The organism is Geomonas ferrireducens (assembly GCF_004917065.1).
GTDB lineage: Bacteria > Desulfobacterota > Desulfuromonadia > Geobacterales > Geobacteraceae > Geomonas > Geomonas ferrireducens.
In genome coordinates, this window is the sequence record NZ_SSYA01000003.1 from 675,150 (window position 1) to 732,820 (window position 57,671).

The 57,671-nt window shown below is 54.2% G+C and carries 49 protein-coding genes (1 of these 49 only partly in view); 47 read left to right on the forward strand and 2 right to left on the reverse strand.

Annotation, left to right across the window (positions count from 1 at the left end):
- Positions 1-81: the final stretch of an outer membrane protein assembly factor BamD gene (locus tag E8L22_RS18790; RefSeq protein WP_136526643.1), read on the forward strand. It extends 135 nt beyond the left edge of the window; only the last 81 of its 216 coding nucleotides appear in the window; its start codon lies off the left edge, out of view; the stop codon is at positions 79-81.
- Between the two features lie 89 nt (positions 82-170).
- On the opposite strand, the gene E8L22_RS18795 is transcribed toward E8L22_RS18790, so the two are convergent.
- A complete protein-coding gene (locus E8L22_RS18795; protein WP_136526644.1) occupies positions 171-578 on the reverse strand; it encodes a c-type cytochrome in 408 nt (135 codons plus the stop codon).
- Between the two features lie 158 nt (positions 579-736).
- Between E8L22_RS18795 and E8L22_RS21430 the strand changes: the two genes are divergently transcribed.
- The 40 genes from E8L22_RS21430 to E8L22_RS18990 all read left to right on the forward strand — a co-directional run bounded on the left by E8L22_RS21430 (position 737) and on the right by E8L22_RS18990 (position 49,013).
- On the forward strand, positions 737-1,063 hold the full coding sequence (locus E8L22_RS21430) for a hypothetical protein (protein ID WP_162604872.1): 327 nt from the start codon (positions 737-739) through the stop codon (positions 1,061-1,063).
- A complete protein-coding gene (locus E8L22_RS18800) occupies positions 1,060-2,022 on the forward strand; it encodes a DUF4123 domain-containing protein (protein ID WP_162604873.1) in 963 nt (320 codons plus the stop codon). Before E8L22_RS21430 ends, E8L22_RS18800 begins: the two co-directional genes overlap by 4 nt.
- Entirely contained in the window at positions 2,019-3,248 is a 1,230-nt protein-coding gene (locus tag E8L22_RS18805; protein WP_162604874.1) for an alpha/beta hydrolase family protein, read from the forward strand. Before E8L22_RS18800 ends, E8L22_RS18805 begins: the two co-directional genes overlap by 4 nt.
- A gap of 62 nt (positions 3,249-3,310) precedes the next feature.
- On the forward strand, positions 3,311-3,991 hold the full coding sequence (locus E8L22_RS18810) for an ankyrin repeat domain-containing protein (protein WP_136526647.1): 681 nt from the start codon (positions 3,311-3,313) through the stop codon (positions 3,989-3,991).
- Between the two features lie 350 nt (positions 3,992-4,341).
- Positions 4,342-4,773, forward strand: coding sequence for a Fur family transcriptional regulator (locus E8L22_RS18815; protein ID WP_135871821.1), 432 nt, complete (start codon positions 4,342-4,344; stop codon positions 4,771-4,773).
- A 158-nt stretch (positions 4,774-4,931) separates the two neighbouring features.
- The gene (feoB, locus tag E8L22_RS18820; protein ID WP_136526648.1) at positions 4,932-6,923 is read left to right on the forward strand and encodes a ferrous iron transport protein B; all 1,992 of its coding nucleotides are present in this window, start codon (positions 4,932-4,934) and stop codon (positions 6,921-6,923) included.
- 508 nt (positions 6,924-7,431) lie between these two features.
- Positions 7,432-8,076: a metal-dependent transcriptional regulator gene (locus tag E8L22_RS18825; RefSeq protein ID WP_136526649.1), complete on the forward strand. Its 645-nt coding sequence runs from the start codon at positions 7,432-7,434 to the stop codon at positions 8,074-8,076.
- Positions 8,077-8,603: 527 nt separating this feature from the next.
- Positions 8,604-10,400 carry a methyl-accepting chemotaxis protein gene (locus E8L22_RS18830; RefSeq protein ID WP_136526650.1) on the forward strand — a complete coding sequence of 599 codons (1,797 nt, stop codon included), beginning with the start codon at positions 8,604-8,606 and terminating at the stop codon, positions 10,398-10,400.
- A 15-nt stretch (positions 10,401-10,415) separates the two neighbouring features.
- Positions 10,416-10,778, forward strand: a complete 363-nt coding sequence (locus E8L22_RS18835; protein WP_136526651.1) for an STAS domain-containing protein — start codon at positions 10,416-10,418, stop codon at positions 10,776-10,778.
- Positions 10,778-11,143, forward strand: a complete 366-nt coding sequence (locus E8L22_RS18840) for a response regulator (RefSeq protein ID WP_135871811.1) — start codon at positions 10,778-10,780, stop codon at positions 11,141-11,143. The genes E8L22_RS18835 and E8L22_RS18840 overlap by 1 nt, the downstream gene beginning before the upstream one ends.
- A complete protein-coding gene (locus tag E8L22_RS18845) occupies positions 11,140-13,224 on the forward strand; it encodes a chemotaxis protein CheA (protein WP_136526652.1) in 2,085 nt (694 codons plus the stop codon). The genes E8L22_RS18840 and E8L22_RS18845 overlap by 4 nt, the downstream gene beginning before the upstream one ends.
- 28 nt (positions 13,225-13,252) lie before the next feature.
- On the forward strand, positions 13,253-14,131 hold the full coding sequence (locus E8L22_RS18850) for a CheR family methyltransferase (RefSeq protein ID WP_136526653.1): 879 nt from the start codon (positions 13,253-13,255) through the stop codon (positions 14,129-14,131).
- The gene (locus E8L22_RS18855; protein ID WP_136526654.1) at positions 14,128-14,619 is read left to right on the forward strand and encodes a chemotaxis protein CheD; all 492 of its coding nucleotides are present in this window, start codon (positions 14,128-14,130) and stop codon (positions 14,617-14,619) included. Before E8L22_RS18850 ends, E8L22_RS18855 begins: the two co-directional genes overlap by 4 nt.
- Complete coding sequence (locus tag E8L22_RS18860) at positions 14,620-15,687, forward strand: protein-glutamate methylesterase/protein-glutamine glutaminase (RefSeq protein WP_136526655.1); 1,068 nt, start codon at positions 14,620-14,622, stop codon at positions 15,685-15,687.
- A 166-nt stretch (positions 15,688-15,853) separates the two neighbouring features.
- A complete protein-coding gene (locus E8L22_RS18865; protein WP_136526656.1) occupies positions 15,854-17,089 on the forward strand; it encodes an EAL and HDOD domain-containing protein in 1,236 nt (411 codons plus the stop codon).
- Positions 17,090-17,281: 192 nt separating this feature from the next.
- Complete coding sequence (gene kdsB / locus E8L22_RS18870; protein ID WP_136526657.1) at positions 17,282-18,037, forward strand: 3-deoxy-manno-octulosonate cytidylyltransferase; 756 nt, start codon at positions 17,282-17,284, stop codon at positions 18,035-18,037.
- Positions 18,038-18,301: 264 nt separating this feature from the next.
- Positions 18,302-19,903: a CTP synthase gene (locus tag E8L22_RS18875; RefSeq protein WP_136526658.1), complete on the forward strand. Its 1,602-nt coding sequence runs from the start codon at positions 18,302-18,304 to the stop codon at positions 19,901-19,903.
- A 370-nt stretch (positions 19,904-20,273) separates the two neighbouring features.
- On the forward strand, positions 20,274-21,095 hold the full coding sequence (kdsA, locus tag E8L22_RS18880; protein WP_136526659.1) for a 3-deoxy-8-phosphooctulonate synthase: 822 nt from the start codon (positions 20,274-20,276) through the stop codon (positions 21,093-21,095).
- A gap of 268 nt (positions 21,096-21,363) precedes the next feature.
- Entirely contained in the window at positions 21,364-22,329 is a 966-nt protein-coding gene (locus E8L22_RS18885) for a KpsF/GutQ family sugar-phosphate isomerase (RefSeq protein ID WP_136526660.1), read from the forward strand.
- 276 nt (positions 22,330-22,605) lie between these two features.
- Complete coding sequence (locus E8L22_RS18890) at positions 22,606-23,121, forward strand: KdsC family phosphatase (RefSeq protein ID WP_136526661.1); 516 nt, start codon at positions 22,606-22,608, stop codon at positions 23,119-23,121.
- Positions 23,122-23,647: 526 nt separating this feature from the next.
- On the forward strand, positions 23,648-26,434 hold the full coding sequence (locus tag E8L22_RS18895; protein ID WP_136526662.1) for an SLBB domain-containing protein: 2,787 nt from the start codon (positions 23,648-23,650) through the stop codon (positions 26,432-26,434).
- 185 nt (positions 26,435-26,619) lie between these two features.
- Positions 26,620-27,819: a GumC family protein gene (locus E8L22_RS18900; protein ID WP_246044787.1), complete on the forward strand. Its 1,200-nt coding sequence runs from the start codon at positions 26,620-26,622 to the stop codon at positions 27,817-27,819.
- A 41-nt stretch (positions 27,820-27,860) separates the two neighbouring features.
- Positions 27,861-28,997 (forward strand): non-hydrolyzing UDP-N-acetylglucosamine 2-epimerase, encoded by a 1,137-nt coding sequence (gene wecB / locus E8L22_RS18905; RefSeq protein ID WP_136526663.1) that lies wholly within the window; start codon positions 27,861-27,863, stop codon positions 28,995-28,997.
- Between the two features lie 280 nt (positions 28,998-29,277).
- Complete coding sequence (locus tag E8L22_RS21930) at positions 29,278-30,210, forward strand: WxcM-like domain-containing protein (RefSeq protein ID WP_136526664.1); 933 nt, start codon at positions 29,278-29,280, stop codon at positions 30,208-30,210.
- Positions 30,207-31,307 (forward strand): DegT/DnrJ/EryC1/StrS family aminotransferase, encoded by a 1,101-nt coding sequence (locus E8L22_RS18915; protein ID WP_136526665.1) that lies wholly within the window; start codon positions 30,207-30,209, stop codon positions 31,305-31,307. Before E8L22_RS21930 ends, E8L22_RS18915 begins: the two co-directional genes overlap by 4 nt.
- 390 nt (positions 31,308-31,697) lie before the next feature.
- On the forward strand, positions 31,698-31,943 hold the full coding sequence (locus E8L22_RS22045) for a DapH/DapD/GlmU-related protein (protein WP_407925362.1): 246 nt from the start codon (positions 31,698-31,700) through the stop codon (positions 31,941-31,943).
- Positions 31,927-33,417 carry an O-antigen translocase gene (locus tag E8L22_RS18925; RefSeq protein ID WP_136526667.1) on the forward strand — a complete coding sequence of 497 codons (1,491 nt, stop codon included), beginning with the start codon at positions 31,927-31,929 and terminating at the stop codon, positions 33,415-33,417. Before E8L22_RS22045 ends, E8L22_RS18925 begins: the two co-directional genes overlap by 17 nt.
- Before the next feature lie 22 nt (positions 33,418-33,439).
- The gene (locus E8L22_RS18930) at positions 33,440-34,675 is read left to right on the forward strand and encodes a glycosyltransferase family 4 protein (RefSeq protein ID WP_136526668.1); all 1,236 of its coding nucleotides are present in this window, start codon (positions 33,440-33,442) and stop codon (positions 34,673-34,675) included.
- A 57-nt stretch (positions 34,676-34,732) separates the two neighbouring features.
- Complete coding sequence (locus tag E8L22_RS18935) at positions 34,733-36,007, forward strand: O-antigen ligase family protein (RefSeq protein WP_162604875.1); 1,275 nt, start codon at positions 34,733-34,735, stop codon at positions 36,005-36,007.
- The gene (locus E8L22_RS18940; RefSeq protein WP_136526670.1) at positions 35,994-37,154 is read left to right on the forward strand and encodes a glycosyltransferase family protein; all 1,161 of its coding nucleotides are present in this window, start codon (positions 35,994-35,996) and stop codon (positions 37,152-37,154) included. Before E8L22_RS18935 ends, E8L22_RS18940 begins: the two co-directional genes overlap by 14 nt.
- Positions 37,155-37,177: 23 nt before the next feature.
- Positions 37,178-38,248 carry a glycosyltransferase family protein gene (locus E8L22_RS18945; RefSeq protein WP_136526671.1) on the forward strand — a complete coding sequence of 357 codons (1,071 nt, stop codon included), beginning with the start codon at positions 37,178-37,180 and terminating at the stop codon, positions 38,246-38,248.
- 27 nt (positions 38,249-38,275) lie between these two features.
- Positions 38,276-38,794 carry a DapH/DapD/GlmU-related protein gene (locus E8L22_RS21995; RefSeq protein ID WP_136526672.1) on the forward strand — a complete coding sequence of 173 codons (519 nt, stop codon included), beginning with the start codon at positions 38,276-38,278 and terminating at the stop codon, positions 38,792-38,794.
- 14 nt (positions 38,795-38,808) lie between these two features.
- Positions 38,809-40,206 (forward strand): phenylacetate--CoA ligase family protein, encoded by a 1,398-nt coding sequence (locus E8L22_RS18955; protein WP_136526673.1) that lies wholly within the window; start codon positions 38,809-38,811, stop codon positions 40,204-40,206.
- Between the two features lie 13 nt (positions 40,207-40,219).
- Positions 40,220-42,358: a bi-domain-containing oxidoreductase gene (locus tag E8L22_RS18960; RefSeq protein ID WP_136526674.1), complete on the forward strand. Its 2,139-nt coding sequence runs from the start codon at positions 40,220-40,222 to the stop codon at positions 42,356-42,358.
- The gene (locus tag E8L22_RS18965) at positions 42,334-44,235 is read left to right on the forward strand and encodes an alginate lyase family protein (RefSeq protein ID WP_136526675.1); all 1,902 of its coding nucleotides are present in this window, start codon (positions 42,334-42,336) and stop codon (positions 44,233-44,235) included. The genes E8L22_RS18960 and E8L22_RS18965 overlap by 25 nt, the downstream gene beginning before the upstream one ends.
- Before the next feature lies 1 nt (position 44,236).
- Positions 44,237-45,469, forward strand: a complete 1,233-nt coding sequence (locus E8L22_RS18970) for a glycosyltransferase family 4 protein (protein WP_136526676.1) — start codon at positions 44,237-44,239, stop codon at positions 45,467-45,469.
- 8 nt (positions 45,470-45,477) lie between these two features.
- On the forward strand, positions 45,478-46,071 hold the full coding sequence (locus tag E8L22_RS18975; protein ID WP_281283001.1) for a sugar transferase: 594 nt from the start codon (positions 45,478-45,480) through the stop codon (positions 46,069-46,071).
- The gene (locus E8L22_RS18980) at positions 46,068-46,706 is read left to right on the forward strand and encodes an acetyltransferase (RefSeq protein WP_136526678.1); all 639 of its coding nucleotides are present in this window, start codon (positions 46,068-46,070) and stop codon (positions 46,704-46,706) included. The genes E8L22_RS18975 and E8L22_RS18980 overlap by 4 nt, the downstream gene beginning before the upstream one ends.
- Before the next feature lie 10 nt (positions 46,707-46,716).
- Positions 46,717-47,811: a non-hydrolyzing UDP-N-acetylglucosamine 2-epimerase gene (wecB, locus tag E8L22_RS18985; RefSeq protein WP_136526679.1), complete on the forward strand. Its 1,095-nt coding sequence runs from the start codon at positions 46,717-46,719 to the stop codon at positions 47,809-47,811.
- A 35-nt stretch (positions 47,812-47,846) separates the two neighbouring features.
- The gene (locus E8L22_RS18990; RefSeq protein WP_136526680.1) at positions 47,847-49,013 is read left to right on the forward strand and encodes a DegT/DnrJ/EryC1/StrS family aminotransferase; all 1,167 of its coding nucleotides are present in this window, start codon (positions 47,847-47,849) and stop codon (positions 49,011-49,013) included.
- A gap of 469 nt (positions 49,014-49,482) precedes the next feature.
- Here E8L22_RS18990 and E8L22_RS18995 read toward each other — a convergent pair whose 3' ends face one another.
- Positions 49,483-50,106, reverse strand: coding sequence for a fibronectin type III domain-containing protein (locus E8L22_RS18995; RefSeq protein ID WP_136526681.1), 624 nt, complete (start codon positions 50,104-50,106; stop codon positions 49,483-49,485).
- A 297-nt stretch (positions 50,107-50,403) separates the two neighbouring features.
- Here E8L22_RS18995 and E8L22_RS19000 point away from each other — a divergent pair, with 297 nt between their 5' ends.
- From E8L22_RS19000 to E8L22_RS19025, 6 genes are all read left to right on the forward strand, one after another.
- A complete protein-coding gene (locus E8L22_RS19000) occupies positions 50,404-52,335 on the forward strand; it encodes a polysaccharide biosynthesis protein (protein ID WP_136526682.1) in 1,932 nt (643 codons plus the stop codon).
- A 223-nt stretch (positions 52,336-52,558) separates the two neighbouring features.
- Positions 52,559-52,930, forward strand: a complete 372-nt coding sequence (locus E8L22_RS19005) for a GxxExxY protein (RefSeq protein WP_136526683.1) — start codon at positions 52,559-52,561, stop codon at positions 52,928-52,930.
- Between the two features lie 223 nt (positions 52,931-53,153).
- Positions 53,154-54,788 carry a capsule assembly Wzi family protein gene (locus E8L22_RS19010; protein ID WP_136526684.1) on the forward strand — a complete coding sequence of 545 codons (1,635 nt, stop codon included), beginning with the start codon at positions 53,154-53,156 and terminating at the stop codon, positions 54,786-54,788.
- A gap of 506 nt (positions 54,789-55,294) precedes the next feature.
- Positions 55,295-55,528, forward strand: coding sequence for a hypothetical protein (locus E8L22_RS19015; protein WP_136526685.1), 234 nt, complete (start codon positions 55,295-55,297; stop codon positions 55,526-55,528).
- 158 nt (positions 55,529-55,686) lie between these two features.
- Positions 55,687-56,571 carry an ExeA family protein gene (locus E8L22_RS19020; RefSeq protein WP_246044798.1) on the forward strand — a complete coding sequence of 295 codons (885 nt, stop codon included), beginning with the start codon at positions 55,687-55,689 and terminating at the stop codon, positions 56,569-56,571.
- A gap of 231 nt (positions 56,572-56,802) precedes the next feature.
- Positions 56,803-57,552 (forward strand): hypothetical protein, encoded by a 750-nt coding sequence (locus E8L22_RS19025; protein ID WP_136526686.1) that lies wholly within the window; start codon positions 56,803-56,805, stop codon positions 57,550-57,552.
- The last annotated feature ends 119 nt before the right edge of the window (positions 57,553-57,671 follow it).

Consider the following 57,671-nt stretch of genomic DNA (forward strand, 5'->3'; position numbering starts at 1 on the left):
CAGGAGATCGTGGACAAGTACCCGGACAGCCCGGTCGCAAAGCAGGCGAAGGAGCGGCTCGCGGCGATGGGAGGGAAGTAGCGCCAGATTCGTAGACTGAGGGACGCAAGGGAAGGGGCTTTTATCGGCTAGCGGCGGGGAGAAAACACCCCGCCGCTTTTTTTTGTGCATCAGGGGAAGGTGGCGAGGATGTATTGGCCGATCTTCTTGGCGTCGTCGTTGGAGATCATCCCCTCGTCGAACTTGGTCATGCCCGGACCGGGGTTGCGCATCACCTTAACGATATCCTCGGGCTTGGTGATCTTGCTGCGCTCCGCCATCGCCTTTGCTCCCAAAGGCTTCGCCGGGGTGATGGTGTTGCCGCCGTTGGGGTGGCAGACGACACAGTGCTGCTTGAAGAGCTGTTCGCCGGTGAGCCCGGTCGCTGAAGGAGCGGGTTCCTTGGCAGCCGGTGTAGTAGCCGAGCTTACCTTGCTTTGCGGTGGCGTGACCTGCTCTTCGCTCTTCTTTTTGCATCCTGTTACTGCGGTGGAAGCTAGTGCCAGAATTGCCAGGGTTACAACCAAACGCCTCTGCATGTGACACCTCCTGTTAGGGTTTTTTCATCAGGCGAGTATACCAGACAACATTTATCCTGCTGTGCCAAGAGCTTCTTTTTTACCGTAGGTTGCCAGTTTGACAACTTATTGGTGAATGTTAATCTATGGCGTCTGCCACGGTCAAAGGAGGTTCCACCATGAAGAGAATGGTCATGCTGGTCGTGCTAGCGTTTTCATGTCAGGTGTCCCTTTCTTGCGCCACCGGAAATGAGGTCGTCCACCGCGCCAACGGCAAGTTCATCCCGGACCAGAGGGATGTCGAAAGCAGTCCCACCGAGGAGAATGCCTGTGAATGCTGCCAGAAGTGCAAGGCGGCGCAGAAACAGCCGACAAAGCCTCCGACCGAGCGCGAGGAGGCAACCACTACCGGTTGCGAAGATTGCTGCCAGCGCTGTGGCAGGCCCGTGCAGCCCCTTCCCGAAGACGTTCCCCCCGAGATCATCAACAAACCAAGGCAAAAGTGATATCTGCGGCAGACGTCAAGACATTCAAACGACTGCTCCTCTGCATGGAGGGCGCGAGAGCGTTCGCCCTGCTGGACGGTGCAGCCCAGCCGGACCTCCTTGCGACTCTCACGCATTACCAACCCGAGCACTACTGCCTGTTACGGGGGCAACTCGCGCCTGACTTGGCGGCAGTCGCTCCGTATCTCGTGACGCTTGAACCAGAGGCGCCATTTACCGACTGGGTCATGTCCCTGTGGGGCCTTAGCAGCGGCGTCTTAGGCGTCTCGCGCCGCGACCTTCACTGGCTGAACAGGCATTTCAGAAGCCTCATCCTCATCGAGCACGCGGACCGGCAGGCTTATTTCCGCTATTACGACCCTGTCGTTCTGCGAAACTACCTTCCAACCTGTACCGAGGTGGAACTGAGGGCTTTCTTTGGCGACGTGGAATTCTTCATTGTGGAAGACGAGGAGCCTGGCGTCGCTTTGATTTACGGATTTGATGGAGAGGTGCTTCGTCAGCACATGGTGGCACTAGGGGGAGGCGCCCAGTTGGACATTCTTCATGGGCTGGCTGAGCGAAACAGATTGAGACCGCAAGGCAAAGCAGGGAAGCTGAACGTACGACCGGAACAGCTCCAACAACTGGGAATGAGCATCTACCTGGAGCGTATGCGACTTTATTTGAACGAGGTCTTTCCTGAAAGCAGAAAGGTTCCGAGAGCCAACCTCGAGCGAATGATCATGGAGCTTACTGAGCGCGCGGCAGGATACAAACTGGTGCTGGAAAACCATGTTGCCGCCTTCCTCGCCGCTGCCTGGATTCTTGGGATGAAGTTCGATGAGTCGTACCCCGCCGCGCGAGAAGTTTTGCTGGATTACGAGATGGACTGCGGTAGGAAAGCGGAATGGCTGTGGGATTTTATCGATGCGACGGCAGCATCTCTCGGGACCGGCGACGGCGGGAGGGAACTGTGAACGGGCAAGGCAACATCATCTCGGAATTTGCTCACCGTGCAGGAGATGCGGCTCGAAGCGGTGCTGAGTTCGTCGCGCACGCGGCAGAGACGGCAAAAGAAAGGGTGGAAAAGGTCTCCAGAAAGGCGAAAGCGTACGTGGCGAAGACAATCCATCCGCAGCCGGCCGGAGCGGTCATCGAACCATGTCCGAAGAACAGGAAGGCAGAGCGTGTCGCCGAACGGAAGGCGAAGCTTTTGTCAAGCAGGGAACGGCTGAAGTCCATGCCCGCCGGACCCCGGCGGGACGCCCTGGTGCACGCGACCGAGCGCTTCGAGCGCAACAACGTCGCCGTCGAGCGCGCCCGTCTTGCCGAGGACACCTACAAAGTAGGGCAGGGCGAACCGCCGGAGGGGTGGGAGAGAGTCAGTGGTGAGGAACTGAGACGAATGGGAATGAATCAAGAAGATTTTCCACAACTAGATCGAAGATTCTCTCCAGAAGGCTATAAAGATGGCTATTTCGCGGAGCTTTACAAATCCAAACCGGATGTTTTGGGTCACGAGCAGTACGTGCTGTCCTTTCGTGGCACGCAAGGGAAAAAAGATGGAGTTACCGATCTGGTCCAAGCCTTCGGAGGGGAAACGGACCATTATTCTCGTGCCATAGCAGCCGCTCGGAAGCTGAAGCGCTTCTTGGGTAATAAGCTTGAGGTTACTGGTCATTCAATGGGAGGTGGAATGGCAATTGCGGCCGGACTTGTTGCCGGCATAAAAGTTTATGCGATTGACTCTGCAGGGGTACATCCCCTTACGCTGGAACGTGTAGGTGAACGATACAATAGAGAGGTTGCCGCAAGATACGTCACGAACTACATTGCTGACGGTGAAATCCTGGATTGTATCCAAAATCCGGCAAACCAACGTGTCATTGTTGCAGGAGTTACCTTGGCGGCCCCAGCTATTGGTGGCACCATGGTGGTCGCAGGGCGTCGTGCAATGTCGGAATCCGGCACTGTCACTTATGGCCCACCGGGTGTGATACATAAGCTCCCTATTATTGCTAACGCTGAAGACGTGCTAAATGGCAAATCAGTTCAGGGGCTAACGCCTGGTCTTGCGGAGAAGCTCTCAAACGCCATTAACCCTGTACGAAAAGTAGCATTGCATGACCCAGTATATGTCATTGCAGGGCTTGAACAGCAAAAGGCTGATGACATGAGTACGATTAGTAGGGAAAGGCAATGAGAGCCCTGCCTGCTTTTGCAATGGTAATTTCTCTTCTAACCAGTTGTGTGGGAGATAAGTCAATGTCAGAAAGCGCGTATAATCAGGATTTTACCGTGTCAAAGGATGTGGAGTTGATCAAAGCTATTTCCTTCGGCGATTTAAAGGCAATAAGAACGTTGGCCGGAGAGGGCGGGAATTTGAACGCGGTGGGGAAGCATGAAAATACGCCTCTACGGGTCGCGGTAAAGCTGAAGCAAAAGCATGTGGTCAGGTTGCTGTTCCAGTTGGGAGTCGATCCTAACACCATAACGCCTGGAGGTGTTGTGGCGGCAGCGGATGACGCCGTTACAGAAAAAGATCCCGATTTTCTACGTCTTTTTCTGGAGTTCGGTTTAGACCCGAATCTGAAATGTCAGGGCATGCCGCTAATATTTTTCGCACTCTCACGCCAGAACTGGATTCAGTATGAGATGCTTCTTTCGAGTGGAGCAGACATCAACTCAAAACTGCCTGACGGCTCATCATTGCTACTGGACTTGGTTATGCACATGGAGTACGACCGGGCAAAAGAACTGCTGCTTAAAGGGGCGGAGTTTAGGGTTAGAAGTAGCCATGGATTCAATGTGTTGGACCAACTGGTGGATGATCAGCGCCGCCTGTGCATCGATCCCGACCTCCCGGACTGCCGCAAACGCGCCGAACTGCTGCGGCTTTTGCGGGAGCGGGGGGCTGCCGTTCCTCCCGGTCTGCCTTACATGTGACTATCGCGCACGTTTCCCTTTCCTATCGGACTTTCGCTACAAGGACGCCTGTCCCCTAGACTCCCGCTCGAGCGGCGGCGGCCGGCAAAAAGCAAATCCCCCCCGTCCCCCCTTCGCAAAGGGGGAAGCCCAAGGGCGCCTGCGGCGCTTCATGGACACACTTTTGCGCCATCCCCTGAATTCCCGGATGAACTTTCACAAGGGGAGAAGCCCTCTCGTTTCGTTCTTCGAGTGAGCCACAATCAGTTCCCTGGAACTTATTGTCCCCTACTTGATTCAATCCATCAAAAAATGATTGACAGTGACACGGCTCGTCGTTATCATGACATCCACTTTCAATTGGGGTCATCATGAAACGAGCCAAGAAAAAAGCTTTCGCCGAATTCATGTCCCAGCGCGGACTCAAGTCGACCAAGCAGCGCGACATCATCCTCGACAGTTTCCTCTCCAGCGACAGGCACCTGAGCATCGAGGAGCTGTATCTGAAGCTCAGGTCCAAGCACCCTAACATCGGTTACGCCACCGTCTACCGCACGCTGAAGCTCTTCGCCGAGGCTGGCATCGCCCGCGAGATGCAGTTCGGCGACGGCCAGACCCGTTACGAGCACGTGAGCGAGGGGGAGCATCACGACCACCTGGTCTGTACCCGTTGCGGTCACATCGAAGAGTTCGAAAACGAGGCGATCGAGAAGCTGCAGGACGAAGTGGCCGAGACTCACGGCTTCCTGATCGAGCGGCACCGTCTCGAACTGTACGGCCTCTGCGCCACCTGCAGGAAGTAACGCCCGGGGGGGAGCCTGGCACCACCGCCTGCTCCTCCCGGCCCGCCTGCGTCGCTAACCCATCGATCAAGAGCAGTAAAAAATTTTTCCCGCCATCATGAAAGTGATATCCATTGACATTTCATTGGCAAGCTAACGTTAAAAGGGGTAGTAGAATCATGTCGATTTTCGGTAAGAAGGGTTCCTGTCACGAAACACCCACCGTCACCAGCACCGGCGCCAAGAAGGTGGCGCTGGTCGGGAATCCCAATGTCGGCAAGAGCGTGCTTTTCAACGCCCTCACCGGCGCTTACGTCACCGTCTCCAACTACCCGGGCACCTCGGTGGAGGTATCCCGCGGCAACACCGTGATCGGCGGCGAGGAATTCGAGATCATCGACACCCCGGGGATGTACTCCATCCTCCCCATCACCGAGGAGGAGAGGGTGGCCCGGGAGATCCTCCTCACCGAGCGTCCGCACCTCGTGCTCCACGTCCTTGACGCGCGCAATCTGGAGCGCATGCTCCCCATGACGCTGCAGTTGATCGAGGCCGAGCTCCCCGTGATCCTCGTGGTGAACATCATGGACGAGGCGGCGCGCATGGGGCTTCAGATCGACATCCCGCTTCTGTCCGAGCGCCTCGGCATCCCGGTGATCGGCGCCGCGACCGCTAAGAAGGTCGGTGTCCCCGAGATCAAGGCCGCCATCGCAGGCTCCAGCGCGAGCGCCACCCCCCCCTTCAGCTTTTCGCGCCTCATGGAAGGGGACATCGCCGAGATCGCCGCGACCTTGAAGGGAGACTACATCCTCTCGAAGAAGGCGCTGTCGTTACTTCTTCTGCAGGGAGACGACGAGGTCGCCGATCTCGTGCGCGCCACCGAGGGGGAGGGCTTCACCCAGGTGGAAGGCGTGGTGCGTGAGAAGCGCTTCGAGCGGCGCGAGTCTTTTCATCTCGACCTCTCCATGGAGCGCAAGGGCATCGTCAAGCGGGTGCTCGACGGCGCCTTCAAGACGCCGGAAAAGAGGGTGGTCACCCTGGCCGAGCGCATCTCGCGCCTGACGGTGCGCCCCGCGACGGGGATACCGCTCCTGTTCATCGTGCTCTACTTCGGCCTTTACCAGTTCGTCGGCGTTTTCGGCGCCGGCACCCTCGTCGACGTTCTGGAGGGAAAAGGGTTCGAGGAATTCTTCAATCCCTGGATTACCGGGGTCGTCAAGGGCAACGTGCCGTGGCCTGTGATCCAGGAGCTCTTCGTCGGCGAATACGGCATCATCACCCTGGGCTTTCGCTATGCCGTCGGCATCATCCTGCCTATCGTCGCCACCTTCTTCCTCTTCTTCTCCGTCCTCGAGGACAGCGGTTACTTCCCGCGCCTGGCCCTTTTGGTGGACCGGGTCTTCAAGACCATGGGGCTTACCGGCCGTGCCGTCATACCGATGGTGCTCGGTTTCGGCTGCGACACCATGGCTACCATGGTAACCCGCACCCTCGAAACGGTACGCGAGCGCGTGATCGCCACCGTACTTCTCGCGCTCGCCATCCCGTGCTCGGCGCAGTTAGGCGTAATCATGTCGCTGCTCTCCCAGACGCCGGGCGCGCTTTTAGTCTGGAGCCTCTGCCTCTTCGGCATCTTCCTGCTTGTCGGCCTTCTTGCCGCCAAGGTGCTTCCCGGCGAGACCCCGATGTTCTACATGGAGATCCCGCCGATGCGCCTGCCGCAGTTCTCGAACGTGCTCACCAAGACCTACACGAGGATGCAGTGGTACTTCATGGAGATCCTGCCGCTTTTCATCCTCGCCTCGGTGCTTTTGTGGCTCGGCAAGATCACCCATTTCTTCGAGAAGATGATCGAGGCGATGACCCCGGTCATGGCGTCCCTGGGTCTTCCCAAGGAATCGGCCGTTGCCTTCATCTTCGGCTTCTTCCGCCGTGACTACGGTGCGGCCGGTCTTTACGACCTGCAGAGCAAGGGGTTGATGAACCCGCGCCAGCTTACCGTCGCCGCCGTGACCCTTACCCTCTTCATACCGTGCGTCGCGCAGTTTCTGATCATGAAGAAGGAGCGCGGGTGGAACGTGGCGTTGAGCATCGGTCTCTTCGTCTCCACCTTCGCCTTCGGCTGCGGCTGGCTTTTGAACCGCTTCCTGCTGCTGACGAACATCCTGTAAAACCGGATACGAAAACCTATGTCACGCAAAGACGCAAAGGCGCAAAGAAAGACAACCAAAGGCATAAACTCAGTAATCTTTCAACGCAAAGACGCGGAGCCGCAAAGACGCTAAGAAAAACAGACTTGGGTTAAAGCAAAATCTTTTAGGCTTAAGGTTTTATCCCGTTCATCCCCTTCATCCCTGTTAGATGTTTTTTGTTTCGGAGTTGGCTTTTAACGTAGAACATAGAACGTAGAACTTAGAACGTGTTCAGAGGTTATATGCGGTGCGGATTTTGCGGACATGAGTTCGAGGAAAGTGAAGGAAACGTCGGATGCAAGAATTGCCCGATGTCATCCGGTTGCAAGATGGTAAAATGTCCCCGCTGCAATTATGAGAATCCGCCGGAGCCGGCTCTCGTTAAGGGGCTTAAGAAAATGTTCGGAAAGAAAAAATAGATCCAGCAGGCGCCGCAAGGCCCGTGGGCCGATGATGACCCTCGAGCGAGGGAGTAAAAGGAGAGGTTATGAAACTCAGTGATAAAGCGGAAGAGATACTGGAGGCGCTCTGGATCGAGTCGGAGGAGAAGGGGACCGGTTACGCCGAGCTGGACCGGATGGAGATAGAAGCGTCCGACCCGGCCTACCAGGAGCTTTCCTCCCGTGCCCTCGTCGAGATCCGCGGCGGGCGCATCTACTTCCGTCCGGAGGGACGCGAGGAGGGGCGCATGACCATCAGGCGGCATCGGCTCGCCGAGCGGCTCATGATGGACGTCCTCAACATCCGTGGTGAAAGCGGCGACATGAAGGCCTGCCAGTTCGAACACCTTCTGAACGAGGGTGTGGATAGCAAGGTCTGCACCATGCTGAATCACCCGGTGACCTGCCCGCACGGCAAGCCGATCCCCCCCGGTGAGTGCTGCGACGAGGCGCGCAAAAGCGGCGACCTGGGCGTCGTTCCGCTGACCGAACTCAAACCGGGCGACGAAGGCGACATCGCCTACATCCAGACCGAGGACAGCAAGAAGATGCAGAAACTCATGGCGATGGGGGTGCTTCCGGGTAACCGCATCTCGCTTTTGCAGGCCTTTCCCTCCTATATCTTCAGGGTCGGCTTCTCCGAGTTCGCCATAGACTCGGCCATGGCCCGCGAAATCTTCGTCAGGAGATAAGCTGTACCGTCCTGGCCGACACGGCCGCAAATCACCCCGCACACCGAAGGCGCCCTTAACCGGGCGCCTTTTATGTTTTTCCCCGCACGACCTTGCCTCCCGTCCCATTAGCACCGCGCACTTTTCCCACCCATGAGAAAAAGGCTTCAAGATCTTCAAAGACGTGACGATAAAGTAACAAGACCGGACACCTAAAACCGATTCGAACAGGGATGAAGGGGATACAGGGGATAAAGGCATAAACCCTTTCTCACGCAAAGGCGCCAAGATGCAAAAGAAAGACAACCAGAGGCACAAACCCTGTAATCTTTCAACGCAAAGACGCGGAGCCGCAAAGGCGCAAAGAAGGACAAGTCTTCTGGGTTAAACCAAAAAAACGCTTTGTCTTAAGGTTTATCCCATTCATCCCCTTCATCCCTGTTAGACGTTTTTGCATTCGATTGTGTTGAGACTTTCTTTGCGACTTTGCGGCTTGAGTGAGCGCAGCAAACGGGGCGTGAGAAGGTTAGACGCTTAAAAGGAACGATATGATATCTGCCGGCAAAGACATAAACGAGCAACAGGCCGAGTTGAAGAGGCTCGCCGAGGCGTGGTCCGCGGCCCTCGAGAAAGCCGCATCGGAACTGGCCGTCATTTCCGGGACGACGGAGGACGAATTCCTCGCCATCGGCGGCAGGTTGCAGGACTTCTACCAACGCGGCGTCGGTATATCGGAACTCGCCTCTTCGATGGTGGGAGAGGTGGCGGGTGAACAAGTCACCGCTGCCATGGGTGGCTTGGGCGACATGCTCGACCAGATGGGGCGCTACGTGGACCGGGCCCAGGGTGAGATAGAGGAGAGCGCGCAGACGCTGCGTGAGATCCTGAGCCTCCTCTCCCAGGTCGGCGAACCGCTCTCCGGCTTCAAGAAGGTGAACAAGGTGCTGCGCATGCTAGGCATCTCGACCAAGATCGAGAGCGCGCGGCTTGGGCAGAGCGCCGCCGGTTTTGACACCCTGGCAAGCGACGTCGGCGAACTCTCGGTCCAGGTAAATGACAAGGCCGCCTTCATCATCAAGAGAAAGGACGACCTCGCCAGGGCCATCGCGCAGACCCTCTCCGGCGTACTCGAAGCGGGCGCCAAGCAGCACGACAAGGTCCTCGAGGTGCTGGGACGCACCAGGACGGGGCTGCAGGCTCTGACCGAAATCAACTCCCGCTGTTCCAGCTCCGCCGCGACCATCTCCGCGGTATCCGACGAGGTTTCCCGCTCCATCGGCGAAGTCGTCATGTCGATGCAGGCACACGACATCGTGCGCCAGCAGATCGAGCATGTGGAGGAGTCCCTTGCCGAGCTGAAGCAGGGGCTCTCGAACGGCTCGGCAGGCGCGGATGCCGCCGCCGTCATCTGCGAGCTGCAGGTGGCGCAACTGAGACACGCCTCGGAGGAGTTGGACGCCGCGGTGCGCACCATCATCGAAAGTCTTCGGGAGGTGGCGCGCAAACAGTCCGGGCTTTCCACCCAGACCAGCGGTCTTGCCGGGATCGCGGACCAGGCCGGAGGCGGCTTCTTCACCGACATGGAGCGGGACATCTCGGTGGCGAGCGACGCCCTCATGGAAAGCTCCCGGGTGAACCAGGGGCTCTGTGCCGCCATGACGACCGTGGCGGAGACGGTGGGGGAGATCGCGACCTTTGTCGGCGACATCGAGAGGATCGGCGAAGAGATCAAGCTGATCGCCCTCAACGCCCAGATAAAATCGGCCTATACCGGCGACGAGGGGGCGGCGCTCGGCGTTCTTGCCGAGGCGATCCAGCGTCTGTCCATAGACGCCATCACCCACACCGGCGCAGTTTCCGACACGCTGCAGGGGATCATTTCGGTGACCGACCGGTTGAGCGCAGGGGTGAACGCCGAGACTTCCAACCTCGAGAACGAGGTGCAGGTGATGGTGGACAAGCTCTCGGCCCTGGTACACTCCCTCAGGCGGGTAAACGATACCCTGAAGCATTCGCTTGGCAGCATGGACGACGGGGTCTCGCACCTTTCGACCGAGATCGAGCAGGTGATCGCCGGGATCACGGTGCACCAGAAGGTGGCCAGGGTGCTGGAAGCCTCCATAAGGGAACTCGCCGCCATCGCCGCCGATGCGCGCATCATCGCGCCTGCCGGTTCGACTGGGAACCTGGATCAGTTGGCCGAGCGCTACACCATGCAGAGTGAACGCAGGATTCATGAATCGATGAGCGGCTCGACTTCCGAAAGACGGCCGCCGACCCAGTCGGCCACCGCGCCCGCTACGGCGGCGGATGACGACCTGGGCGGGAATGTGGAACTTTTCTAAAAAAGCGAGGAAGAAATGGAAGAGTTGACGTTGGAGTGCAGGCAAGACCCCGCGCATCCCGGAACCCGGGTCCTTAAGGTTGCAGGAGAGGTCTCCATAGGCGTAGCCGGAAACTTCAAGGGGGCGCTCATCGAGGCGCTCTCGAGTGGAAGCGAGGTGCAGGTGGACGTCTCCGCACTCACCGGAATAGATCTGACCGGCCTGCAGCTTCTTTGTGCGGCCCACCACAGCGCCGGGACGGCTGGCAAGGAACTCCACATCGTGGACGGCGGTAACCCGACCTTCCGCGACATGGCGACCTCGGCAGGATTCCGCAGGCATACGGGTTGCGCCTACGATCGAGCGTGCAGCTGTATCTGGGTAGGAGGAGATAACTAATGGCAAAAGTAATCATGACCGCGGACGATTCCGCGAGCGTCAGGCAGATGGTGACCTTCACCCTGAAGCAGGGGGGGTATGAGGTGGTCGAGGCGGTCGACGGCAAGGACGCGCTGCAAAAGCTCGCCAGCACCAAGGTCGACATGCTGATCACCGACCTCAACATGCCCAACCTGGACGGCATCGGGCTGATCAAGGGGGCCAGGGCCCTGGCAAGCTGCAAGTTCATCCCGATCGTCATGCTCACCACCGAGTCTCAGGATTCGAAGAAACAGGAAGGTAAGGCGGCGGGCGCTACCGGCTGGATCGTCAAGCCGTTCAAGCCCGAACAGCTCATGGCGGTAGTCAAAAAGGTGCTAGGATGATCGACCAACACCGGCAGGCATTCAAGGAGGAGGCGTACGAGCTCCTGGCTGAGCTGGAAAGCTCTCTTCTCGAGCTCGAGGAACGACCCGACGACCAGGACCTGATCGGCAGGGTGTTCCGCGCCATGCACACCATCAAGGGGTCCGGCTCGATGTTCGGCTTCGACGACATCGCGAGCTTCACCCACGAGGTGGAGACCATCTTCGACATGGTGCGTAACGGCAAGCTCCAGGTCACCGGACGTCTGGTGAACCTCACCCTTGCCGCCCGCGACCTGATCCGGGCCATGCTCGATGCCGCGGACAGCGGCGAGGCGACCGACCTGCAGGCAAGCGCCGAGATCATCGTCGGGCTGCGCGAGCTCGCGGGGTTCCAGGGGCAGGTTGCCGCTGCGGCACAGAAGGAGGAGGTGCACGAGGCGCAAAAGGACTCGGTCACCTACCGGATCCGCTTCGCCCCGGCGCGCGAGATCTTCGTCTCCGGCACCAACCCGCTCACCCTGATCGCGGAGTTGAGGGAATTGGGTGCCTGCACCGTGGTGGCGCAGACGGCTGGCTTCCCCTGCCTCGAGGAGATGAACCCGGAATCCTGCTACGTCTACTGGGACGTCATCCTCACCACGGACCAGGGGGAGAACGCCATCCGCGACGTCTTCATCTTCGTCGAGGACGACTGCGAGCTGAAGATCGAGCCGATCGCCGAGCACAACCGCTACGAGGAGCAGCAGGATTACAAGAGGCTAGGCGAGATCCTCGTTGAGCGCGGCGACATCACCAGCGACGATATGAGGGCCGTCCTCTCCCAGCAAAAGCGCTTCGGCGAGCTGGCCATATCGCAAGGAATCCTGCACGAAGGGAAGGTGCAGGCGGCCCTGGCGGAGCAACAGCATATAAAGGAAGTCCGCCAGGAGAAACAGGTTGCCGAGGCCTCCTCGAGCATCCGCGTCCCCGCGGAGCGGCTCGACCTGCTGGTCAACCTGGTGGGCGAGATGGTGACGGTGCAGGCGCGCCTGTCGCAGACGGCGGCCCAGCGCGCGGACAGCGAGCTGATGGCGATAGCCGAAGAGGTGGAGCGGCTGACCGCGGAACTGAGGGACAGCGCCCTCAACATCCGGATGCTCCCCATCGGCAGCACCTTCAGCAAGTTCAAACGCCTCGTGCGCGACCTCTCCGCCGAGCTCGGCAAGCAGATCGAGATGACCACCGAAGGTGCCGAGACCGAGCTCGACAAGACGGTCATCGAGAAGCTGAACGACCCGCTCGTGCACCTGATCAGAAACAGCATCGACCACGGCATCGAGCGTCCCGAGGCGCGTGTTGAGGCCGGCAAGCCCGAGCGCGGCACGGTGCACCTTTCCGCCGTCCACTCCGGCGACAGCGTTCTCATCACTATCGCCGACGACGGCGCCGGACTCGACAAGGAGGCCATTCGCACCAAGGGGATCGAGCGGGGGATCATCCCGGCCGGGGCCGAGCTTTCCGACAAGGAACTCTTCAACCTCATCTTCGCCCCCGGCTTCTCCACCGCCAAGACGATCTCCTCGGTCTCCGGGCGCGGCGTCGGTATGGACGTCGTGAAACGGGCCATCGAGGCGTTGCGCGGTTCCATCGACATCACCAGCGTGCGCGGCGAGGGGACCCGCATCACGGTGAAGATCCCCCTTACCCTGGCGATCATCGAGAGCCTCTTGGTAAAGATCGGCAAAGACTCCTTCATGATGCCCCTTGCCCTCGTCGACGAGTGCGTCGAACTCACCCGGGAGGACGTGGCCGCGGCCCACGGCAGGAATTTAGCCCACGTACGCGACCAACTCGTCCCCTATATCCCGCTTCGGGAGCATTTCGCGATACCCGGCGCCCCTCCGGAGATCGAGCAGATCGTCATCACTCAGGTGAACGGGGTGCGGGTCGGTTTCGTGGTGGATCACGTGATCGGTGAGCACCAGACCGTGATCAAATCGCTCGGGCGGGCCTACAAGGACACCGAGGGGATCTCGGGCGCCACCATCCTGGGCGACGGCACCGTGGCGCTCATCCTCGACATCCCACAGCTCGTGCAGGCGGCGGAGGCGGCGCAGTGATGAAGGCAGACAGGAGGTAGCGGTAAAAATGTACGCAGCGGAGGCCCTCAAGATGGAGGAACCAGGTCGAATCGAGCCGAGTGCGTCGCTTTCTGCGCGTGACTTCGGCAGGCTGAGCCGGTTTATCTACGACACCTGCGGCATCAAGATGCCCGACGTGAAGAAGACCATGCTGGAAGCGCGCCTGCAGAAGAGGCTTAGAAGTCTCGGCATGCACAGCTTCACCGATTACTGTGATTTCCTCTTCTCTCAAGAGGGGCTCGACAGGGAGCTGGTTCCCATGCTGGACATGGTGACCACGAACAAGACCGATTTTTTCCGCGAGCCCGACCATTTCCATTACCTGACCCATACCGTGCTTCCCGAATGGGTGAAGCGCCACCCCGGCGGGACCCTCGCCATCTGGAGCGCCGGCTGCTCGTCGGGCGAGGAGCCGTACACGCTCGCCATGGTGCTCTCCGAGTTCGCGGCAAGAAACCCCGGCTTCGATTTCAAGATACTCGCCACCGACATCTCGACCCGCGTGCTCGACAAGGCGAAGACCGCCATCTACACCGAGTCCCAGGTCGAGCCCGTGGCGATCGAACTCAAGAAGAAGTACCTTTTGCGCAGCAAGGACCGCGCAAGCGGCATGGTGCGCATCGTTCCGGAGCTGCGCGCCAAGGTGAATTTCCGCCGTCTGAACTTCATGGACGACGATTTCGGCATGCGCGAGCATCTCGACATCATCTTCTGCCGCAACGTGATCATCTATTTCGACCGGCAGACCCAGGAGAGGCTGCTGCAGCGCTTCCACCGCAACATGAAGCCCGGCAGCTACATCTTCATGGGGCATTCCGAGACGCTGAGCGGTCTCGACGTACCGCTGGTCAGCGTGTACCCGACGGTGTACCGGAAGCCGCGATGAGCACGGAGGGGGCAGGGGTCCTCTTCCTGAAACCGGGGCAGATAGTGGTAAGCTCACAACCGCTATTGGTGACCACCCTCTTGGGCTCCTGCGTTGCGGTTGCCATGTTCTGCCAAAGGCTGAAAACCGGGGGGATCTGCCACGCACAGCTCCCCACCTGCCGCGAAAAGGAAGCGGAGGGGAGGGCCCATCCCGGCAGGTACATGGACAGCGCCCTGAGCGAGATGCTGGCGCGGTTGCTGGAGAGGGGGGCGCTTGCCGGGGAACTCGAGGTGAAAGTCTTCGGCGGCTCCGACATGTTCCAGGGGGGCGGCCGTGGGCGAGCCGTCGGGAGGCAGAACGCGGAGATGGCGCTCGCGGTGCTCGCACGGGAGTCGATCAAGGTGGCGAACCAGGACCTTTACGGCGAGCGGGGGAGGAAGATCATCTTCCACACCCATACCGGCGCCGTGTTTCTCAAAAGGCTGAACCGATCGGGGGTATGCTAGATGCCCAAAAAGATAAAAGTGCTCATCGTTGACGACTCGGCCGTGGTGCGCCAGACGCTCGCCGACATCCTCTCCTCGGACCCGCAGATCGAGGTGATGTCGACGGCGGGCGACCCGTTCATCGCCGCGGACCGGATCAGGCAGGAGGTCCCCGACGTCATCACCCTGGACGTCGAGATGCCGCGCATGGACGGCATCACCTTCCTGCACAAGATCATGAGCCAGCACCCCATCCCGGTGGTGATGTGCTCGAGCCTCACCGATAAGGGGTCGGAAACCGCGCTGAAGGCGCTCGAGTACGGCGCCGTGGAGATCATCCAGAAACCGCGTCTGGGGACCAAGGCCTTTCTCGAGGAGTCGCGCGTTAGGATCTGCGACGTCGTGAAGGCCGCGAGCCAGGCGAGGCTCAGGCGTGTCCCGGTGACGACGCATCAGGTGGCCCCGAAACTCACCGCCGATGTCATCATGGAAAAGCCGAAAAGCCAGGCGATGATGCAGACCACCGAGAAGGTGGTGGTGGTTGGCGCGTCCACCGGTGGAACCGAGGCGCTGCGCGTCTTTCTTGAGTCGCTTCCCGCCGACTGCCCCGGCATCGTCATCGTGCAGCACATGCCCGAAGGGTTCACGCGTGCCTTTTCGCAGCGGCTGGACGGGCTGTGCCGGATCACGGTGAAGGAAGCCGAGAACAACGACACCGTGGTGCGCGGCCGGGCGCTCATTGCCCCGGGGAACCATCATCTGCTTTTGAAGCGCAGTGGTGCGCGCTATTTTGTCGAGATAAAGGACGGCCCGCTCGTATCGAGGCACCGTCCGTCGGTCGACGTGCTGTTTCGTTCCGCCGCGCGTTATGCCGGCAAGAACGCGGTGGGGATCATCATGACCGGCATGGGAGATGACGGGGCGCACGGCATGCTGGAGATGAAGCAGGCCGGTGCCCTGAACATCGCGCAGGACGAGGCGAGCTGCATCGTTTTCGGGATGCCCAACGAGGCGATCAAGCTGGGCGGCGTCGACTACATCCGTCCGCTGGACTCCATCAGCCGGGAGATGCTGAGGCTCTGTCAATAACGGACGTTCAACGTTCAGCGTTCACCGTTCGATGACATTTCATCCGTAGCCGCCGTTTTCTTTACGGCCTGTTGACGACGCCGCAGTCAAGGTGGTGTTGAAGCAAAGTGACAAGGTTGCTTGAACGCTGAACGTTGAACGTTGAACGTGTTTTTGGGGTGTTCACATGATTGACGAAAAGTTCTTTCTCGGGCGCCAGCCGATACTGGACCGGACGCAGCAGATCGTTGGATTCGAACTGCTTTTCCGCTCTCCGGAGAGCCTCTACGCGGCCAACGTCTCCGACCTGCAGATGGCTAGCGCGAGCGTCATCGTGAACTCCCTCTCCGAGTTCGGCTTCCAGGAGGTACTGGGGCGCCACAAGGGCTTTTTCAACGTCACCCGCGAAATGCTCATGAGCGATGCGCTGGAGCTTCTCCCGAAAGACCGCGTGGTCATCGAACTCTTAGAGACCATCGTCGCCGACGCGGAAGTCTTCGAACGCTGCCGCACCCTCAAATCACTCGGTTTCACCCTCGCACTCGACGACCACGTCTACTCGGAGAGCTTTCACGACATCTACCACCTCATAGATATCGTGAAGGTGGACGTCCTGGAGACCCCCGATACGTCACTCGCGGAGATGGTCGCCAAGTTCAGGAACTGGCCGCTCACCCTCTTGGCCGAAAAGGTGGAAAACGCGGAACACTACAAGTTCTGCTCCCAGCTCGGTTTCGACCTGTTCCAGGGATACTACTTCGCGCGCCCGGTGGTCTTGAGACAGAACAAGATCGACATCGGCAAGATCACCATGATGCAGCTCATGAAGCAGGTGATGGCCGACGCCGAGTGGTCCGAGATCGAGGAGACCTTCAAGCAGAACCCCGGGCTCACCTACAACCTTTTGCGCCTGGTCAACTCGGTCGCCATGGGGCTACGCGTACGCATCAAGACGCTGCGCCACGCCCTCACCGTCCTCGGCCTCGAACAGCTGAAGCGCTGGATCACCCTCGCCCTTTACGCAAACAACGACAGTAACGGCGTGCAGAGTCCGCTGCTCGAGATGGCGGCGACCCGCGGCAAGCTCATGGAACTCCTCATGCTGGCCTCGCACGGCCGTGCCGCAGGCGAAATTGCCGACCAGGCCTTCATGGTAGGGATTCTTTCACTCATAGACGTACTTTTCGAAGATTCCATGGCGGAGCTCATCGGGAAGCTCAACCTGGTGGACAGCGTGAAGAGTGCGCTGCTGCATAAAGACGGTGATCTTGGTGCGCTGCTTTTGCTTGCCGAGCTTCTGGAACAGGCAGATTTCCCCGCGGTCAACGAGCAGCTGGAGATCTGCGAGCTCTCCCTCGATCAGCTTCTCACCGCACAGCTTGAGACCTTCTCGTGGGCCGATAAGCTTAGTACTTCCCTCTGATTCACTCCTTGACACGCACCTTTCTTTTGATGTAACTTGTTTCGTCCCGCCAGACAAAGGGACGGAGCCGGCAGTTCAGGCTGCGCTCCACCGGCTACAAGCAGCAAGCCAGCCAGTACAAATCACCACAACAAAACCGCAACCAGGACTTGATGCCCGGCCACGCCGGTTCGGTCCGTATTGAGACGCCAAATGAAAATAACCGCGGTAATTCCCGCCAGGTATGCTTCTACGCGTTTTGAAGGTAAGGCATTGGCGGACATCATGGGGCGGCCCATGGTGCAGCATGTATATGAGCGCGCCTCCAAGGCGAAGCTCATTTCCGAGGTGATCGTCGCGACCGACGACGAGCGTATCGCCTCCGCGGTGCGGAACTTCGGCGGCAGGGTGGAGATGACCTCGGTTGAGCACGAGACCGGGACGGACCGTCTGGCCGAGGTGGCGGGAAGGCTTGATGCCGACATCATTGTGAACGTGCAGGGGGACGAACCCCTCATCGATCCGGCGATGATCGACCAGGCCATCGAGCCGATGCTCGAGGATGCCACGATCCCGATGGCTACCCTCAAATGCCGGATCAGGACCCTGCACGACTTCCTTTCTCCGAACGTGGTGAAGGTGGTTTCCGATCCGAAGGGGAACGTGCTCTATTTCTCGCGTTCGCCGCTTCCTTTTTTCCGGGACAAGTGGAACGATCTCAAGGACGACGCCTTTTGCTGCGGGAAGCTTCTGTGCTACAAGCACGTAGGCCTCTACGTCTATCGCAGGGAGTTTCTCCCGGTGTTCGCGGCGCTTCCGCCGAGCTACCTGGAGATGGCCGAGAAGCTCGAGCAGTTGCGCGTATTGGAAAACGGTTATCGCATCAAGGTCGTCGAGACCGAGTTCGAGTCGATAGGTGTGGACACCCCCGCCGACCTCGAGAAGGTGCTGGCCAAACTTAAAGGCTAACTGACGTTCAACGTTCAGCGTTCAGCGTTCAACGTTTTTAACGGCCTATATTTCTTTATCTACATCGTTTCAGCGCTTTGGGTTCCGTCACGTCGCTTGTATTTTCATGGGACGTCTCGTTGAACGTCGAACGTTGAACCTTGAACGTTTTTGTATCAAGTTCGCGCTTCAGGTTCCGTCAGGCAGCTCCCATTCATTTTACCGGGAGTCACGCTGAACGTTGAACGCTGAACGTTGAACGGTTTCCATTCGGAGGTTTTTTCAGTGAAGACAAAATTCATCTTTGTAACCGGCGGCGTTGTCTCCTCCATAGGTAAGGGACTCGCCGCCGCTTCTTTGGGCGCTCTGCTCGAGGCGAGGGGCCTTCGGGTCACCATCCAGAAGCTCGATCCGTACATCAACGTCGACCCCGGCACCATGTCGCCGTTCCAGCACGGCGAGGTCTTCGTAACCGACGACGGCGCCGAGACCGACCTCGACCTCGGTCACTACGAGCGCTACACCTCCAGCAAGCTCTCCAAAAAGAGCAACTTCACCACGGGTCAGGTCTACTTCTCGGTCATCGAGAAGGAGCGCCGCGGCGACTACCTGGGGGGCACCGTCCAGGTCATCCCGCACATCACCGACCAGATCAAGGCCAACATCCTCGAAAACGCGAAGGGTAACGACATCGCCATCGTCGAGATCGGCGGCACCGTGGGCGACATCGAATCGCTTCCCTTCCTCGAAGCGATCCGACAACTGAAAAGCGACCGCGGCCCCGGCAACGTCCTTTACCTGCACGTGACCCTGGTCCCCTACATCAGGACCGCCGGCGAGCTGAAGACCAAACCGACCCAGCACTCGGTCAAGGAGCTGCGCGAGATCGGCATCCAGCCGGACATCCTCTTGTGCCGCTGCGAGCAGGAACTTCCCCAGGACATGAAGGCGAAGATCGCTCTTTTCTGCAACGTCGAGGAAAAGGCGGTCATCACCTCCCGCGACGCCGAGCACATCTACGCCGTGCCGCTCGCGCTGAACCTCGAGGGGCTGGACGACCAGGTCGTTGAGAAGCTCAACATCTGGACCAAGGCGCCGGACCTGTCGCACTGGCAGCAGGTGGTTTCCAAGCTCACCAACCCCGCCTGCGGCGAGGTCAGCATCGCCGTGGTCGGCAAGTACGTCGACCTGAAGGAATCCTACAAGTCGCTCTCCGAAGCGCTCACCCACGGCGGCATCGCCAACGACTGCCGCGTAAACCTGGTCTACCTCGACTCCGAGAAGATCGAGGAAGAGGGGGCGGACAAGTTCCTGGCCGGCGTGGACGGCATCCTCGTTCCGGGCGGCTTCGGCGAGCGCGGCACCGAAGGGAAGATCAGGGCGATCGAGTACGCCCGCGTCAACAAGGTTCCCTTCTTCGGTATCTGCCTCGGCATGCAGATGGCCGCCGTCGAGTTCGGGCGTAACGTCTGCGGGCTTCCCGAAGCCTTCTCCAGCGAGTTCAAGCCGGCGTGCAAGAGCCCGGTGATCCACCTTATGGAAGAGCAGAAGGGGGTCGACAAGAAGGGGGGCACCATGCGTCTTGGCGCGTATCCCTGCTCTCTCGTCAAGGGGACCTTCGCGCAGAAGGCCTACGGCGCCACCGAGATCTCCGAGCGGCACCGTCATCGTTACGAGTTCAACAACACCTTCCGGGCCGCACTCGAGGAGAAGGGGATGATCATCTCCGGCATCTACAAGGAAGGGAACCTGGTGGAGATCATCGAGCTGCCCGACCATCCGTGGTTCCTGGGGTGCCAGTTCCACCCGGAATTCAAGTCCAAGCCGCTCAACCCGCACCCGCTCTTCAAGGCCTTCATCGGCGCCACCAGGGCACGCAAAGGGTAAAACAAAAACTAAAACAAAACCGATTCGAACAGGGATGAAGGGGATACAGGGGATAAAAGCATAAAAGCTTTTTCTCACGCAAAGACGCAAAGACGCAAAGAAAGACAATACTTGGGGTTAACCCAAAATCTTTTCGTCTTAAGGTTTTATCCCTTTCATCCCCTTCATCCCTGTTAATTGATTTTGTCTATCTGTTTAAGGTTTTCTTTGCGACTTTGCGTCTTTGCGTGACAGAGATTTTTTGCGTCTTTGTTTCGTTTTTATCCCGTTTATCCCCTTCATCCCTGTTAAAATGGTTTGGCTTTGACTTTCTTTAGGGCTTTGTGTCTTTGCGTGGCATCGTTTTTGGGTTTGAGATACAGGAGAAGTTATGACTCGTGAGATCGCTGTAGGTAACATCAAGATAGGTGGCAGCAGGCCGCTCGTGCTGGTAGCCGGCCCGTGCGTCATCGAGAACGAAGCCGCGACGCTGCGCCACGCCGAACGGCTCATGAGCATCTGCAACGGCGTAGACATCCCACTCATCTTCAAAGCCTCCTACGACAAGGCGAACCGCACCTCGGTCACCGCCTTCCGCGGCCCCGGCATGACCGAAGGTCTCAGGATACTCGCCAAGGTGAAGGAATCGCTCGGCGTTCCGGTGCTTTCCGATATCCATTCCATAGAACAGGTGGAACCGGCCGCGGACGTCCTCGACGTGCTGCAGATCCCCGCCTTTCTCTGCCGTCAGACCGACCTCCTGGTCGCCGCGGCGAAGACCGGCAAGGTGATCAACGTCAAGAAAGGGCAGTTTCTCGCCCCGTGGGACATGAAAAACGTCGTCGGCAAGCTTCGCTCTTGCGACAACGACAACATCATCCTCACCGAACGCGGCGCTTCCTTTGGCTACAACAACCTCGTCGTCGACATGCGCAGCTTCCCGATCATGCGTTCCACCGGTTTCCCGGTCATTTTCGATGCCACCCACAGCGTCCAGCTTCCGGGAGGAGAGGGGACCTCGTCCGGTGGTCAGCGCGAGTACGTGGAGTTTCTCTCCCGCGCCGCGGTAGCCGCCGGTGTGGACGGCGTTTTCATGGAAGTGCATGAGGAGCCCGAGCAGGCCCTTTGCGACGGGCCGAACTCCGTGCGTCTCGACGACCTCCCGGTGCTTCTGAAGAAACTGAAGGCGATCGACGCCATCGTGAAACAGTAAAACCGGCAAAGCAGAACCTATTCAAACAGGGATGAAGGGGATGCAGGGGATAAAGGCTTAAAACCTTTTTCTCACGCAAAGATGCAAAGGCGCAAAGAAAGACAAGACTTTTGGGTTAAACCAAAATCTTTTGTCTCTAGGTTTTATCCCTGTTAAACGATTTGCTTTCAGGTTTTCTTTGCGATTTTGCGTCTTTGCGTGAGCAGGTTTGAAGGTTTAACCTGTTAAATTGCTCTCAAGGTTTTGGTTTTAGCTTAAGGAGTCCATTTTGATTTTAGAAGAAGCAAAAAGGGTGATCCGCGTCGAGGCAGAGGCGCTTTTGAACCTCGAGTCCTCCATCGACCAGGCCTTTGAGCAGGCCGTGCAGATGATACTCAACACCCAGGGGCGCGTCGTCGTCACCGGTATGGGCAAGTCCGGCCTCATCGGCCAGAAAATCGCCTCCACCATGGCCTCCACCGGAACCCCCGCCTTCTTCCTGCACCCCGCGGAAGGGATTCACGGCGACCTCGGCATGATCATGAAGGGGGACGTGGTAATCGCCATCTCCAACTCCGGTGAAACCGACGAGGTGGTGCGCATCCTCCCGATCATCAAGCGCCTGGGTGCGTCGCTCATCGCCATGGCCGGCAACCCCAACTCCACCCTCGCCAAAAGCGGCGATATCTTCCTCGACATCTCCGTGAAGGAAGAAGCCTGCCCGCTGGGGCTCGCGCCCACCGCATCCACCACCGTTACCCTCGCCATGGGGGACGCCATTGCCGTAGCGCTGCTGGTGAGCCGCGGTTTCCGGGCCGAAGACTTCGCCATGTTCCATCCCGGCGGGGCGCTTGGGCGCAGACTCCTTTTGAAAGTAGAAGACATCATGCATTCCGGCGAAGGGCTTCCGCTTGTCGCCGCCGACACGCTGATGCGCGAGGCGCTCTTCACCATCACCTCCAAGGGGCTGGGTATCACCGGTGTCACCTCAGCCGACGGTGCGCTGATCGGTGTCATCACCGACGGGGATCTGCGTCGTGCCCTCAGCAAAGGGCTCGACATCATCAACCTTCCCGCGTCCGACCTGATGAAGGTAGGGCCCAAGCGGATCCGTCGCGACGAACTGGCGGCCCGTGCGTTGCAGCAGATGGAGCAGTACTCCATCACCTCCCTTTTCGTGTTTGCCGACGACGAAGACACCAAGCCCTTGGGCATCGTGCACCTGCACGATCTTCTGAAGGCCGGGATAGCATAAAAACCGATTCGAACAGGGATGAAGGGGATACAGGGGATAAGGCTTAAAACCTTTTCTCACGCAAAGCCGCAAAGGCGCAAAGACAAGCAGCACAAACAAAAGATTTTGGTTTAACCCCAAAAAGCTTCTCGATTTTAAGATTTACTTTGCGACTTTGCGTCTTTGCGTGACCAGATTCTGTTTGGTTTTATCCCTTTTATCCCCTTCATCCCTGTTAAAATTGTTTTGCTTTTGATTTTTTGCGCCTTTGCGTGACGAAGGTTTTGCGAGGTTCTCATGGAAGACAGACTGAAAAAGATCAAGCTGCTTATCCTCGACGTCGACGGCGTCCTTACCGACGGGCGCATCATCTTCGACTCCAACGGCGTGGAGAGCAAGTTCTTCAACGTAAAAGACGGCCATGGCATCAAGATGCTGCAGCGCTCCGGCATAGAAGTAGGCATCATCTCCGGGCGTGAGTCCCAGGTGGTGTACAACCGCGCTGTCGAGCTCGGAATCGGCCAGGTGTACCAGAAGTCGCTGGACAAACTGGTCCCGTACCGCCAGATGCTGGAGGCAACCGGGGTGTCCGACGAGGAAGTCGCCTTCATGGGGGACGACGTCATCGACATCCCGCTCCTGAAGAGGGTAGGCTTCGCAGCGGCCCCCGCCGACGCGGTGCCCGAGGTACTTCCCTTCGCCCAATTCGTCGCCAAGAACCGCGGTGGCTGGGGGGCGGTGCGCGAGGTGTGCGATCTCATCCTGAAGGCCCAGGGGACGTGGGATGCCGTCACTTCAAGGTACTATGTCTGATGTGACGCAAATTTAGATCGACAAGACCAAAATAAGAACAGGAAAAGGAATGTCAATATTCAGACATTCCTTTTTTGTTTTTGACACACTTACATATCTGATCCACTGTCAAGTGGCTTCTGGGCGCCGATGAAAGTCTCTGCTCCATTTTAGATTTTGTTGAGACAATAGCTGCCGCTCGTCTATTGTGTGGGAATCACATGGGATTAACTCTTATGACAGATGCTGATCGTGTGAAATAGATTTCTTGCTCCATAAGAAAGCCGTTGTGGCATGAAATCTGCTGAGGTTGTGCCGGCATTTAGTTGAGTCTGATTCCATACTCACAAGGGTTTTTTGAATTTACATAGCTCCGTAGAAGTGCTATACCGTAACGTCTGATCATTAGTCGATTCTGATCGGTCGTCCCCGTCCCAGGACCATTAAACGTTAGCACACTCAAGCTGTCGGCGTCGATGTAGGGATACCCACCTTTCTGTCCGTTGTACCTTCCGCGCCAAGCTACTCTTACGAGGTTTTCGAAGGCATGAAAAAAATACTGCTGTTCGCCGCTGCGCTATTCCTGCTCACTGTCACCACTTCATATTCCGCAAGTATCTACGACAGCACCTCTCAGGGGACTACGTACTACTCCGGCACCTCGGCAACCGCGCCCGCACCGGCCACTGCACCGGCCACCTCCAGTTACTTCACGATCCCCGCACAGACGGATCAAAACGCCGCGACCTCCTATTCTCCATATCCGTCCCAGCAACAGACGACCGGGCAGATGCAGCCATACGCTCAGCCCCAGCCCAATCTTCAGATGCAGACCTACGGCGCCAAGCCGATTTCCGGGCAGGCTCAACCTGCCGGTCAGAACGCGGGAACGGTGCGGGGGCAGTCGTCCGTCCCTGGGCAGGCAAACGTGCAAGCAGCGGTACCGGGGCAACCCGGCGCCCAGTACGGCCTCCAGGGTCAAAACAGTAATCAATTTCCTGCAGGCTTGAACAAGCAGCCCCAGCAATACGACCAGGAACAGGGAAGACAACCTCTTCAGCAGGCCGTCCAGCAGCCGGTGGTCCCCGCAGAACCTTCCGCGCTGGAAAAAGCGATGGGTGAGGACCCGGTCACCGCGGAGAACTCCCTTTCACAGCCTTACGGAGGCACCACCCTTACTCAGTTCGGCTACAACTTCTTCCGTCCCGAAACGAATGATCCTCTCTCCGCGCAGATGGATATTCCCGTCGGCCCCGACTACATCGTCGGCCCCGGCGACCGGCTCCTTATCACCCTTTGGGGGAGTATCGATGGGACCTGGGAGCTCGAGGTGAACCGCAGCGGCGAGATAGTGCTTCCCAAGGTAGGGGCGGTAAAGGTGGCGGGGCAGACCTTCGGCCAGGTGCCCGGTGTGCTGAAGAACACGCTCGCGCGCATCTTCAAGGACTTCCATGTCAACGTCAACATGGGGCGGCTCAGGGTCATCAAGGTCTACATCGTAGGCGAAGTAGCCGCACCGGGCGAGTATAACGTGAGCTCGCTCTCCACCATCATCAACGCGTTGGCGGCGGCTGGTGGCCCGACCAAAAACGGTAGCCTCAGGAATATCAAGATCAACAGAAACGGCAACGTCGTCGAAACCGTCGACCTCTACGACTTCTTCCTGAAGGGGGACCAGGGCAAGGCCATTCGACTGCAGCCGGGCGACACCGTGTTGGTCCCGGTGATCGGCAAGGTGGCGGGCGTCGCCGGTAACGTCCGCCGCCCTGGCATCTACGAGCTCAAGGGAGAAAGCAGCCTGAAGGATCTGCTTGGGCTTTGTGGCGGGATCAACGCCACCGGTTACCTGCAGCGGCTCCAGATGTACCGGGTACAGGCGCATGACAAGAAGATGGTGACCGAGATAAGCCTCGAGCCCGGCAAGAGCGTTGAGGACGCGACAGCCGGCATAAAGCTGCAGGATCTGGACTTGGTCAAGGTTCTGTCCATCGACACCGTCCTGCGCGGGTACGCGCGGCTCGAAGGGCACGTGCTGCGCCCCGGCGATTACGCACTAAAACCAGGCATGCGTGTCAGCGCTCTTCTTAAGGGCGATAACCTGTTGCCCGAATATCACGCCGCCGCCGGACAGATCACCCGGCTGTTCCCCCCCGACCTGCACCCTGAGATCGTCTTCTTCAACGTGACCCGCGCGCTCAACGGTGAGCCCGATTACGACCTTGAACTGAAGGAATTCGACCGCGTGAAGATCTTCTCTCGTACCGAGATGGAGGAAGTCCCCTTCGTCCAGGTAAGCGGGGAGGTGCTTAGGCCGGGGCAGTACCGCTATCTTGAGAACATGACCGTGCGCGACCTGCTCATGCAGGCCGGCAACGTGAAATTGAGCGCTTACCTCAAAAACGCAGAGATTGTGAGGGTTAAGCGTGCCGACTCGCGCGTCGTCACCGTTGTCCTGCCCGTCGATCTCGAAGCGGCCCTCAAGGGAGGGGACGCAAACATCAAACTGCAGCCCTTGGACGAGCTTACCGTAAGGCGCATCCCCAATTGGGCGGATGCCACCGACCGCTACGTCACTCTGAGCGGCGAATTCGTCTTCCCCGGGACCTACCCGATCTACAAAGGGGAACGTCTCTCCTCCGTTATCGCCAGGGCTGGCGGATTCTCAAACCTCGCCTATCTCAAAGGGACCAAGTTCACCAGGGAGAACGTCAGGAAACTGCAGCAGCAACGCATGGATGAAGCGCTGCAGAAGGCCCAGGAAGACATCATCCACCTGCAGACCAACATGGCGCAAACCGCAGCGTCGGCAGAGGAGGTTTCCGCTGCCAAGACGACACTTGATGGGCTCACGCGCAGCGTGGAGATCCTTAAGACCAAGAAGGCCGAGGGGCGCGTGCTGATGGAGGTCGCCTCGCTGGAGGAACTGAAGGGCGGACCCTACGACCTAGAACTGCAGGGTGGGGACCAACTCACCGTGCCCAGCGACCCCGGCGGCGTCAACGTGATCGGCAACGTCTACAACCAGAGCACAGTGGTTAGTCAGCAAGGGCGTGACGTCGAATGGTACCTGCACCAGGTGGGCGGACCGACCGGTGATGCCGATACCGGCGAGATCTACGTCGTCAAGGTGAACGGTACCGTCGTGAGCCAGGCTAACTCCGGCAGGTTCCTGTTCTACAATTCCTTCTGGGGCAAGCCGCTTGATTCCGGCGACACTATCATCGTGCCGCGTCAGTACGAGAAGACCGCGTGGCTCAGAACCGTGAAAGATATAACCCAGATCCTTGGTAACGTAGCCATGACCGCCGGCGTGGCCATCGCCGCAGGGAAATAAGGGCAAAGCGTGCATCAGGATTGATTATCCTTGTCCCTGCTGGCGGGGGGCAGGGCTTGAGGGCTGGACACTTGTATCAGTTGGGACAATGTTAGTTAATATGTTCGACCCAAGAAGAGCTTTGATCTTTATTAAATTTCTCCTGTTAGGTGGCTTAGCTTTTAACTCATAAGAGGAACTAGATATTGAACACTGATAAGCCCGATGTAGATATTACTGATGAAATCAATCTGCTTAAGCTACTTATTGTCTTAGCTAAACATTGGAAGATGATAGTAGTAGTTCCATTGATTGTTGTCGTGATCACTGCTATTGCCACGCTGTTCATACCGAACATGTACACGGCCAAGGCTATGATCCTGCCCGTAGAAGATAATAGTGGCGGTATGATGAGTGCAATGATGGCCCAGATGGGCGGCTTAGCTGCACTTGCTGGCGGAGGACTCGGAGGAACAACAAAAACTGATCAATACGTGACTATGATGAATAGCGAAGTGATACAGGATCCAATAATCGATCGATTCAAGTTAATGGACCTGTATAAAGCCAAATTCCGCGCCAAAGCTTATTCTGCCCTACGTGCTAGTACGGATATTCGTGCAGGCAAAAAAGATGGCATCATCACCATTGCGGTGAGTAATGAAAGACCCAAACTAGCCGCTGATATTGCTAACGCCTATGTGGAGGAACTCGGGAAGTTGACCGCAAAACTTGCTATGACCGGCGCTGGAGCTAATCGCCTTTTTCTGGAAGAACGTTTAGCCAAAGCAAGGAGTGATTTGACCGTGGCGGAGGATGCGCTTAAAACTTTCCAAACCAGAAATAAGGCTGTGGCTATCCCTGATCAGGCAAAGGCGACACTGGAAGGGGTGGCTGTGCTACGAGCACAATTGGCCGCACAGGAAGTACAGCTTGGAACCATGCGGCAGCAACTTACAAATGAAAGCCAAGAGGTGAAGGCTGCCAAGGCCACCATCGCCAATCTGCGGCGGCAGATTTCACAACTTGAAGGAAGCAAATCAGAAGGTTCCTTGCCCGGTGTTGGGGCCATGCCGCAGTTGGGGCAGGAGTATATACGCCTCATGCGGGAATTTAAAGTCCAAGAAACTTTGGTGGAACTACTTACCAAACAGTATGAGATGACAAAGCTGAATGAGGCGAAAGATGTCGCTCCGTTTCAACTGTTGCAGTCCGCGAAGGTGCCAGAGGTGAAAAGCAAGCCAAGGCGCGGCTTAATAGTAATTGTTGCAGCATGTATGACTGGATTGTTCATGGTCATTTTTGCTTTTTTGCTCGAATGCAAAGGACAATTGAGCCATGAAGACCGCAAACTTCTTGATGAGCTTAAAAAATACCTTCCCTCCCCATTGAAAAAAATAGTTTGAAAATACACACAATTTTTCACAGTAGAGGTAGGTAGAGAAGCATGGTTAAAGTTCTGTCAGTGTTTGGTACCCGTCCAGAAGCCATAAAAATGGCACCTGTTATTAAAGGTTTGGAAAATGATCCTGAGATATTTAAGAGCATTGTGTGCGTAACAGCACAACATCGCCAAATGCTAGACCAAGTTTTAGACCTTTTTGACATTATCCCAGACTACGATCTCGACATAATGAAACCTGGGCAGGATCTTACAGACATAACTTGCCATGTATTGCAGGGCCTGAAGCCAATCCTTCTTAAGGAAGTTCCAGATATAGTACTTGTGCATGGTGATACCTCCACTGCAATGGCTTCTTGCATTGCCGCATTTTATGCACATATAAAAGTCGGTCATGTAGAGGCTGGCCTGCGAACCGGCAACAAATTAGCTCCCTTTCCAGAAGAAATGAACAGGCGCATTGCAGGGGCTGTCAGTGACATCCATTTTGCTCCTACAGTAGTTGCTCGTCAGAATCTTTTAAAGGAAGGTGTAGCAGAGCAGGATGTCTTCGTAACGGGAAACACTGTAATCGATTCTCTATATCGAGTTTTAGATAAAATAAAAAAAGATCAAAAACTTTATACAGTTTTAAGTGAGAGGTTCTCTTTTTTGTGCCCCGGGAAAAAACTAATTTTGGTCACTGGACACAGGCGGGAAAACTTTGGCCAAGGATTCGAAAATATCTGCGGTGCCATCGAAGATATCGCTAGCATTAATCCTGACGTAGAGGTGGTCTATCCAGTCCATTTGAATCCGAATGTTCAAGAACCAGTTAAACGTCTTTTAAGTGCGAGACTTTTGAAAAACGTTCACCTCATTGGGCCTCTTGATTATCTTCCTTTCGTTTATTTAATGGATCGTGCATACCTGATTCTCACAGATTCAGGCGGAGTACAGGAGGAAGCACCATCTTTAGGAAAGCCTGTGTTGGTGATGCGAGAAACGACGGAAAGACCTGAAGCCGTCCAAGCGGGCACAGTTTTGCTCGTCGGAACTGATAGAAGTGCGATCGTTGCAGCAGCTAATACCCTTCTTCGTGACACTTCAGCATACGAAAAGATGTCAAAGGCTCACAACCCATATGGAGATGGTCGTGCTGCAGAGAGGATTTTGAAAACTTTGCAAGTTTGCTTAGAGTGAAAAAAACACACAGCTGCGGAGAGTTCCGTCATATAACGTTGCTAAAAAAGGCTGTAGTGGGGGTAGGGTACATTGGCCTTCATACTGCTCCCATGCTTGCAACAAAATCACTTAAGTATTAGGTCGGCTTAGACGGTTTAATTCAGGCAATATTGTAGATGTCCCCGGCCCTTCATGCTGTGAATAGTGACAACCTGCAGACGTTGCTTGTTCCGAAGGCGGCAGACTCTTCCGTCTAAGCCTTTTCTGCGGCAGCTGAGGTGGTTATAGGAGGTTTTAAATGAAGTTCTATAAGCATCCGCAATCAATTGTAGAATCGCATAATATTGGTCGTAATTCGAGAATATGGGCTTTTGCGCACGTTCTGTCAAATGCAGTAGTTGGTGAAGAGTGTAATATATGTGATCATGTTTTCATAGAAAATGACGTCATCATTGGTAATAGGGTCACTATCAAATGTGGTGTACAGGTTTGGGACGGAGTGAGAATTGCTGATGATGTCTTTATAGGCCCGAATGCCACTTTTACAAATGATTTATTTCCTCGTAGCAAGAAGTATCCTGAGGAATTTTCAAAAACTTTCGTTCTTGAAGGGGCTTCGGTTGGCGCGAATGCCACAATCCTTGCTGGAGTCACTATTGGCAAAAAAGCCATGGTTGGCGCTGGAGCTGTTGTTACGAAGAACGTTCCGCCCAACGCGATCGTTGCTGGTAACCCCGCAAGAATCATTGGATATGTTACGACAACTATGGTTGTCGATAATAAGCAAGATAAATCATTTCTCCAAGGGGAAGTTCGTCAATCTGATATTCCGGGTGTTGAATTTCTTAGATTGCCGGTAATACCTGATATGCGTGGGAATTTATCCTATGCCGAATATGGGCAGTTTTTGCCTTTTATCCCTAAAAGGTTTTTTCTTGTTTATGGGGTTCCGAGCAAGGAGATCCGGGGAGAACATGCGCATAAAACCCTCGACCAATTTTTGTTATGCGTCAACGGATCTTGTACTGTCATGGTTGATGACGGTTCCTGCCGTGAAGAATATATTCTCGATTCTCCTGGAACAGCTCTGCGTATCCCACCGATGGTATGGGGGGTACAATATAAATATTCGTCTGACGCTATCCTGTTGGTTCTAGCATCAGATGTTTATTCAAATGAAGATTACATCAGGGACTACGATGAATTTCTAAAGGCGGTGGGTACCAGATGAAAGTTCCTTTTCTAGACCTTAAATCACCTTATATTGAGCTGAAAAATGATCTTGATTTAGCTTTTAATCGCGTGATGACCTCAGGATGGTATGTCTTAGGGAATGAAGTAGCAGCGTTTGAAAATGAATTTGCATCCTATTGCGGTGCAGAACATTGTGTGGGTGTTGGGAACGGACTTGACGCATTGCATTTGATATTACGTGCTTACGGAATTGGGGCTGGCGATGAAGTGATAGTCCCTTCAAACACTTATATTGCAACGTGGCTCTCTGTTACCCATGTCGGTGCTACGCCTGTTCCGGTCGAGCCTGAAGCACGGACGTATAATATAGATGCCGCATTAATAGAGAGAGCGATTACTAACAAGACCAAAGCCATCATCGTAGTTCATCTCTATGGCCAAACAGCGGACATGGATGCGATAAATGTTATTGCCCATAAAAATGGATTAAAGGTGATAGAAGACTGTGCTCAAGCTCACGGTGCTCTTTACAAAGGGCGCAGAGCCGGCAGTCTTGGTGACGCTGCTGCATTCAGTTTTTACCCCGGCAAAAACCTGGGAGCTGTAGGCGATGGTGGCGCTGTAACTACTAGCGATCCTGAAGTATCAGATCGGGTCAGGGTTCTTCGCAATTACGGTTCCAGAGTCAAATACCACAATGATGTCATAGGCTTTAACTCACGTCTCGATGAGTTACAGGCTGCGTTACTTCGTGTTAAATTAAAAAAACTCGATGAATGGAATGGTCGTCGTCAGGCTCTTGCATCTCTGTATATGAGAACTCTAGAGGGAGTCCCCGACCTCATTTTACCTTTTGTGGCCGAGTGGGCCGAACCTGTCTGGCATCTTTTTGTCGTTCGTCATCCGCGGCGGGACAGCTTACAAGATTATCTGACATCTAAAGGTGTAGGTACGCTTATTCATTATCCCGTTCCTCCCCACCGCTCTAGCGCCTATTCAGGACAAGGTTATCGAGAACGTTGTTACCCAATTGCTGAGGATCTTGCGGCTACTGTGCTAAGTCTTCCCATGGGCCCTCACCTTGATGATAATTGCGTTGGTTATGTCGAAAATGCCTTTTCTAGTTTCGCCTAAACTTTTACGGGTTTTACGTTTTCAGGATCAAATATGTTCTTCCGAATAATGATATCTGCAATATCCGTATTGTGTCACAGGTACAACTTTCTGCGGTTGCAGTTGTCAACCGCTTCTTTAAAGAGACTTTTAGTCCTCGGCAGCGATATACGGCCAGTAGTTCCGGTTCGCTGTGACGGAAGTGGGAAGGTTTTTGTTGGGAGCGGGGTTTTGTTAGGCTGTAAGCCTGCGCCTAGGTTGGGGAATGGCGAAATCCTGTTGCAAGCCAGAGAACCAAAAGCAGTTGTAGAAATTGGGAACAGAGTGGCTTTTTCCAATAACGTTTCAATCATTGCCAATGATAGAATCTCTATTGGAGACGATTGCCTTATAGGTGACTGCGTACTTATCATGGATTCTGATTTCCATGGCATAGATCCCCTACAAAGACGAACGAGCAAAGGTATTTCTTTACCTGTTGTTATAGGGAAAAATGTTTGGTTTGGTAGCCGGGTAATCGTTCAAAAAGGAGTCTGCATTGGTGAGAATTCCATTATAGCGTCTCAAGCCGTAGTTACGCGAAGTATCCCTCCTAATTGCGTGGCTGGTGGAAATCCCGCAAAAATTATTAGGTATATAAATGAAGGTAAGAACTAATAAGTCTGCAACCCATATAATTAGAGCATCAGCAATAATGGGTAGCAGTTCGTTTGTTGTCATCCTTACCGGGGTTGTGAAAAACAAAGTTTTAGCTCTTATTATAGGACCAGCTGGCTTAGGTCTTGTGGGGCTTTACTTGTCTATAATTTCAGTTGTAGCAACCATTTCAGGGATGGGTATTAACGGTAGTGGGGTCCGCCATATTGCTGCCGCAGTTAGCGAAAACGACAACGAAAAGCTGAGCATTACTTGTACGGCGGTCAGAATATCTTCTTTTGTATTTGGCTTGGTTGGAGCTATCTCCCTCATTGTGTTCCGCGAACAGGTGTCTGTTCTTGCAATAGGTAAGAGCGGTTATGGTGCTGTAGTTGCTTGGCTAGGCCTTGGAGTCTTAGCTACGAATGTATCCAATGCACAGATATCTTTGTTAAACGGTTTAAGAAAACTGGGTGACCTCGCCAGGATCAATGTGACAGGGGCTCTACTTGGATTGCCCATAGCTTGTATTGCTGTTTTGCTTTGGAAAACTAACGGAGTAATAGCAGCGCTTGTTGGAGGTAATTTAGCAACCCTGACAGCCTCCTGGTGGTTTTATAACAAGAGTGAGATTCCGAAAGTAAAAATCGGTCGTAACTGGAACCTGGTTTTGGTGCAGCTAAGGGAACTCTTAGGGTTAGGGACAGTGCTGATGCTCTCAGCGCTAATGACAGCTTCTGTTCAATTTTGTGTCAGGGCCTATTTGTCCCAAACTATGGGGATTGAAGCCACAGGTCACTTCCAAGCGTCTTGGAGCATTTCTATGCTTTACCTTGGGTTTGTACTCAACGCCATGGCGACAGACTTTTACCCTCGTCTTTCGATGGTTGCAAAGGATTCAAGTGAGACTAACAATCTGGTAAATGAGCAGATGGAAGTAGCTTTACTTCTTACAGGGCCTGTTATTCTTGGAATGTTAAGCTTCACTCCACAGATAATTTCCATCTTATATTCTAAAGCTTTTTATGAGACTACAAGCATACTTCGTTGGCAAATCCTCGGAGATCTTTTTAAGGTTGCGTGCTGGCCGATGGGTTTCATTCTGCTCGCTCACGGTCGCAGTGCCTTATTCTTTGCTGCAGAACTTACATGGAATCTCGCGTATTTGAGTATCATCTACATGGGGCTCGGGATATGGGGTGTAAATATAACTGGCATAGCGTTCTTAGTTGCATACATCCTCCTTTTTTGTGTTAACTGGGTAATTGTTCACCGTCTCACCAGATTTAGGTTCACTAGATATAATTTACGGCTTTTGTTGATGTATGTTTTATGTTCTATAATAGTATACTGCTTTGCTGATACGAATAATGTTATGTTTTTTGCTATGTCTTTGTTGATCACATTGGCTTTAGGCGTGTACTCTATTCGTCGTCTATGCAATTCAGTCGGACCCCTTCCTTGGAAGAAGGCAAAAGCAACCAATTGCTTTTAAGCCAAATAATGCGAGTTTTCTTTTGAATATACTTTTTATTACAAACAAGTTCATAACAGGAGGTGCCGAGCGATATATCCTAAAAAAGGCATCCGCTCTAATCGCTGAAGGACATAGAGCGCTGATTATTTCGGCTGGTGGTGAGTATACGACACGTCTGCTCGATTTGAATATTCCTTTCGTCGATATTCCAGGGCTTGATAAAAACATCAACCTCCTTAGTCACTCAGAGATTCTTTTCATAACTGCTAAGGTAGGATCTGCAATTCTTAGCCACAAGATTGATATCATAGAAATTGACTCGCCGGTAGTTTTGGAAGTTGGTATTGCGGCTGCTTTCGCATGTAAGATCCCATTTCTTCTCAACATTTTTCATGAATATTCGTTTGGTTCAAAGCATGATATCCGGTTGCTCGAGGTTCTTTCCCGTAGCGGACTTCTGTTTTTTCTCTCCGAAAGTATTGGGGATATTATTTCCTCAAGAACCGGTGCTGATCTAAAAGATGCTCGTGTCCTCCCTATCGTATTGGATCCATATGAATTTAACTCTGACGATCCTCCCTTGGAAATATCAGATGATCTTTTTGTATTTGTTGCAATTGCTAGGTTGACTAAAGATAAGGCTTATATAGATGTGTTGCTGGATGAATATTGTCAATTTGTAAACCGTGCAGGTGCAAAAAAAACCAGACTTTTCATCGTAGGAGATGGGCCATTCTTTGACAGGTATCACCGTAAATCCCAGCGTATTAACAAACGTATTCGAAAAAATGACAATCTAATCATCATGATGGGGAATCGTACTGATATATCCGCATTCTATAGGCGCGCGGATGTATATGTCGGAATGGGGACCACGGCTCTTGAAGCTGCCTTTTTCAAGACCCCTGTTATTGTAGCCTCATTCCACCCTTATCATACCTCAAGCATTGGATACTTCAGTAGGATCGTATACGAGTCAGTCGGGGAAGTGGTGCCCTCTAGAGTCTCTTTTACCTCCTATTCTGACATGATGTTTGAACTTTATAAAAACCAGAAACTTCGCGAGGATCTTTCTGATAATGGATATAAAAAGATCTGCGACATGTACCTCGCAGAAATTGTAATGAAGAAGTGGATTGTTGCGTACAATGACATTCTTCTCGATAAACAACACATTCTATCGCTTGACCTTGACGACATGATCTATTTTCGCGACAGTAAACGTCTGAGGATAAAGAAATTCTTACAATCCCTCACGCGGCTTGCACAACTCTAACTTATGTTACCACTTGCTTACAATAGTACTAGATCGGGGGGGCGACTGGTGTTTCCCTTGGCAGTCATCGCCTGGGCTGTGTTCGTTTCATATTTTCTCATACTTCCGGAGCTCTTTAAAATTAAAATGACAGGGGCCCATGTTATTCTTCTGGATTGCCTTACTATTTTGGGCTTCATCTTATTTGCCTCAAGCCGTGTTGGCGCTATTGGCCATTTACCAGTTTGCCTGACTAAGTACAAAAACAATCTATATTGTTTTATTTTGTTCATATTTATCACTAGCCTCTTTGGGGCCGTCACTAACGGATTTCCTAATGGATTCATTGATTCTTTTAAAATTGCAACCCAACAAGCATGGCCGCTTGTGCAGATGTTGTTTTTTTTAAACTTAGGTGTATTTTCTTATCGTCGTCTCGAAATGAGTGAAAATATATTTATTGTATCGATCAGCGTAATAGCTATTGCTGACACTGTTTTAAACATAGCGTCTCTAGAGTCGATACATTACCTTCGGCCACTTGCTCCTCAAAGCCTTCTATTTATTTTTTGCTTCTTGTTGCTACTAGAGAGAATTCTAAGAGGTAATACTTTACCAGCAAAAGGACCACTTTTGATCTTTGTTTGCCTGATGACATTCAATTTCATGGCAGTTGCCTTGTCTGTTACAAGAACAGCTTTGGTAGGACTAGTTCTTGGGTCCATCATAATGTTTTTGCAGAAATTTAGCGGAAGTTATAATAAAACTAAATATATTTTCTTCTTTATGCTTTTTGGTTTTTGTTTTTTTATTTTTTTCTTAAAGATGGGGCTAGGGGATGCTTTTGCCTATAGGTCATTCAATTTGCAGGATTCAGAAAGAATAATTATATGGCTTGACGCCTTTAGGATCTTCAAAGAGAACCCTGTTATCGGTGTCGGACCTGGTTATTATATTAATAACAGTTTGATTGACAATTTTGATCTGGTCGGTGGCCTGTCGTCTGAAAATATGAGCAACTCTTTGATCCAAATTGGGTCCGCGCATAATACCTTTCTTAACACTCTTGCAACGACAGGAGTCATAGGACTTATATTTTATATTTTTATTTTAGTTCAGACTCGTTCCTTGCTGAGCAAGTCCCTGCAAAAAGTGGATTGGGTTAAATCGTACTTTTGGGTTACTTTTTTCCTCTCCCTTTTTGAAGAATCTACATTTTTACCTTCCACAAGGTACACTCCAATTCTACTTGCCCCCTTCTGGTATTTCATGGGAGCGAAAGTCTTTGGCAATCGCACTCTCCCAAGTGCATCTTCGAACGATAAAACGGATCTTTCCCATGCCCAATGTTGAATCTGAAATCGCACCAAAACCTGTGGTTGTGTTTCTAGAAGATGTAACTATTTTAGATAGACCATACCTTCACCGGTTTTTTATTGCACAAGCCAAAGAATTCTTGAGCTTGAATGCGAAAGTTATATTTTGCACTAAGGACTGTACTCCTTTGTTACAAAAGTTTTTAGATGATCACATCACTGGCGCATTTGCAGATAGGAACAGCGGTCGTAATTCTATTAAAAAATATAATCCGACGATTTTATTCATTTCGAGTGTAATAACTGGAGCTAAGTTATATCTGCTTCATGTCTTTTTTCGGAAAAAAGCGAACATTGTTTTTTGGTATCAGGGCCTAATTCCAGAAGAGTCATTTTTAAGACGCAATAGCAATCTTCGCAGATGCATCTTACTCTTACTTGAGCATCTTGGACTCGAAATATCAGATATTGTTTTGTTGCCGACCCAAAGCATGTTGGATTACCTGAAAGATGCTAACCGACTGCCTCAAAAAAATAAATATATAGTCATTCCCAATGCTATTAGCGCACTGCCTCCTTTGACTTCTGAATCCAAGAAACTTTGGGCGATCGAGTCCAATACATCACCTACAATTGGCTACTGTGGTGGGTTGTCGAGATGGCAGTGTTTCCCTGCGGCACTTCACTTCGTAAAGAAGCTTCAAGAACTTGATCCAAACGTCCTATTTTTAATACTCACTTTCGACTCCCAAAAAGCTTTGGATATGCTGTCAGAAAATGGAATATCAAATGCTGTAGTTCGGAGTACTACTCCTGACCAAGTATATAAATATGTTCAAGCTTTTGATGTCGGAATCCTATTTCGAGAAGAGGGCCCCGTCAATGCTGCAGCTTTTCCCCTGAAATACTTAGATTATATTTCTAATGGTGTGCCTGTATTGACGACTCATGCACTCAAAGCGATTTTCGATGACGCTAAAGCGACACATGGTTGTGTTCTGAATCTAGATGACATTGATTATTCTTCTGTTCTTTCTTATATTAAAGACATTGCGTCTGATAAAACGTTAATAACTAAATCACTTAGGCAGCACTGTGCTGATAGGTGGATGTTTCATTATGTTAACAGGCAAGCGAAAAGAGCTTTTAAGGAACTGCTGCAGAAGACTTCTGCCAACGTGTAATTTATATAATTGTGGGTTCTTTTATGAATTCTTCACCGAAGTTATTAATAGTTGGCCGCGTTCCTCCGCCATATGGAGGCGTATCCGTTCATCTCTATCGTCTTACTGAATATTTGAAAATGGCCGGTTTTCCTTTTCAATTTTGCGATCTATCGGGAAGTTCGAATTCAAATTTTATCAACTGCAATAATCTTTTCCGTTTGACATGGGCGCTTATCGCTAGGCGTTACAGCGTTGTCCATTGCCATGCCAGTAATCCTTTGCTGGTAATTTTAATTGGTTTAGTTTCCGCACTCCTGAACCGCAAAGCGATTTACACATTGCATGGTGAAGGAAACCTCTTAACTTGTGAGAATGGATCTTTTCCATTGAAGACCGTATTGCGTTTTGTCCTGCGTAGAGCAACTAGAATTATCACTATTAATTCCAACTGTTACACAAGGGCTTGCCAACTCGTTTCCTCTAGTGACAAAATATTGCAAATGCCAGCGTACTTGCCTCCTACACCCTCTGAGTTTATTTCTCAACCGATTTCAGATCGTATTGAAGAATTTTTACTAGAGCACTCTGTCTGCTTTGCCTCCCAGGGAACTTTTGGTAATAAATACCAAGGACTTGATCTTTATCGTTTTGACTTAATGGCTGAGGCTCTTCTTAAACTGAGGGAGACGGTTTCAACCGCTGGTCTTATCTCCTTTATCTCGCAAACACTTGACCCGGCTGCTCGCGATGAAGTTTTTGGTCTTCGTCAAAAAATGGGACTTGATCATCACTGGTTAATTCTTGAAAATTTTGGTTCAGCATTGCCCATATATCTGAGATGCAAGGCATTTATACGCCCCACTATGTCTGACGGTGATTCTCTCAGTATACGCGAATGCCTTGATTTGGGAATTCCCGTCATTGCTTCCGACGCTGTTCCCAGGCCTGATGGGTGTATAATTTTCAAAACAGGCGATGTCCATTCACTTCATACCTCTATTTTGTCATTACTGACCGACTATAAGTACTTCAATGCACAAGTGAAAAAAACAAAAACAGATAATTGTTATCAGCCATTGCTTAAATGTTATATCGACTGTTTAGCCATTTAAATCGGATCGGAAAGGAATTGCTTATAGATGAATTTAAAACGTTTATTTCACTCAATTTTGTCTGGCTATGATGAGACTGCTTTTTGGATAGCGAAAGAAAGATGCAGAACAACAAAAAACACATTTTTAAAATTTTTCTATCTTCGAAGGTACAATAAGTTAAGTCTCAAGTTTTGCGCTTACGTGGGGTATAATGCAATTTTTGATGAACTACCAATCCTCCCTCATAGTTTGTTTGGAATTTTTATCTCTGATTCAGCCACGATAGGAAAGTCATGTGTAATATTCCATCACGTCACGATTGGTTCAAATACACTTAAAGACTCTAAAAGGCCTGGTGCTCCTACTATTGGCAATAATTGTTACATCGGAGCCGGGGCAAAAATTATCGGGAATATAAAAATTGGTGACAATGTCCGGATAGGTGCAAATTGCGTTGTCACACAGGATATACCCTCAAACAGTACAGTTGTCCTCCCTCCACCTCGTATCATGGCGAAGGAAAACACCGATAACAGCTTTATTAGACAAAAGCGAAACAACTAATAGGTCGAATTGTAATGACTTCGAATGCCTTTAATTTATATAGCCAGCTTCCAGTTTGCCTTCAGAATCTCGCGTGTTCATTGGCTGGTTTGAAAATTAAACGGGACAGATATGACAGGACCTTTCACGACTCGTTGAAAAGTCTTTGTGAATCCGAATGGCTCACCCTTGCTGAGTTGCAGGCATATCAGGACCGCCAAGTGGCGCGGGTAATTAAACATGCTTATGATACAGTGCCATATTATCGTCGTGTAATGGACGAAAACCGATTGATCCCATCGGATATTACCAAGACCGCTGATCTTGTCCAACTTCCCCTCCTATCCAAGGATATGGTCCGTGAATACGGTGACCAGTTGCTTTCCAACTCTGTACCCAAAAAGCAGATGGTTGAAGGCCATACGGGAGGTACAACAGGTAAAGCCCTACAACTTTTCGCAGATAAAGGCACGCAACCTCGTCAATGGGCTGTTTGGTGGCGGCACCGTCGCAGATTCGGATTGGACATAAATGATGATTTCATTGTTTTTGCCGGAAGGAATGTAATTCCTTTAAGCAACATGAATCCGCCCTTTTGGCGCCGTAACATTCCAATGCACCAGACATATGTGTCAATCCACCACATGACGAAGCAAAATATGCCTGCTCTTTTAGATTATCTCCAAAAGAGGAAAGTGAAATACTACTCGGGCTATCCTTCTGCTGTCTATCTTGTCGCAAAATATATGTTGGATAATGGCATCACCTTGCCAAATCCTCCTGATGTGACTGTCCTTGGGGCTGAAACGCTTTTGCCGCACCAGCGCCGGGCAATGAAGGAGGCATTCGGTGGGCGGATCACGGATCAATACGGAGCAAGCGAACAATGCGGAAATATAAGCGAGTGTGAACATGGCAACTATCACGTTGATATGGAATTCGGCCACATAGAATTTCTTCCTTTGAAAGAGGATATACCAAACGTAAGAAGGATTGTTTGCACCGGCTTCTGGAATGACGCCATGCCGTTGATCCGTTACGAAACAGGCGATCTCGCTACTATCTCGTCTGAAAACTTTACTTGCCCGTGTGGTCGCAAATCGCCCGTGGTTGAGAAAATCGATGGCCGTATAGAGTCCTACATTATTACCCCTGATGGCCGACAGGCTGGACGTTTAGATTTCATTTTCAAAGACAGCTGGTTCATAGAAGAAGCGCAGTTCATACAGGAAAATATTTCCTCAGTCAAAGTTAAGGTCGTGCGGAGTCCTGAGTTCAAAGATGAGCATGAAAAGAAGCTCCTCAGTGACCTCAGAAATTATTTGGGTGACGTAATCCAGTTTGAAATAGAATACGTTGATGCAATTCCCCGTACAGCCAACGGAAAGTTTCGTCAAATCATTTCCACTGTTTCCAGCAATAGGGCAAATTAACAATGAGGTTACTTTGAACCAGATCATCCAGAACTTGAAAAGTGGAGAGACTCTTCTTCAAGAAGTTCCGGCTCCAACTGTGCAACCCGGCTGCCTTCTTATAAAAACCTGTCGAACCCTTGTCTCTTTGGGCACTGAACGGATGCTGGTGGAATTCGGCAATGCCAGCCTCATCCAGAAAGCACGCCAGCAGCCGGACAAGGTGAAGATGGTGCTGGACAAGATCCGCAGCGACGGTCTGCTCCCGACGATGGAGGCTGTCTTCAACAAACTTGGGCAGCCGCTTCCTCTAGGGTACTGCAACGTTGGGCGTGTCATTGCGGTGGGGCAGGGGGTTACAGACTTTCAGGTTGGCGACAGGGTTGCTTCCAACGGGTCTCACGCCGAAATTGTCTCAGTCCCCAAAAACCTCTGCGCAAAGATACCTGAGAAGGTGACAGATGATGCTGCCGCGTTTACAGTCATCGGCTCCATTGGGCTTCAAGGCATCCGCCTATTACGGCCTACCTTCGGTGAAACCGTCGCAGTCATCGGGCTAGGTCTTATTGGGCTGCTCTCCGCGCAGTTGCTGCGCGCCAATGGCTGTCGGGTTGTCGGGTTCGACTTCGACCAGAAAAAGGTGGACGTCGCCAACGCGATGGGCATTATCGCGGTGAACCCTGCCGGCGGAACCGACCAGGTGAAGTTCGTGTCAGAACTCACCTCTGGCGTCGGTGCTGACGGTGTCCTGATCACCGCCTCCGCTAAGGGGGACGAGATCATCTCCCAGGCTGCACGCATGAGCCGGAAGCGTGGACGCATCGTTCTCGTCGGAGTCATTGGGCTCAACCTTTCCCGGGCTGAATTTTACGAGAAGGAACTCTCCTTCCAAGTCTCCTGTTCCTACGGCCCCGGACGCTACGATGACGACTACGAGCAGAAAGGGCATGACTACCCCATCGGCTTCATTCGGTGGACCGAGAGGCGGAACTTTGAAGCGATTCTTGCCGCCATAGAATCCGGCCAGTTGCAGGTCGATCCTCTCATCACCGAAAGGGTACCTCTGGCTGATTACAACAGCATCTACGACAACATAGGGAAATCCTCTTCCATCGCTTCGTTGCTTCTGTACCCGGAGAAGCTCGATCCGTCCCCCGTTGTGACAGTATCCAACCCCTTGTTTACCCAAGGGAAGGGGATAGTCGGCATCATCGGTGCCGGCAACTTCACCAGCGCCACGGTGTTGCCGGCCCTCAAGCCACTAAACCCACAGCTGAAGTACATCGTCTCGGCGGGTGGGGTGACTGCCAGGACTCTCGCCGACCGGGCGGGCTTTGCCAACGCGGCCACCGACTATAAGGTGATTCTGGCTGACCCCGAAGTGGACTTGGTGATGATCACCACACGCCATAACCTTCACGCTCCCATGGTCATCGATGCGTTGAGCGCTGGGAAAAACGTCTTCGTAGAAAAACCTCTGTGCCTTACCAGTGAGGAGCTTGACCAGATAGTGAATGCCCACTCCGCCGCGGGCAGCATCGGCGGCGGTCGGTCGGTTCTTACCGTCGGCTACAATCGCCGCTTTGCTCCCTTCACTCAGAAAATCAAATCGCTTGTTGGTCAGGGTGCCGTAAATATCGTTGCCACCATGAACGCAGGCTTTATCCCTGCGAACTCATGGGTCCACGATCTTCAGGTTGGGGGAGGGCGCATCGTCGGCGAGGCCTGCCACTTCATCGATCTTTGCTCATATATCGCCGGGAGCCGCGTCGTTGCCGTCTGCATGAACGCCCTTGGCTCGTCACCTGCCGAGAATACCGATAATGCCAGCATCCTCCTTAAATACGCCAACGGTTCCAATGCCGTCATCAACTACTTTGCCAACGGAAGCAAGGCGTACTCAAAGGAGCGGCTCGAGGTGCATTCCCAAGAGCGTTCGCTCATCATGGACAACTGGCGCACCCTGACGGGCTACGGCTTCAAGGGTTTTACCTCCTCGAAAGGAAAGCAGGCCAAGGGACATGCCGAGCAGTTCAGGCTCCTGTTGGAGCGCCTGCGCTCCGGCGGCGAACCCCTTATCCCGTTTGAAGAGATCGTCAATACCACCCGAGCCGGATTTGCCGCCATTACCTCCCTCAAGGAGGGACGGTGGGTCGAGGTTTCCGAGGGATGACCTCGAGGTTTTCTCTCATCCTGAATACCTCTTTCCGACTGGGCTTTCGTTCGATTGCGAGAGTAACGGCCTACCGTCTTGTATGCCGAGCCGGTATTTACCGCTACCTTTTGCCGCAGCGTGTATGGAACTCCGGCGACGCTTTTTTCGCCCCCGGGTCGTTTGCCCCAACGCCGCTCTCCGAAGCACAGCACCGCACGGTACTGCAGCACGCCTCTTCGATGCTTGCGGGGGAACTTCCCTACTACTCCTCTTCGCTAAAGCAGGTCGGCTCTCCGCCTGACTGGTTTTTCGATCCCTTCACCGGCACCCGGTCGCTCCCCCATGGACACTGGTCGGACTGCAGCGTGCTGCCTGGTTGCGACATTAAAAACGTATGGGAGGCGTCGCGGTTCGAATGGGCGCCGGTGCTGGCCCTGGCATGGCGCATCTCGGGGGAGGAAAAATACCTCTCCACACTCAACGCCTGGGTTTCCGACTGGGCGGTGAAAAATCCGTACAACTTCGGACCCAACTGGAAGTGCGGACAGGAGGCTGCCATTCGCCTCATCAACCTGCTCCTCACCGCACGTGTTCTGGGCGTACATGATGCCCCTTCTTCTTCGCTGGTGGAATTTATCAGCCTCCATTGCAGCCGAATCATGCCTACCATCCACTACGCGGTAGGACAGGACAACAACCACGGTACTTCCGAAGCGGCGGCCCTTTTTATCGGCGGGGGATGGCTGGTTAAGGTGGCCGGTTCAACTGCGCTGAAAAGACGTGCCGGTCTTTGGCACCAGCAGGGGCGCCGGCGCCTGGAAGAGCGAGTCTCGAGACTTGTAGCTCCTGACGGGAGCTTTTCACAGTATTCCGTAAACTACCACCGCGTCCTTCTCGACACCCTCAGCCAGGTCGAAATCTGGCGCAGAGAACTGGACGCACCCTCTTTCAGCTCTTTCTTCTACGCCCTTTGCAAGTCAGCTACCGTATGGCTTGAAGCCATGACGGACGCTTTGACCGGGGATGTACCCAACCTGGGTGCCAACGACGGCGCGCGGCTTTACGACCTCTTCTTCGCACCGTACCGGGATTTCCGTCCGTCGGTGGAGCTTGCCTCTCTTCTCTTCCGGGGACAAAGGGTTTACGGAAAAGGGGAGTGGAACGCTCCTCTTCGTTTGCTTGGGATCGAGCCGGACGCATATCCTTGCAGCAAAGATAGCCCGTACTGTCATTTCCCGGACGGCGGATACTTGGTGTTGCACTCCGGTGCCTCGCGGGGAGTTATCCGTTACGCAAACTTCGTTTTTCGTCCGGGGCATGCAGACTGTCTTCACCTCGACCTGTGGCACAAGGGGGTAAACATCCTTCGTGACGGGGGGACCTTCAGCTACAGCGCCGACCCTTCCTGGCACGATTACTTCTCCGGCACCCCGGCCCATAACACGGTCCAGTTTGACGGGCGCAACCAGATGCCTCGCCTCGGGCGTTTCCTCTTCGGAGAATGGCTTAAGATGGAAAGCGTCTCTGGGATAGTTAACGATGGCGCCGCCAAGTCTTGGAGCGGCGCTTACCGCGATTGGAAAGGGGCCCGGCACAGAAGGACGGTTACCGCCCAGGGGAAAGTCTGGCGTATCCGGGACGAGGTGAGCGGCTTTGAAGAGAAAGCGGTCCTCAGGTGGCGACTTGTTCCGGCAGATTGGACGCTGAGCCGTGGAAATTGCGTAAGCGAACACGCCCTGGTTTCGGTGACCGCTTCTGCTCCGCTGCGGCGACTGGAACTTACAACCGGCTGGGAATCACTTCACTACCAGGAGAAAACTCCGCTACCCGTGCTGGAGATCGAACTCGGGCCTGGCACCTGGTCGATCGATACAGAAATAACACTTAAGGACTGACATGCACGTACTGTATTTCCACCAGCATTTCTCGACGCCTCACGGCTCAACCGGGACTAGGTCGTATGAGATGGCGCAGCGACTGCTCCGCCAAGGCCACAAGGTAACCATGGTTTGTGGAAGCGGACAGATGGCGAAAAGCGGTCTTGCAGGCGAACCGGTAAGGGGAGCGCGTCGCGGCAACGTCGACGGCATAGACGTCATCGAACTCTGCCTTCCCTATTCGAACTACGATGGCTTTCTGAAAAGGGCGCTGACCTTCCTCCGATACGCTTGGCGCAGTTCGCAGTTTGCGCTGCAACTCGATTACGATCTCCTCTTTGCAACGTCGACTCCGCTTACGGCGGGAATCCCGGGCATCTTGATGAAGCCCTTCCGCCGTAAACCGTTTGTCTTTGAAGTACGCGACCTTTGGCCTGAACTTCCGCGTGAGATGGGGGTGATAACAAACCCGTTCATCCTTAAGGCCATGGACCTGTTGGAATGGCTCTCCTATCGTTCGGCTGATGCCTGCATCGGATTGTCCCCGGGTATCGTGCGCGGGATAACGAGACGCGGCGTAGCCCAAGAGAAAGTTGCCATGGTTCCGAATGGTTGTGACTTGGCGCTTTTTCACCCGGCCATGAAGGAGGCAATAGACATCCCTGGGATCGACAAGGCGGACTTCGTTTCCGTTTTCTGTGGCGCCCATGGCATCGCCAATGGCCTCGATGCGGTCCTGGACGCCGCAAAGGTCCTGAAAAACCGCGGCATAAAAGACATAAAACTGCTCTTTATCGGCGATGGAAAGCTCAAGCCGTCTTTGGCGCAGCGCGCAGAAGCGGAAGGGCTCGACAACTGCGTCTTCTGTAACCCGGTTCCAAAGCATGAACTCTCGAAATTGACCGCCTCGGCCGACGTAGGGCTGATGATACTGGCCAACGTTCCCGCATTCTATTACGGGACCTCCCCCAATAAATTCTTCGACTACATCGCATCCGGCATTCCGGTGCTGAACAACTACCCTGGGTGGCTTGCCGACATCATAACCAACGACGACTGCGGCATTGCTGTCCCGCCCGAAGATCCCGAAGCCTTTGCCGATGCACTAGTTGAGTTGAGAGATGACCCGCGACGCAGAACGCTGATGGGGAAAAAGGCAAGGCTGCTCGCGGAGAGGGAGTTCAGCCGTGATGACCTTGCCGGTGACTTCGTGGCCTTCTTGGAAGAATGCGGGAGCAAGTACAAACGATGAAGCGACTTATGGATTTCATCGCTAGTGCGCTCGCGCTCATCCTGTTTTCCCCGCTACTTGTGCTCCTTGCGCTTGTGGTGCGCATCAAGTTAGGAGGGCCGGTGCTCTTTCGCCAGCAAAGACCGGGAAAAAACGGCCGCCCCTTTGTCATGCTCAAGTTTCGCACCATGACAAACGCAAAGGATGCCTCAGGCGACCTGCTCCCTGATCATCTGCGGCTGACCAGATTCGGACGTTTCTTGCGCAGTAGTAGCCTCGACGAATTACCCGAACTGATCAACGTCCTCAAGGGAGAGATGAGTCTCGTGGGGCCGCGTCCGCTGCTGATGGAATATATGCCCTTGTACTCGGCGGAACAGGCGCGGCGCCACGAGGTCAAGCCGGGTGTAACGGGATGGGCCCAGGTCAATGGTCGCAACGCGATAAGCTGGGAGGACAAGTTCAAACTCGATGTCTGGTACGTCGACAATCGTTCCATCAGGCTCGACTTAAAGATCATCCTCTCCACAGTCGCGAAGGTATTCAAACGCGAGGGGATATCGCAGGAGGGGCAAGCGACAATGGAGAAATTCGCAGGAAGTGAACGGAGAGACCAAAAGTGAAACCTGCAAAGGACCAGATCTTCGTGTTCGGTGCGAGCGGCCATGCCAAAGTCGTGATCGACATCATAGAGAAAGAGGGGCTTTTCGAAATCGCTTTTCTGGTCGACGATGACCCTTCACTTATGGGAAGTTCAGTCTTCGGTTATCCCGTTATCGGAGGGAAACAGGAGCTGGGTGCCAGCGGGATCGTCATGGGGGTCGTGGCCATCGGAAGCAACCGCGCGCGTCGTAGCGTCGCTGCCTGGCTGGCTGAAAACGGCTACCATTTGGTTACGGTGCAGCACCCTTCCGCACAGGTCGGCCGAGGAGTTACCCTTGGCAACAACTGCGTTGTTATGGCTGGTGCAGTCGTGAACTCCGACTGCAAAATCGGTAACGATGTGATCATCAATACGAAGGCTAGCATCGACCACGACTGCCACATTGGCGACGGTGTCCACTTGGCCCCCGGAACAACTCTATGCGGCACGGTTGAGGTCGGCGCTGGCACATTTATCTGTGCTGGAGCCACCGTAGTTCCGAACCTTAAAATAGGTTCCGAGGTCGTGGTCGGCGCGGGAGCAACCGTTGTAACCGACGTGCCAGACAGGGTGCTGGTGGTGGGGACTCCCGCTCGGATAGCCAAGTCAATATAGGGAGAGGAAAATGGAACCAATTCTGATAGATATCATAGCCGGTGCCCGCCCTAATTTCATGAAAATAGCGCCTATCATAAAGGCCATCCAGGAGAGACAGGGGAGGGGGAGCCGTCTTCGCTACCGTTTGGTTCACACTGGCCAGCATTACGATGCCAGGATGTCGGGCGACTTCTTCGCTCAACTCGGCATCCCCGTGCCGGACGTGAACCTTGAGGTCGGATCAGGGACCCAGGCCGAGCAGACGGCGACCATCATGACCCGTTACGAAAAGCTTTTGATGGAGAAACGAAGCGACCTCTGTCTTGTCGTTGGCGACGTGACCTCCACCATGGCGTGTTCCATAGCGGCGCAGAAACTATGCGTCAAGGTCGCTCACGTCGAGGCGGGTATACGCTCCGGCGACTGGAGCATGCCGGAAGAGATCAACCGGATGGTCACCGACGCCATCACCAATTACTTCTTCACGACCAGTGAAGTGGCGAACGCAAATCTTCGGCGCAGCGGCGTATCAGACGAGAAGATTCACTTCGTCGGCAACACTATGATTGACACTCTGCTCGCGAACATGGGACGGTTGCGCCCGCCCATGTTTTGGGAGGAACTTGCCCTGGAGTCGGGAGAATATTTCGTCCTTACCCTGCACCGTCCGGCAAACGTGGACGATCTCGATCAGTTGACCGGGATGCTGACCGCGGTAGCGGGCGGATGCCGAAACTTGCCCGTCGTATTTCCGATTCACCCTCGGACCTCCAAGAATCTGGGCACCTCACCCATACCAGACAACATAAAACTGGTGGAACCGCAGCCGTACCTCGAGTTCAACTACCTCGTAAAGCACGCCAAAGCGGTCATCACCGACTCAGGCGGCATCACCGAAGAGACAACCGTGATGGGGGTTCCTTGCATGACTCTGCGGGACTCCACCGAACGTCCGGAAACCGTCACTATGGGAACCAACGTGCTTTTGGGGACAGACCCGACGAACCTCAAGCCGGCGCTAGACTTGCTATTTTCAGGGAGATGGAAAAAGGGGGATATTCCTCCGCTATGGGACGGTAAGACCGGGCAACGTATAGCTGAAATACTTGAGGCTACCCTTTAAGGGGCATCCATCGCGTAAGAAAGAAAGGGACTAAGATGGCCGGAAAATTCGCACCGTGGCCAAGCTTCACACATGAAGAAGCCGATATCGTCAGTAATGTACTTTTATCTAACAAGGTCAACTATTGGACGGGGGGGGAAGGACGGCTATTTGAGCAGGAGTTCGCTGCTCATTGTAATACGGGGTATGCGGTCGCCTTGGCAAATGGAACCGTGGCTCTCGAACTGGCACTTCACGCTCTTGGGATCGGACCAGGGGATGAGGTCATAACCACGAGCCGGACTTTCATCGCATCGGCGAGCTGCATCGTCATGCGAGGTGCGACTCCCGTCCTCGCAGACGTCGACCAAGTGACTCAGAACATCACTGCTGAAACCATTCGTCCTCACATCACCCCTCAAACCAAAGCCATCATTTGCGTGCACCTGGCTGGCTGGCCATGTGACATGGACCCGATACTGGAACTGGCGCGCGAGCATGGATTGAAGGTCATCGAGGACTGCGCGCAGTGCCACGGCGCAACGTACAAGGGGCGGCCAGTCGGTTCATTGGGTGACGTAGCCGCATTCTCCTTTTGCCAGGACAAGATCATGACCACCGGCGGGGAAGGGGGGATGCTCACCACGAACGTCGAGGAAATCTGGCGTCGGGCCTGGGAGTTCAAGGATCACGGCAAGAGCTATGACGCAGTTTACAACCGCCAGCACCCGCCGGGGTTCCGTTGGCTGCACGAATCCTTCGGCACCAATTGGCGCCTAACCGAAATGCAGTCGGCGATCGGCAGGATCCAGCTCGGTAAACTGCCGGAATGGACCCTGGTAAGGAGAAGAAACGCGGAGATCCTCACCAAGGGCTTCAGCAACCTCCCGGGGCTCAGGGTGACGGTTCCGCCGTCCGAAATCGGCCATGCCTACTACAAGTACTACGTCTTCGTAGAGCCGGAACGTCTGGCGGAAGGATGGGACCGCGATAAAATCATGAACGCTGTAACAGCCGAGGGGATCCCTTGCTTCAGCGGCAGTTGCAGCGAGATCTATCTTGAGAAGGCCTTCGATGGGTTGAGACCAGCGACCCGGTTCCCCTTGGCTAAAGAGCTTGGAGAAACCAGCCTCATGTTCCTTGTCCATCCCACCCTCACGGAACAGGAAATGATGGATACCGTGGCCGCCGTAGCAAAAGTAATGGCCGCTGCCGTCGGATGACTTCCGATCGGGATTTGAAAGATTTCGAGCGAAATGTTTCAAGTTTTCCAAAAAGTTGGCAGATTTTTCCTGAAATGTTTCAAGTTTTTGAAAAAGTTGACATATTTAGCACGAAATATTGCAGGTTTTTGAAAAAGTTGACAGATTTAGCCCGAAATGTTTCAAGTTTGCGGACAAATCTGACAAGTTTTGCCCCAAATGTTTCAGGTTTTGGAAAAAGTTGCAACATCGTGCCCCGAACCTTTCAACTTTGAGGGGAAATGTGACGGCCTTCGGGGGAGACGTCCTAAGAGGTCACGCGGAGGCGCTAAGTCGCCAAGAAAGTCTTCAATTAACAGGAATGAAGGGGGCGAGTGGGTAGGAAAGCTTGAGCTCTTTGGCGGGGGGGCTTATTCGAGTTCGGGAACGGACGTGAGTGGCTAAAAAAGGCCCCCGCAGGCGTCCGAACTGCGGGGACCTTCCTCGGATATTAGATGCACATGAGCGAAACGAACTGCGACCAAGGTCCCTGGCCGTTGGGACCTATCGCCCTTACCCGGAACCAGTAGAGCGTACCAGGGACTAGTCCGCTCACCAGAAGATGCGACGCCTTTGTTCCAACGCCGCAATGCTTCCAGTTTGCCTCGATGGATGGATCGCCGATGCAACATGAGATGTCGTAGCTCTTCGCTCCCTTAACCGGCTCCACCCTGAGCAGCAACTCCCCAGATACTTTTCCATGGATCACCCGCAGGTTCCCCGGACTGGTAAGAATAGGGGTGTTGGACCTTCTCACCTTCTCGGGTGGAACTCCGAACCTCTCCAGCAGGTCGGGATGTTCCACTGCCGCATGCCGCATCACGGCAAAGAATACAGTGAACTTGCGGTCCAGCTTCTGCCGGATGGCCTTCAGCTGCTTCGCTTTCTCCGGGTCCCCGTCGGCTGCTTCGCTGAATGCCACCTTGTGCTCTTCGAAGACTTCCTCGAGTTCTTCCCGCTTTGGAAAGAAAGATTCGACCAGCGCGTACAGGCTAGGGTCTTTCGCCATGGCGACCACGATGGCAGACGTTTTGGGAATCGCTTCCGCACTGCTGAGTTGCGTGATGTTGTCCATAAGCGGCTCCTTTTGCAATGAAATTAGAAAACGCTTAAATAGCTACCACGGTTACTGACGAGGTCAATGGTTTTTCTGAGCGGTGGGTGCTCTTTTTCCTATGCACCTAGGATAATATCCTGCCGAAGGGGTAAGTTGGAAGCGGCATCGGGTAAGGCTAAGGATGACGTGGTAAATCGCCTTATGCGAATTGTTAAGGTTTGTTTCCTTAAGGTTTTGTGATATTCTTTTCAGCTGTTGTTCGTTTTTTATGTCGCAGCGCAAGACCTGGTTGAGCGCTGCTTGTTGGGAGGGGTCATGATACACGCCAGAAGGGTCCTGGTGTTTTTCCTCGATGTGGTGCTTATTGCCGCCGCGTTCTTCCTTTCGTTTCTCCTTCGCTTCGATTTCCAGGTCCGGCCGAACCAGGTGGAAAACCTGAAAACCGGGCTTGTCGTCGCCATGGCGGTGAAGCCCGCCATGTTCGTCGCCTCCGGGGTCTACCGCAGCATCTGGCGCTACGCCTCGTTGCAGGACGCCTACGAGATCTTCAAGATAGTCTCCCTTTCTTCAGCCGTTTCAGCCCTCACCCTCGTGTACATGAAAGGCCCATTCGGGATGCCGCGCTCCATCTATATCCTGGATTGGTTCCTGCTCTTCGCCCTCGTTGCCGGAAGCCGATTGGTGTGGAGAATCTATCGCGAGACAAAGATCATCCCCGGGCTTTGCAAGGGAAAGAGGACCCTCATCGTCGGGGCGGGAGAGGCGGGGAATCTTCTTCTCAAGGAGATTCGCAAGCAGCCTGAGGCCGCATACAACGTGCTGGGCTTCGTGGACGACGACCCTCAGAAGATGGGCATGCGGCTCTCCGGGGTCCGTGTCCTTGGGGGGACTGGCAGGCTCAGCGGGCTGGTGCGCAAGCACAACATAGAGGAAGTCATCTTCGCAATCCCATCCGGCGACAGGGATCTCATGCGCCGCGTCATCGCGAACTGCGAGAAGACCAAGGCGCGCTTCAAGACGCTCCCCGGCATCACCGAGATGATCGACGGCGATGTCTCCATGAGCCACATAAAAGACGTGGAAATCGAGGACCTCTTGGGGCGCGACCCCGTCGTTCTGGACCAGACCGCGATAAGGAACTACCTGACGGACAAGCGGGTGCTGGTGACGGGTGCTGCGGGAAGCATCGGAAGCGAGATCTGTCGCCAAGTGGCCCGTTTCAAGCCTGCAAAGCTCGTGCTTTTCGATCACGCCGAGACCCCCCTATTCTATATAGAGAAGGAACTCGCCGAGAGTTTCCCCGACCTGCGCATCATCCCGATGGTGGGGGACGTGAAGAACCAGGACCGCGTCGAGGCGGTGTTCGACGAGTTCGGGCCGGAGGTCGTCTTTCACGCCGCGGCGTACAAGCATGTCGCCATGATGGAATACAACCCGGCCGAGGCCGTGCTGAACAACGTCATGGGGTCGAGGACTGTTGCCGATGCGGCGCATAAGTACAAGGTGCGCAATTTCGTGATGGTCTCGACCGACAAGGCGGTGAACCCGACCAACGTGATGGGGGCCACCAAGCGAAGCGCGGAGATTTACGTTCAGGCGCTGGCAGCGAAGAGTCAGACGAAATTTACGACGGTACGGTTCGGCAATGTGCTCGGGAGTAACGGCAGCGTCATCCCGCTTTTCAAGGAGCAGATCCGGAAAGGGGGGCCGGTCACGGTCACCGACAAGGACGTGGTGCGCTACTTCATGACCATACCGGAGGCGTCTCAGTTGGTGATGCAGGCGGGGTGCATCGGCCATGGCGGCGAGATCTTCGTGCTCGACATGGGAGAGCCGGTACGGATCCTTTCCCTTGCCGAGGAGCTGATCCGTCTCTCCGGTTTCATCCCGTACAAGGAGATCGATATCCGGTTCACCGGTCTGAAGCCCGGCGAGAAGCTTTTCGAGGAACTGCTGATCGACGGGGAGGGGATCAAGCCGACCAGTCACAAGAAGATCCGGGTCATGGCGCCGGTGGAGACCGATCTTAAGCAGGTGAGCGCAGATCTGGAGGAGCTCTTTGGGTTTGCGAGAAGCCATGAGCTGGATTCCGTTTTGCGTACGCTCAGGCGTGTCGTGCCCGAGTTCGTGCCGCGGTATCATTTCGAGGCCGCGCCCCCCTTTGCCTTCCAGAGGGTCCGGCCCGACCTGTTCCCGCCGCAAAAACTCGCCATCGTCCGCAACCTGCGAGAGGAAACGGCAGCATAACAAAACCGATTCAAACAGGGATGAAGGGGATACAGGGGATAAAACCTTTATAACCAGAAACCACAAGCTTGAGGTTAAACCAAGAAGTCTTTTGGTTTTAAAGCCTTTATCCCGTTCATCCCCTTCATCCCTGTTAAATGGTTCTTGTCTTGATCGATGAAAATACTTGAGGATCTGTTATAAGCATTGACGCCTTCTAATTTTGCTTGTGGCGGAGGTCCTCGTGATCCATGACGACTTGACTGGTAAGGTTATTGGCGCCTGTTTTGAAGTCAGCAATGAACTCGGCAGCGGCTTCCTTGAGTCTGTGTACGAAAAGGCGCTACTGGTAGCCCTGACGGATGTCGGATTGCAAGCTGACTCGCAAGTTCCTCTGAAGGTCGTTTATCGCAACAAAGTTGTCGGGGATTTTTTCGCAGATATTGTTGTTGAAGGGACGGTGTTGTTAGAATTGAAAGCCGTGAAAGCTTTAGCTCCTGAACACACTGCCCAAGTACTAAATTATCTGAAAGCTACGGGCATCGAAGTTGGACTGCTGGTTAACTTCGGACATCCCAAACTCGAATACCGAAGGTTGGGCAATAGGCTCAGTTAAAACCGGTTAGGTTTAAACCAGAAAATCTTTTTCGTTTAAAGCCTTTATCCCGTTCATCCGTTTTTATCCCTGTAAATTGCTTTGCTGTTCAAACCGATTCAAACAGGGAGGAAGGGGATAAAGGGGATAAAACTTTTATGACCAGAAACCACAAGCTTTGGGTTAAACCTGAAAACCTTTTTTGCTTAAAATCCCCTTCATCCATGTTAAAAGAGATCTTTGAATGAGATTATCCAATATCGTTGTGACGTTGTTCGTTGCTGTCCTTTATCCGGGGTTTGCTTTTGCTCTTTCGTCCCCGAACATACCTCTGGACAGTCCCATCTACCTCTACCTCGAGAAACTCTCCGGCTTCGGCTTGGTTTCTTCGGACGTGAAGGGGATTCGACCCTTCTCACGGGCGGAAGCGGCACGTATGGTCCGGGAGGCTGAGGAGAAAACGGTACCAGGCGCTACCTCACCGCTCGCCACCGAACTGATCTCCCGCCTCAAGGAGCTCCTGCCCCGCGAACTGACTTACTACGGTCGCGAGGAGTCGGCTCCTGCCTTCGACTACGACCCGCTCGCAATGGCTCGACTGCGCTACGTCTACCTCGATGGTGCACCGAGAAGCTATTACCGCGCCGTGCATGACCCAGGCGACGACGGCGTCTTCGGCATCGGCGGCGGCCTGCGTCCCTCGAACCCTTATCCCTCGCCGGTACAGCAGCGGGGCAGCGAGGGGACGCCGCTTTTGGAAAACAACGACGGCGTGGTCTACAAAAGAGGGACCAACCTGGACTTGACGGGGAGCGGGGAGCTCTACTTCGGTGCCATGGGAAGCGCGCTCGTTGAGCCGCAGCTCCTTTGGTCGGAGGCGGACGATGAGGCGAGGGTGCGCCTGAACCGCGGCTACGTGAAAATCGGCGGCAAGGGGCTGGAACTGGAGGTGGGGCGCGACGAGAACTGGCTGGGTCCCGGCTACCGCGGTGCCATCACGCTGACCAATAACGCCAGAAACCTCGACCAGGTAAAGCTTTCCAGTCCCGAGTTGGTGAAGAGCAGATACCTCTGGGACCTCAAGTACTCCCTAGTCTTCTCCCGGCTTGAGAAAACGGTCACCGACGGAAAAGAGCGCGAGCCGTACTTCTTTGCAGGAAAACTCGCCATGAAACCGCTCGAGAACCTCGAGTTCGGCATAAACCTCGGACGACAGGCGGGCGGCCCCGGCGTCAACAACGGCTTCGGGGACATCGTGCGTGGCCTTGTAGGGGGGACGAGCGAGGACAATTCCAACTCCATCGCAGGGTTTGATCTGCGGCTGAGACTCCCCTGGCTGCGTAACACCGAGTTGTACGGCGAGCTATCCGGCGAAGACGCCGCGGCCTTCTGGCCCATCGTGGAGAGCTACGTCGCCGGCTTCTACATCCCGAGGCTCACCGACAGTGGCCGGGATGACCTGCGCTTCGAGTACTTTCGCGGCAACCGCATCCTTTACACCAACGGCACCTTTGTTGAGGGATACCTGTACCATGGTCTGCCGCTTGGCCACTCCCAGGGGGGCGCCACCCAGGACTTCTTCCTGCGTTACAGCCACTGGTTCTCGGTACGCAACAACCTCGCGCTGGAGGCGTTCCATACCCGGCGCGGCGACTACGGCCGCGTCACCGTCGACGAGACTGGGAGGTATGACGCGGGCGGGGTTATGCAGGCGATCGAGCGCAAGAACGCCCTGCGCGCCTCTTGGACCTTCCCCGTCTTCAAGGAGTGGAGCGCCCTGCTTCTCTACGGTCAGGAATGGGTCCACAACTACGAGTTGCGCGCCGGAGACACGCAGATGAACCAGTTGCTGCGCGCCGAGCTCACCTACCGCTACTGATCCCGCCTCGCACGAAAACAGCAGCCCTGGTCAAATGTCCCCCAGCGGCTAATGTTCTTCCGGAAATCCCGGTGGAAAGAGGAGTGCCGCAACCCACGAAGCGCGCATTGGGCCTAACGTTCCCCCCTTTGCGAAGGGGGGGCAGGGGGGATTTGCCTTGGTCGGACCATACCAGCATCTGTTGACGCGGCCACTGCTCACGCTGCGCCTGGAATAGATGACAGAACCTTGGTGGCATCCTCTAGGAGGAAAGCGGCTCATGGAACCGTAAAACTTGCAGAAACCGCTGTAAAAATCAAATCCCCCCCGTCCCCCCTTCGCAAAGGGGGGAGCTTTAAAGGCCACTCTGTGGAGTAAGCACCGTCACAAAACGGGGCGTAAAGGCCTCGCCTGGTTCTTCGATGGAATGGAGGCTCAGCGGGGAAGCTCTTCGCTTGTGTTGACGGCTGCGCTGTGGCATAGTCCTGCCTGTACACTTTTCGGTACTTCAACCTGCGAGACTGTCCATGGATAGAGATAAAGTCACCCTGCTTTTGGAAAGCATAAGCAGCAAACTCGATTACCTTCTTGAGGGGCAAGAGGCCCTTATTCGAGAGGTGCGCGAATCAAGTCGCAGGATGAAAGAACGCACTGAGTTACTTTGGCGCGAATTGGAAACCGAGCTGAACAATGAAGGGCTGAGTCTGGAGGAGCGTCTGGCCTTGTATAACACGCAAAAACATGGCGGCGAACGATGCTGACTGTCGGCCCCTTTAAGATGGTGTGCGCAGCACCCGCTCAAATGTCTAGATAACTCTTCCCCACGGCACCGGTCCACGCTCCCTTTCCCCTTTATTTCTCAACAGATTCGCGCTATATTCACCCCCTCGTCCAACGGCAACCTCTAAAGGGAACGCACATGCCCGCGATGTACTGCGAATTTTACGGCTTCAGGGAGAGCCCGTTCACCCTCACTCCCAACCCCCGCTTTCTCTTCATGAGCGAACAGCACCGGGAGGCGTACGCGCACCTAGTCTATGCCGTTGACCATCGCGCGGGTTTCGTGGAGTTGACCGGAGAGGTCGGTACCGGCAAGACGACGCTTTTGCGCACTTTCCTTGGTAAGCTCGACCAGGAGGGCCACCGCACCGCCCTCATCTTCAATCCATGTCTATCCGACCTCGAGCTTTTGAAGAGTGTGAACCGCGAGTTCGGTCTTTCCTGGGAATCGGAGAGCCGGGTGGAACTGCTGCAGGTGCTGAACGCCTTTCTGCTTCAGCAGAAAGAGGCGGGGCGCAGTGTCGTGCTGGTGATGGACGAGGCGCAGAACCTGCCCGCCGAGGTGCTGGAGCAGATACGCCTCATCTCGAACCTCGAGACGGAGACCGACAAGCTCATCCAGATCGTTCTTTCCGGCCAGCCGGAGCTTTTGTCGGTCCTTGCGCGCAAGGAGCTGCGCCAGTTGAACCAGCGCGTCACCGTGCGCTATCATCTGCTTCCCATGGACTTCGAGAGCACGCAGCGCTACATCGACCATCGCATGGAGCTCGCCGGGTGCTATCGCGCCGCGGAGTTCTCCAAGGCTGCCATGAAACGCATCTACCGTTTCTCCGGAGGGGTGCCGAGGCTGGTGAACGTGGTTTGTGACCGGGCTTTGTTGATCGGCTTCACCGAGGAGGCACGGACCATCACCGGCAAGATGGCGGCCCAGGCCGTTTCCGAGGTGGGTGGTTTCTCCCCTTACGGCACGACAGCAAACGTGTTGCGTCGCGTCTTCGGAAGAAACATATTCAAACAGGGATGAAGGGGATATAGGGGATAAAGGCATAAAACCTTTATCACGCAAAGACGCAAAGGCGCAAAGAGAGGCAAAAACAAAAGAAAGATTTTGGTTTAAACCCAAAGCCTGTTGGCTTTTTATCCCGTTCATCCCATTTATCCCTGTTAAATAGCCTTTGTTTTTTTATTTGCTCTACTTTGCGTCTTGAGTGAGTGCAGCGAACTGGCGTGACAGAACTGGTATATAGAGGAGTGTATGAGCTCTATTTTGAAGGCTTTAGAGAAGGTCGATGAGTCGCAAAGGCCGAGACGTGCGGCAAGCGGCGGCATTGGCAGGGGACGGGATCGGCGTCCTGCCTGGCTTCTGCCGGCCTGGACGCTTGGCGGCGCCTCCGTTGCTGCTATCGTCACCTACGCCTTGATGGGCGGCTTTACGCGTCCGACTACGGTCGCGGAAAAACCGGCGCGTCCGGCTGTCGCAGAAGCTCCTGCCAAGACGGTGCAGCACCCCGTAGCCGAAAAGCAGCAACCGGTGCAACAACCGGTTGCGGCAAAACCTGGGGAACCCGTCGCAAAAACTTCGGCCAAACCGGTTGCGCAGTCCACTCCCCCGGCCTTAGCCGCAAAGCCGGTTCGGAGCACCGCGAAAGTTGCGGCAACCCCGGCCGCAACGAAACAGCAAGCGGCAGTGAAGGTCACGCAGCCTTTGCAGAAGGTTCGTCCGGTCTCCAATGCCGCTCTCCAGCCTGCGTCCATGGAAGCGGCGGCAGTCGCCGCCGTGGTGCCGGATCCTGCCCCGCAGAAATCTCGTCCTGCGATCCGCGTTTCCGGGATCGCATGGCAAAACAGCAGCGAGGCGAGTTTTGCCATGGTGAACGGGCACGCCCTGCGCCAGGGTGCCGTGGTGGAGGGGTACAAGCTCGAACAGATCTACGAAGACAGCGTCCGTTTCTCCAACAGCAAGGGGAATTCCCTGGTGGTCCCCCTCGGGGCGGGCGACGAATAACTGCACAAAACCGATTCAAACAGGGATGAAGGGGATAAAGGGGATAAAGGCACACACCTTTTCCTCACGCAAAGGCGCAAAGACGGTCAAATCGAACAAAAAGAATTAGGTTTAACACC

Excerpts from the sequence above, each read along its gene's own strand:
- wecB (WP_136526663.1), top strand. The coding sequence starts at position 27,861 with ATGGTTAAAGTTCTGTCAGTGTTTGGTACCCGTCCAGAAGCCATAAAA.
- kdsB (WP_136526657.1), top strand. The coding sequence starts at position 17,282 with ATGAAAATAACCGCGGTAATTCCCGCCAGGTATGCTTCTACGCGTTTT.
- E8L22_RS18955 (WP_136526673.1), top strand. The coding sequence starts at position 38,809 with ATGACTTCGAATGCCTTTAATTTATATAGCCAGCTTCCAGTTTGCCTT.
- E8L22_RS18990 (WP_136526680.1), top strand. The coding sequence starts at position 47,847 with ATGGCCGGAAAATTCGCACCGTGGCCAAGCTTCACACATGAAGAAGCC.
- E8L22_RS18850 (WP_136526653.1), top strand. The coding sequence starts at position 13,253 with ATGTACGCAGCGGAGGCCCTCAAGATGGAGGAACCAGGTCGAATCGAG.
- E8L22_RS18860 (WP_136526655.1), top strand. The coding sequence starts at position 14,620 with ATGCCCAAAAAGATAAAAGTGCTCATCGTTGACGACTCGGCCGTGGTG.
- E8L22_RS18865 (WP_136526656.1), top strand. The coding sequence starts at position 15,854 with ATGATTGACGAAAAGTTCTTTCTCGGGCGCCAGCCGATACTGGACCGG.
- feoB (WP_136526648.1), top strand. The coding sequence starts at position 4,932 with ATGTCGATTTTCGGTAAGAAGGGTTCCTGTCACGAAACACCCACCGTC.
- E8L22_RS18975 (WP_281283001.1), top strand. The coding sequence starts at position 45,478 with ATGGATTTCATCGCTAGTGCGCTCGCGCTCATCCTGTTTTCCCCGCTA.
- E8L22_RS22045 (WP_407925362.1), top strand. The coding sequence starts at position 31,698 with ATGGATTCTGATTTCCATGGCATAGATCCCCTACAAAGACGAACGAGC.
- E8L22_RS18830 (WP_136526650.1), top strand. The coding sequence starts at position 8,604 with ATGATATCTGCCGGCAAAGACATAAACGAGCAACAGGCCGAGTTGAAG.
- E8L22_RS18825 (WP_136526649.1), top strand. The coding sequence starts at position 7,432 with ATGAAACTCAGTGATAAAGCGGAAGAGATACTGGAGGCGCTCTGGATC.
- E8L22_RS18895 (WP_136526662.1), top strand. The coding sequence starts at position 23,648 with ATGAAAAAAATACTGCTGTTCGCCGCTGCGCTATTCCTGCTCACTGTC.
- E8L22_RS19000 (WP_136526682.1), top strand. The coding sequence starts at position 50,404 with ATGATACACGCCAGAAGGGTCCTGGTGTTTTTCCTCGATGTGGTGCTT.
- wecB (WP_136526679.1), top strand. The coding sequence starts at position 46,717 with ATGGAACCAATTCTGATAGATATCATAGCCGGTGCCCGCCCTAATTTC.
- E8L22_RS18810 (WP_136526647.1), top strand. The coding sequence starts at position 3,311 with ATGTCAGAAAGCGCGTATAATCAGGATTTTACCGTGTCAAAGGATGTG.
- kdsA (WP_136526659.1), top strand. The coding sequence starts at position 20,274 with ATGACTCGTGAGATCGCTGTAGGTAACATCAAGATAGGTGGCAGCAGG.
- E8L22_RS18945 (WP_136526671.1), top strand. The coding sequence starts at position 37,178 with ATGAATTCTTCACCGAAGTTATTAATAGTTGGCCGCGTTCCTCCGCCA.
- E8L22_RS21930 (WP_136526664.1), top strand. The coding sequence starts at position 29,278 with ATGAAGTTCTATAAGCATCCGCAATCAATTGTAGAATCGCATAATATT.
- E8L22_RS19010 (WP_136526684.1), top strand. The coding sequence starts at position 53,154 with ATGAGATTATCCAATATCGTTGTGACGTTGTTCGTTGCTGTCCTTTAT.
- E8L22_RS18845 (WP_136526652.1), top strand. The coding sequence starts at position 11,140 with ATGATCGACCAACACCGGCAGGCATTCAAGGAGGAGGCGTACGAGCTC.
- E8L22_RS18890 (WP_136526661.1), top strand. The coding sequence starts at position 22,606 with ATGGAAGACAGACTGAAAAAGATCAAGCTGCTTATCCTCGACGTCGAC.
- E8L22_RS18840 (WP_135871811.1), top strand. The coding sequence starts at position 10,778 with ATGGCAAAAGTAATCATGACCGCGGACGATTCCGCGAGCGTCAGGCAG.
- E8L22_RS18815 (WP_135871821.1), top strand. The coding sequence starts at position 4,342 with ATGAAACGAGCCAAGAAAAAAGCTTTCGCCGAATTCATGTCCCAGCGC.
- E8L22_RS21995 (WP_136526672.1), top strand. The coding sequence starts at position 38,276 with ATGAATTTAAAACGTTTATTTCACTCAATTTTGTCTGGCTATGATGAG.
- E8L22_RS18855 (WP_136526654.1), top strand. The coding sequence starts at position 14,128 with ATGAGCACGGAGGGGGCAGGGGTCCTCTTCCTGAAACCGGGGCAGATA.
- E8L22_RS19020 (WP_246044798.1), top strand. The coding sequence starts at position 55,687 with ATGCCCGCGATGTACTGCGAATTTTACGGCTTCAGGGAGAGCCCGTTC.
- E8L22_RS18835 (WP_136526651.1), top strand. The coding sequence starts at position 10,416 with ATGGAAGAGTTGACGTTGGAGTGCAGGCAAGACCCCGCGCATCCCGGA.
- E8L22_RS19025 (WP_136526686.1), top strand. The coding sequence starts at position 56,803 with ATGAGCTCTATTTTGAAGGCTTTAGAGAAGGTCGATGAGTCGCAAAGG.
- E8L22_RS18970 (WP_136526676.1), top strand. The coding sequence starts at position 44,237 with ATGCACGTACTGTATTTCCACCAGCATTTCTCGACGCCTCACGGCTCA.
- E8L22_RS18795 (WP_136526644.1), bottom strand. The coding sequence starts at position 578 with ATGCAGAGGCGTTTGGTTGTAACCCTGGCAATTCTGGCACTAGCTTCC.
- E8L22_RS18915 (WP_136526665.1), top strand. The coding sequence starts at position 30,207 with ATGAAAGTTCCTTTTCTAGACCTTAAATCACCTTATATTGAGCTGAAA.
- E8L22_RS18995 (WP_136526681.1), bottom strand. The coding sequence starts at position 50,106 with ATGGACAACATCACGCAACTCAGCAGTGCGGAAGCGATTCCCAAAACG.
- E8L22_RS18940 (WP_136526670.1), top strand. The coding sequence starts at position 35,994 with ATGCCCAATGTTGAATCTGAAATCGCACCAAAACCTGTGGTTGTGTTT.
- E8L22_RS18925 (WP_136526667.1), top strand. The coding sequence starts at position 31,927 with ATGAAGGTAAGAACTAATAAGTCTGCAACCCATATAATTAGAGCATCA.
- E8L22_RS21430 (WP_162604872.1), top strand. The coding sequence starts at position 737 with ATGAAGAGAATGGTCATGCTGGTCGTGCTAGCGTTTTCATGTCAGGTG.
- E8L22_RS19015 (WP_136526685.1), top strand. The coding sequence starts at position 55,295 with ATGGATAGAGATAAAGTCACCCTGCTTTTGGAAAGCATAAGCAGCAAA.